At 54.6% G+C, this 57,671-nt stretch carries 47 protein-coding genes (2 of these 47 running past the window's edge); 29 read left to right on the top strand and 18 right to left on the bottom strand.

The window, feature by feature from the left end; genetic code table 11:
* From VFA76_06305 to VFA76_06325, 5 genes are all read left to right on the top strand, one after another.
* A protein-coding gene (locus tag VFA76_06305; protein ID HZR31447.1) for an RraA family protein crosses the window boundary here: on the top strand, window positions 1-360 show its 3' portion. Its footprint begins 429 nt before the window's first position; only the last 360 of its 789 coding nucleotides appear in the window; the start codon falls outside the window, past its left edge; its stop codon occupies window positions 358-360.
* Between the two features lie 94 nt (window positions 361-454).
* Window positions 455-1,330, top strand: a complete 876-nt coding sequence (locus VFA76_06310) for an IclR family transcriptional regulator (protein HZR31448.1) — start codon at window positions 455-457, stop codon at window positions 1,328-1,330.
* Window positions 1,331-1,344: 14 nt separating this feature from the next.
* Window positions 1,345-2,703, top strand: a complete 1,359-nt coding sequence (locus VFA76_06315) for a hypothetical protein (GenBank protein HZR31449.1) — start codon at window positions 1,345-1,347, stop codon at window positions 2,701-2,703.
* 24 nt (window positions 2,704-2,727) lie between these two features.
* The gene (locus tag VFA76_06320) at window positions 2,728-4,356 is read left to right on the top strand and encodes a PQQ-dependent dehydrogenase, methanol/ethanol family (GenBank protein HZR31450.1); all 1,629 of its coding nucleotides are present in this window, start codon (window positions 2,728-2,730) and stop codon (window positions 4,354-4,356) included.
* A 20-nt stretch (window positions 4,357-4,376) separates the two neighbouring features.
* A complete protein-coding gene (locus VFA76_06325) occupies window positions 4,377-5,630 on the top strand; it encodes an aminotransferase class V-fold PLP-dependent enzyme (GenBank protein ID HZR31451.1) in 1,254 nt (417 codons plus the stop codon).
* 77 nt (window positions 5,631-5,707) lie between these two features.
* Here the strand turns inward: VFA76_06325 and VFA76_06330 are convergent, their stop codons facing one another.
* On the bottom strand, window positions 5,708-6,643 hold the full coding sequence (locus tag VFA76_06330) for an RraA family protein (protein ID HZR31452.1): 936 nt from the start codon (window positions 6,641-6,643) through the stop codon (window positions 5,708-5,710).
* Window positions 6,644-6,687: 44 nt separating this feature from the next.
* On the opposite strand from VFA76_06330, the gene VFA76_06335 reads away from it, so the two are divergent.
* From VFA76_06335 to VFA76_06370, 8 genes are all read left to right on the top strand, one after another.
* Window positions 6,688-8,034, top strand: a complete 1,347-nt coding sequence (locus tag VFA76_06335) for an MFS transporter (GenBank protein HZR31453.1) — start codon at window positions 6,688-6,690, stop codon at window positions 8,032-8,034.
* 19 nt (window positions 8,035-8,053) lie between these two features.
* A complete protein-coding gene (locus VFA76_06340; protein ID HZR31454.1) occupies window positions 8,054-9,154 on the top strand; it encodes a sugar kinase in 1,101 nt (366 codons plus the stop codon).
* A 9-nt stretch (window positions 9,155-9,163) separates the two neighbouring features.
* Window positions 9,164-9,835: a bifunctional 4-hydroxy-2-oxoglutarate aldolase/2-dehydro-3-deoxy-phosphogluconate aldolase gene (eda, locus tag VFA76_06345; protein HZR31455.1), complete on the top strand. Its 672-nt coding sequence runs from the start codon at window positions 9,164-9,166 to the stop codon at window positions 9,833-9,835.
* A gap of 45 nt (window positions 9,836-9,880) precedes the next feature.
* Window positions 9,881-11,047, top strand: coding sequence for an aminotransferase class I/II-fold pyridoxal phosphate-dependent enzyme (locus tag VFA76_06350; GenBank protein ID HZR31456.1), 1,167 nt, complete (start codon window positions 9,881-9,883; stop codon window positions 11,045-11,047).
* A gap of 85 nt (window positions 11,048-11,132) precedes the next feature.
* Window positions 11,133-12,629: a xylulokinase gene (xylB, locus tag VFA76_06355; GenBank protein HZR31457.1), complete on the top strand. Its 1,497-nt coding sequence runs from the start codon at window positions 11,133-11,135 to the stop codon at window positions 12,627-12,629.
* A 53-nt stretch (window positions 12,630-12,682) separates the two neighbouring features.
* Entirely contained in the window at window positions 12,683-13,852 is a 1,170-nt protein-coding gene (xylA, locus tag VFA76_06360; GenBank protein HZR31458.1) for a xylose isomerase, read from the top strand.
* Between the two features lie 60 nt (window positions 13,853-13,912).
* Complete coding sequence (locus VFA76_06365; GenBank protein HZR31459.1) at window positions 13,913-14,914, top strand: sugar phosphate isomerase/epimerase; 1,002 nt, start codon at window positions 13,913-13,915, stop codon at window positions 14,912-14,914.
* Window positions 14,915-15,010: 96 nt separating this feature from the next.
* Window positions 15,011-15,400: a hypothetical protein gene (locus VFA76_06370; GenBank protein ID HZR31460.1), complete on the top strand. Its 390-nt coding sequence runs from the start codon at window positions 15,011-15,013 to the stop codon at window positions 15,398-15,400.
* Window positions 15,401-15,431: 31 nt separating this feature from the next.
* Here VFA76_06370 and VFA76_06375 read toward each other — a convergent pair whose 3' ends face one another.
* The 4 genes from VFA76_06375 to VFA76_06390 form a co-directional block, all read right to left on the bottom strand.
* The gene (locus tag VFA76_06375) at window positions 15,432-16,160 is read right to left on the bottom strand and encodes an AraC family ligand binding domain-containing protein (protein HZR31461.1); all 729 of its coding nucleotides are present in this window, start codon (window positions 16,158-16,160) and stop codon (window positions 15,432-15,434) included.
* Window positions 16,161-16,170: 10 nt separating this feature from the next.
* Window positions 16,171-16,632, bottom strand: coding sequence for a cytochrome c (locus VFA76_06380; protein HZR31462.1), 462 nt, complete (start codon window positions 16,630-16,632; stop codon window positions 16,171-16,173).
* A 79-nt stretch (window positions 16,633-16,711) separates the two neighbouring features.
* The gene (locus tag VFA76_06385) at window positions 16,712-18,721 is read right to left on the bottom strand and encodes a pyrroloquinoline quinone-dependent dehydrogenase (GenBank protein ID HZR31463.1); all 2,010 of its coding nucleotides are present in this window, start codon (window positions 18,719-18,721) and stop codon (window positions 16,712-16,714) included.
* Between the two features lie 151 nt (window positions 18,722-18,872).
* A complete protein-coding gene (locus tag VFA76_06390; GenBank protein HZR31464.1) occupies window positions 18,873-19,880 on the bottom strand; it encodes a dihydrodipicolinate synthase family protein in 1,008 nt (335 codons plus the stop codon).
* A gap of 333 nt (window positions 19,881-20,213) precedes the next feature.
* Here VFA76_06390 and VFA76_06395 point away from each other — a divergent pair, with 333 nt between their 5' ends.
* From VFA76_06395 to VFA76_06425, 7 genes are all read left to right on the top strand, one after another.
* Window positions 20,214-20,798, top strand: coding sequence for a gluconate 2-dehydrogenase subunit 3 family protein (locus tag VFA76_06395; protein ID HZR31465.1), 585 nt, complete (start codon window positions 20,214-20,216; stop codon window positions 20,796-20,798).
* Entirely contained in the window at window positions 20,795-22,462 is a 1,668-nt protein-coding gene (locus tag VFA76_06400) for a GMC family oxidoreductase (GenBank protein HZR31466.1), read from the top strand. Before VFA76_06395 ends, VFA76_06400 begins: the two co-directional genes overlap by 4 nt.
* 176 nt (window positions 22,463-22,638) lie before the next feature.
* Entirely contained in the window at window positions 22,639-23,955 is a 1,317-nt protein-coding gene (locus VFA76_06405; GenBank protein HZR31467.1) for a sulfotransferase, read from the top strand.
* A gap of 87 nt (window positions 23,956-24,042) precedes the next feature.
* Window positions 24,043-25,368, top strand: a complete 1,326-nt coding sequence (locus VFA76_06410) for a hypothetical protein (GenBank protein ID HZR31468.1) — start codon at window positions 24,043-24,045, stop codon at window positions 25,366-25,368.
* Window positions 25,369-25,441: 73 nt separating this feature from the next.
* Window positions 25,442-26,686 carry a nucleotide sugar dehydrogenase gene (locus tag VFA76_06415; GenBank protein HZR31469.1) on the top strand — a complete coding sequence of 415 codons (1,245 nt, stop codon included), beginning with the start codon at window positions 25,442-25,444 and terminating at the stop codon, window positions 26,684-26,686.
* Window positions 26,679-27,689 (top strand): NAD(P)-dependent oxidoreductase, encoded by a 1,011-nt coding sequence (locus VFA76_06420; protein ID HZR31470.1) that lies wholly within the window; start codon window positions 26,679-26,681, stop codon window positions 27,687-27,689. Before VFA76_06415 ends, VFA76_06420 begins: the two co-directional genes overlap by 8 nt.
* Window positions 27,690-27,762: 73 nt before the next feature.
* Window positions 27,763-28,977 carry a class I SAM-dependent methyltransferase gene (locus VFA76_06425; protein HZR31471.1) on the top strand — a complete coding sequence of 405 codons (1,215 nt, stop codon included), beginning with the start codon at window positions 27,763-27,765 and terminating at the stop codon, window positions 28,975-28,977.
* Window positions 28,978-28,982: 5 nt separating this feature from the next.
* Here VFA76_06425 and VFA76_06430 read toward each other — a convergent pair whose 3' ends face one another.
* The 6 genes from VFA76_06430 to VFA76_06455 form a co-directional block, all read right to left on the bottom strand.
* Entirely contained in the window at window positions 28,983-29,762 is a 780-nt protein-coding gene (locus tag VFA76_06430) for a glycosyltransferase family 2 protein (GenBank protein HZR31472.1), read from the bottom strand.
* 30 nt (window positions 29,763-29,792) lie between these two features.
* On the bottom strand, window positions 29,793-30,854 hold the full coding sequence (locus VFA76_06435) for a Gfo/Idh/MocA family oxidoreductase (protein ID HZR31473.1): 1,062 nt from the start codon (window positions 30,852-30,854) through the stop codon (window positions 29,793-29,795).
* Window positions 30,851-31,618 carry a methyltransferase domain-containing protein gene (locus tag VFA76_06440; protein HZR31474.1) on the bottom strand — a complete coding sequence of 256 codons (768 nt, stop codon included), beginning with the start codon at window positions 31,616-31,618 and terminating at the stop codon, window positions 30,851-30,853. The genes VFA76_06435 and VFA76_06440 overlap by 4 nt, the downstream gene beginning before the upstream one ends.
* The gene (locus tag VFA76_06445) at window positions 31,618-33,390 is read right to left on the bottom strand and encodes a hypothetical protein (protein HZR31475.1); all 1,773 of its coding nucleotides are present in this window, start codon (window positions 33,388-33,390) and stop codon (window positions 31,618-31,620) included. Before VFA76_06445 ends, VFA76_06440 begins: the two co-directional genes overlap by 1 nt.
* Window positions 33,391-33,409: 19 nt before the next feature.
* Window positions 33,410-35,605, bottom strand: coding sequence for a hypothetical protein (locus tag VFA76_06450; GenBank protein ID HZR31476.1), 2,196 nt, complete (start codon window positions 35,603-35,605; stop codon window positions 33,410-33,412).
* Between the two features lie 587 nt (window positions 35,606-36,192).
* Complete coding sequence (locus VFA76_06455; protein HZR31477.1) at window positions 36,193-37,242, bottom strand: glycosyltransferase family 2 protein; 1,050 nt, start codon at window positions 37,240-37,242, stop codon at window positions 36,193-36,195.
* Between the two features lie 105 nt (window positions 37,243-37,347).
* On the opposite strand from VFA76_06455, the gene VFA76_06460 reads away from it, so the two are divergent.
* From VFA76_06460 to VFA76_06470, 3 genes are read left to right on the top strand one after another with little or no spacing between them, the layout of a single operon-like run.
* The gene (locus tag VFA76_06460) at window positions 37,348-38,124 is read left to right on the top strand and encodes an ABC transporter permease (protein HZR31478.1); all 777 of its coding nucleotides are present in this window, start codon (window positions 37,348-37,350) and stop codon (window positions 38,122-38,124) included.
* Between the two features lie 6 nt (window positions 38,125-38,130).
* Window positions 38,131-38,910, top strand: a complete 780-nt coding sequence (locus VFA76_06465; GenBank protein HZR31479.1) for an ABC transporter ATP-binding protein — start codon at window positions 38,131-38,133, stop codon at window positions 38,908-38,910.
* A gap of 22 nt (window positions 38,911-38,932) precedes the next feature.
* On the top strand, window positions 38,933-39,601 hold the full coding sequence (locus VFA76_06470; GenBank protein HZR31480.1) for a sugar transferase: 669 nt from the start codon (window positions 38,933-38,935) through the stop codon (window positions 39,599-39,601).
* 8 nt (window positions 39,602-39,609) lie between these two features.
* Here VFA76_06470 and VFA76_06475 read toward each other — a convergent pair whose 3' ends face one another.
* Both VFA76_06475 and VFA76_06480 read right to left on the bottom strand, forming a co-directional pair.
* The gene (locus VFA76_06475; protein HZR31481.1) at window positions 39,610-40,857 is read right to left on the bottom strand and encodes a hypothetical protein; all 1,248 of its coding nucleotides are present in this window, start codon (window positions 40,855-40,857) and stop codon (window positions 39,610-39,612) included.
* A 105-nt stretch (window positions 40,858-40,962) separates the two neighbouring features.
* A complete protein-coding gene (locus VFA76_06480; protein HZR31482.1) occupies window positions 40,963-43,557 on the bottom strand; it encodes a glycosyltransferase in 2,595 nt (864 codons plus the stop codon).
* Between the two features lie 155 nt (window positions 43,558-43,712).
* Between VFA76_06480 and VFA76_06485 the strand changes: the two genes are divergently transcribed.
* Window positions 43,713-44,804: a glycosyltransferase gene (locus VFA76_06485; GenBank protein ID HZR31483.1), complete on the top strand. Its 1,092-nt coding sequence runs from the start codon at window positions 43,713-43,715 to the stop codon at window positions 44,802-44,804.
* A gap of 225 nt (window positions 44,805-45,029) precedes the next feature.
* On the top strand, window positions 45,030-45,710 hold the full coding sequence (locus VFA76_06490) for a sugar transferase (protein HZR31484.1): 681 nt from the start codon (window positions 45,030-45,032) through the stop codon (window positions 45,708-45,710).
* 37 nt (window positions 45,711-45,747) lie between these two features.
* Here the strand turns inward: VFA76_06490 and VFA76_06495 are convergent, their stop codons facing one another.
* Complete coding sequence (locus tag VFA76_06495) at window positions 45,748-49,224, bottom strand: carboxypeptidase regulatory-like domain-containing protein (protein ID HZR31485.1); 3,477 nt, start codon at window positions 49,222-49,224, stop codon at window positions 45,748-45,750.
* 192 nt (window positions 49,225-49,416) lie between these two features.
* Here VFA76_06495 and VFA76_06500 point away from each other — a divergent pair, with 192 nt between their 5' ends.
* From VFA76_06500 to VFA76_06515, 4 genes are read left to right on the top strand one after another with little or no spacing between them, the layout of a single operon-like run.
* Complete coding sequence (locus tag VFA76_06500) at window positions 49,417-50,241, top strand: PIG-L family deacetylase (protein ID HZR31486.1); 825 nt, start codon at window positions 49,417-49,419, stop codon at window positions 50,239-50,241.
* 23 nt (window positions 50,242-50,264) lie between these two features.
* On the top strand, window positions 50,265-51,530 hold the full coding sequence (locus VFA76_06505; GenBank protein ID HZR31487.1) for a DegT/DnrJ/EryC1/StrS family aminotransferase: 1,266 nt from the start codon (window positions 50,265-50,267) through the stop codon (window positions 51,528-51,530).
* Between the two features lie 16 nt (window positions 51,531-51,546).
* Window positions 51,547-52,470: a hypothetical protein gene (locus VFA76_06510; GenBank protein ID HZR31488.1), complete on the top strand. Its 924-nt coding sequence runs from the start codon at window positions 51,547-51,549 to the stop codon at window positions 52,468-52,470.
* Window positions 52,471-52,524: 54 nt separating this feature from the next.
* Window positions 52,525-54,354, top strand: a complete 1,830-nt coding sequence (locus tag VFA76_06515; protein ID HZR31489.1) for a hypothetical protein — start codon at window positions 52,525-52,527, stop codon at window positions 54,352-54,354.
* A gap of 8 nt (window positions 54,355-54,362) precedes the next feature.
* On the opposite strand, the gene VFA76_06520 is transcribed toward VFA76_06515, so the two are convergent.
* The 4 genes in view from VFA76_06520 to VFA76_06535 are tightly spaced (at most 30 nt apart) and all read right to left on the bottom strand, a layout consistent with a single transcriptional unit that may run on beyond the window.
* Window positions 54,363-55,325, bottom strand: a complete 963-nt coding sequence (locus VFA76_06520) for a hypothetical protein (GenBank protein HZR31490.1) — start codon at window positions 55,323-55,325, stop codon at window positions 54,363-54,365.
* 30 nt (window positions 55,326-55,355) lie between these two features.
* A complete protein-coding gene (locus VFA76_06525) occupies window positions 55,356-56,495 on the bottom strand; it encodes a Gfo/Idh/MocA family oxidoreductase (GenBank protein ID HZR31491.1) in 1,140 nt (379 codons plus the stop codon).
* Window positions 56,496-56,514: 19 nt separating this feature from the next.
* On the bottom strand, window positions 56,515-57,294 hold the full coding sequence (locus VFA76_06530; protein HZR31492.1) for a gluconate 2-dehydrogenase subunit 3 family protein: 780 nt from the start codon (window positions 57,292-57,294) through the stop codon (window positions 56,515-56,517).
* Window positions 57,291-57,671 carry the end of a GMC family oxidoreductase gene (locus VFA76_06535; protein HZR31493.1) on the bottom strand. It continues 1,320 nt past the right edge of the window, so the window shows 381 of its 1,701 coding nt (coding positions 1,321-1,701); its start codon lies off the right edge, out of view; its stop codon occupies window positions 57,291-57,293. The genes VFA76_06530 and VFA76_06535 overlap by 4 nt, the downstream gene beginning before the upstream one ends.

Consider the following 57,671-nt stretch of genomic DNA (forward strand, 5'->3'; position numbering starts at 1 on the left):
GGAACCGCGATGTCGGCGCGAAACTTCGCGGGTGCAGTAATTGATGGCGGCGTGCGCGACGTCGCCTATCTGAGGAAAATCGGCTTTCCGGTTTACGCACTCGGCATGGTTCCGTCCACATCCGTAAATCATTACCGCTTCGCTGGAGCCAATGTTCCGGTTACGTGTGATGGAGTGCCGGTTCAGGCTGGCGATATCGTTGTCGCCGATGCGGACGGGATTGCCGTGGTTCCACGCGCCAGGGCGCAGGAAGTTTTGACCCGCGCACAGGAGATGGACTTCAAAGAGCATTCCATGTACCCCTATATAGAAAAATACAAGTCGCTGGGTGAAGCGATCAAGAAATTCGGACGGCTGTAATTTGCCGAGAGTGGGCTATTGCATTAATGCCGTTTTCATCAGATAATCCGCACTTTCATTTTTAGGTCGGCAATTAAGTTGCGGAGATCACCCCATGCCACCTTCTGTTCAACCAAAACGTACCTACAACATCACCGCCCTTCAGCGCGGCTTGCGACTGCTCAACCTGTTTGCGAAATCGGATCAGGGCCTCACCGCCAGCCAAGTCTCTAAACTGTCGGGACTCCCGGTCAGCACCGTGCATCGCTTCCTGGTAAATCTGGACGGAACCGGTTTTCTCAACTGTGACGGCACCGGCCACTACCATCTAGGCATCGCCTGCTTCTCCATAGGCCAGGCTGCGCTGGGGCAGCTTGATATTCGTCGCCTCAGCCTGCCGTTTCTTCGCGAACTCAACCAGCAAACACGTGAGACGGTTCATCTGACTGTGCGGCATGGGCTCTCTGCGGTGTACGTGGAGAAGCTTGACTCCATGGAACCGCTGCGCATTTATTCGCGCATTGGGGCGGCGGTTCCGCTGTACTGCACTGCCGTAGGCAAGATTTTGTTGGCCTACATGCCGGAGAACGAGCGGAACGACATTCTTCAGCAGAGCCAGTTGAAGCGGCTTACGCCCAACACCATTGGCAGCATTCAAGAATTGCAGACCCACTTGCAGCGAGTGCGAAAGAACGGCTACGCCTGCGATTTGGAAGAGAACGAACCGCACATCCGCTGCATCGCCGCTCCTGTCTGGGACCATACCGGAGGAGTCAATGCCAGCCTCAGCATTACCGGCCCGGCGGTCCGCATGCCGGTCGCACGCCTGCGACAGTTGGCGCCGTTGATCCAGGATGCCGGTTTGAAGATCTCCCGGGAACTGGGCTACCAAAGCTTTCGGCCGTCGCCTGATTTGCCGCCTCGAGGCAATGTTGCCGCAACTGACATTCGCGCCCGCCACAGAGGCCCTCTCGAATCGGCCGTGAGATGAAACGTTGCGCGAGCATGGTTGTGGCAATTTGCGGTCTGATGGGCGGGGCCCTTTGGGGACAATCACCGACTGCCGCTCATGCGCCGTGCCAAATTCGCTCCGCGACTTTCGAGGGATGGAAAGCCCAAGAAATTTCGAATGATTGGGTACGACTTACTATCGTCCCGCAACTCGGAGGCCGCCTGATGCAGGTGACCTTTGGCAGCCACCCTTATCTATTCGTCAACGCCCATTATAAAGGCCAATACATTTCTCCTGCCGACGCCAAGGGACGCTGGATCAATTACGGCGGCGACAAAGTCTGGCCGATGCCCGAGGGCACCGAGGACGAGCAGCATTGGCCTGGGCCATACGCGGATCCACTCGATGATGGCGTTTACGAATTTAAGGTCCTCTTTCGCGGTCCAATGTGTACGGCGCGACTGGATGGGCCTGCCGACCCGCTAACCGGGTTGCAATATTCCCGCGACATCAGCCTCCGTAGTGACTCGCCGGAAGTCTCCTTTCACGCCGTCATGAAGAATGCGAGCGGACACCCGATCACTTGGTCAATGCAATCCGTCTCCCAATATGATTTGGCGGATGCGAAATCTCCCGGCAGCTACAACCATGATTTCTGGGCATTCACTCCGGTGAACACCAACAGCGCTTACCCCAACCGGTTTCACGTACGTTCCGGAGTGGCCGATGCGCCTGTTTTTGGAATCCACGATTCATTGTTCACCCTCCACTACTCGTACCTTGAAAACGAAATCTGGATTGATTCGACTGGCGGCTGGTTAGCAGTAGCGGACGGAGAATCGGGTTACGGGATGGTTGAGCGTTTTCGCTATCAACCGGGCGCCGATTACCCGGGCAAAGCGACCGTAATCTTCTACACCAACGGACCCAGTGTTGAAGTGCACGGCAACGACGCGGCGAAGCTGAGCGCGTCGAATCCTGACGATGCGCTTTATTACATGGAAGCCGAACTGAATAGCCCCATGGCCCGTCTAGGCCCTGGGGAAGCGTACGCCATGGATACACATTGGTTTCCCGTGCGCATGGGACGGGAGTTGTCCGCGGTGACGGATGCCGGTGTCGTAGGGCGGCCACTCAAGTGCTCCAATGTCGCAGGTGGCGTGGAACTTTCTGGAACCATCGGCGTGTTCTTCTCCGGCAAGCTGATAGCACGTGCTTACGACGCGCGCGGCGCACACATGAGTGATGTTTCTCTGCTACGAGTAGATCCAACCAGCGCAGTGGAACTGAATCAGAAAATTGAGGTCCCGCAAACGACGGGCCGTGTTTCCCTTCATCTGATTGATGATCAGGGAAGCGACCGCGGATCGTTGGGCGAAGTTGCCGTAAGCCGAACGGAAAAGGGTCACTAAGGGATGCGTTCTTGGCTGCGACTCATGAGTATGAGCGCCATATTCGGCTGCGCCGCTGCGACCATTGGCATCTCTGCGTCCGCTGGAGACGGCGCGGATTCGGCAGTCTCAACCGCTATTGATGTAACTCCCGCCGATATTGCTGCACAGCCACTGGGAGCCAATTGGCTGTCTTACAACGGCGATTACTCGGGGAAGCGTTACAGCACTCTCTCTCAAATTAACCGCAGCAACGTAGCCCAGTTGCGTGCACAGTGGGTCTTCCACGCTTCCAATGTGAGCTTCCTTGAGGTCACGCCACAGGTAGTAAACGGAATAATGTTCGTCACCGCTGCCAATGATGCTTATGCTCTGGATGCGCGTACCGGAAGAACTATCTGGCATCACGCCCGTCCGGTGACTGAAGGGTTGATCGATGACGCCTCCCAGCATGTGACGCGAGGTGTGGGCATTTGGCATTCACGAATTTATATGGAAACCGACAACGCCCATCTGCTTTGCCTGGATGCGCGCTCCGGAAATTTGATTTGGGACGTCGCTTACGCGGCCGATAACAAAAACTATGGGGCGACCAGTGCCCCGCTGGTGGTGAAAGATAAAGTTCTGGTTGGCACTTCTGGTGGAGACGACGGGGTACGCGGATTTCTTGCCGCCTATGACGCTCAGACCGGCAAGCAGGCGTGGCGTTTCTGGACGATTCCTGCGCCCGGAGAGTTTGGGTCTTCGAGCTGGCCTGGAGACAGCTATTTGCACGGTGGCGGCACCACTTGGATGCCGGGTACGTATGACCCTCAACTAAACACGCTTTATTGGACTACTAGCAACCCCGCTCCCGATTTCGACGGTACCACCCGGCCCGGCGACAATCTTTATACCGACTGCGTGCTGGCGATTGATCCCGATACCGGCAAGCTGAAGTGGTACTTCCAATTCACTCCCCACGACCTCTTCGATTACGACGCTACCGAAACCCCGGTGCTGGTTGACGCTGTTTATAAAGGCTCACCACGTAAGCTCTTGCTGCAGGCAAATCGTAACGGATTTATTTATGTGCTTGATCGGACGAGCGGGAAATTCCTTTCCGCCCTGCGGTTCGCCGAAAAATTGAATTGGGCGAAGGGAATTGACGCCGAAGGCAGACCCATACGTACCGACGTAAAGCCGACACTAGAGGGAACTCGTGTATGTCCCAGCTATGCCGGCGCAACCAACTGGTTCTCTCCTTCGTATAATCCGGCCACTCGCCTCTTGTATTTTATGGCGCTGGAAGACTGCGAGATGTTTTTCTCCAAGCCACAGGAATTCTCGGAGGGGCGTACCTATTACTCCACCGGGGTGAAACACCTTCCCGGCGAGAGGGGCGAGAAGCTGCTCCTCGCCTACAACCTGGACACAGGAAAACTCGCCTGGCGTCTGCCGCAGGTGGGTCCCGGTCACTCTGCCGGCGGGACCATGACCACCGCCGGTGGGCTAGTGTTCTTCGGAGATGATGCCCAATCATTTGAGGCGGTGGACGCGCAGACCGGTGCGCCGCTTTGGCATTTCAACACGGGCCAAACATTACATGCGTCCCCCATGAGTTATGCGGTCAATGGGAAGCAGTTTGTTGCGATCGCGTCGGGAACGGACCTGTTCAGCTTTGCGTTACCGTAGCCATGTAATCGAGAGGAGCAATGATGCGACTGAGTGCGAGTTGGAACCGCCGAAGTTTTCTGAGTACTTTGACCGTGGCTGCAGGCTGGGCCTTGGCCGGGCCGCGTAGCCTCCTTGGCCGCGCCCCGTCCCGCAGTGGCGGGCCCACAGGTTTCGGCCAGTCAGGCAATGTTTACGAAGAACTTGGCTTGGCCACCGTGATCAACGGCCAGGGGACCATGACCGTGCTCGGCGGGTCGCTGCCTCGTCCTGAGGTTGAGGCCATTATGGCCGAAGCCGGAAAGCATTTCGTCAGCATCAACGACCTTGAGGTCGCAGCCGGCAATCGCATCGCGCAAATGCTGAAGCTCCCGGATGGCTACACTGCCCTAGTAACATCCGGCGCAGCCGGAGCTATGATGTCCGGATTGGCCGGCATTCTTACCGGGGACAACGAAACCTTTATCAAACAACTGCCCGACCTCACCGGGATGAAGTCCGAAGTAATCATTCAAAAGTCACATCGCAACGGATTCGATCATCAACTGCGTGCCACCGGCATAAAGCTGATTGAAGTCGAAACTCGCGACGATGTGCGCAGGGCGGTCAACAACAAGACAGCAATGATGCACTTCTCCAACTTTGCGAATGCGGCGGGAGAGATCAAGGTGGACGAGTGGCTGAAGCTGGCCAAGGAATATAAGATTCCGGCTTTTAACGACGCGGCCGCGGATACTCCGCCGGTTTCTCATCTTTGGGATTACGCCCATATGGGATATGACCTGATCGCATTCAGCGGGGGAAAAGCTATTCGAGGTCCGCAATGCGCCGGGTTATTAACCGGTCGCAAGGACCTGGTCTCCTATGCTCTGCTGAACAACAGCCCGAATGAGGACACACTCGGTCGTGGCCAGAAAGTGGGGAAGGAAGAGATTATTGGGATGATCAAAGCTCTAGAGCTTTATCTGAACGAAGATCACGAGGCGCTCAACAAAGAATGGTGGGGAAGGCTGGATACGATTTCCCGCGAGCTCACAAAGGTGCCGGGCGTCAGCACTGCTTATTTCGTTCCTGATATCGCGAATCACGTTCCCACAATGCAGATCAATTGGGATCCCCGGCGCATCGCGCTTACCCCCCATGACGCTTCCACCTATTTGAAGGGACTGAAACCGAGAATCGTTTTGGGATCTAGCCCGATCGGTTTGGATATGAATTCATTCATGCTCAAACCCGGAGAAGACAAGATTATCGCCGACCAGTTGGTACGCATGTTTCGGGCACATGCAGCATGATATATGCCTCAGCTGCTGAAGGATGGGAATTGCCAATAGTGAAGTCCGTTCCGCAAAGACACCGGCTCTCGCTTTGCCTACTGAGGCGCCATGCGCCGTTTGGAGCCTTTCTGCTCCAGCCATTTATTAAATTCTTCGATCATTGGCTTTGTCCATCTGGCGTCAATCTGACCCGGCGTGTACTTGCCCTGGCGCAACATCATGTGTCCCCACTCGTCCACGAAGTGGGTCATCTCCGTGTCATCAGCCACTTTTTGCGCGAGTTGCGGAGGAATAAAGGTAACTCCCTCGGGGTCGCCCACCGCGATGTCTCCCGGCATCACCGTGGCGTTGCCGATTCGAATTGGCACGTTGATTCCCATCAACATTGTGCCCTCGAGCGCGGAGGGATCGGCGCCGCGCACGTAAACCTGAAATCCCTTGATCTCTTGTATGCCGCTGGTGTCGCGCACTGCACCATCCACGATCAGGCCGTTATGGCTGTGCGCGTAGATCGCAGTCGAGAGATTATCGCCCGCAAATGTGCCGTAGCGGATTTTGCCAAACAAATCCACCACCAGCACGTCCCCCGGCTTCAGAATATCTATGACCCAGGAGTTCTCGCCGCCCACACGCGATTCCTTCTTTCCGTTTGCCTGAATCACGGCGTCTACATCCGGCCTATGCGGCATAAAGACCGCAGTTACAACTCGTCCCACCAGTCGTTCTCCCGGATTAATCACCTTCCATCCGCCCTCAAACTGGTTTCGAAAACCGGCATCTTGCAGGACGTCCCACGCCTCCTCTGCAGTGATGTCTTTAAATCGGGAGAGCAGAGCATCGGGAACCATCGGACGGCCGTCAGGGAAGCGCTCGCCGCGCCATTCAGGTGTGAAGGCGATGCGCTGTTCTTTGGAGAACGTTCCCAACTGCGCGTTCGCTGGGAGCGCGACCACCGTACTCAAGACTCCAACTGCGAAGTAGCGGGCAACATTGATCATGGGACTTTCCGCGAGAAGCAACGATGTTGCCATGAGAGTCGAAACGCCGCAACCGTTTCCGCAATCCAGGAGCAAAAGTGACCAGCGAAAAATCTACCAACGTGCGCTGGTTCCTGGTGTTCTGGCTTTTCATTCTCAGTGCCGTGGCGTATCTCGATCGGGTGAATCTTTCGATTGCCGCCACCTCGATCGCCCGCGAGTACCATCTCAGCAAAATTCAGCTTGGGCCCGTCTTCAGCGCTTTTCTCCTGGGCTACGCGCTTTTTCAGACAATCGGAGGGCGATTGGCCGACCGCCTTGGTCCACGGCGAGTGCTCACGGCGGGGGTGTTGTGGTGGGGAATCTTTACCGCGTTGGCCGCTGTTGTCCCTCCGGGGATCCGTGGCGCACTTGTTGTTTTCATTTCCCTACGGTTCTTGCTGGGAGCGGGAGAAGCTGTCATCTATCCGGCGTCTAATCAATTCGTTTCGCGCTGGATTCCGAGCAAGGACCGTGGGCTCGCCAACGGCCTCATCTTTGCCGGCGTAGGTGTCGGCGCGGGTCTCACCCCTCCATTGATTACGTACGTCATGATTCATCACGGCTGGCGATCCTCATTTTTTGTTTGTGCATTGATTGGAGCGCTGGCGGGGGCAGTCTGGTTTCTCATCGCTCGCGACACTCCGGAACTGCACCCGAGTGTTTCCGCGGCTGAGCGCGAAGCCATTCGTTCGGGTTTAAGTCTCAAGGCATCGGCCGAACGACGGCCCATCTCATCACTGGTTCCCTGGACCAGCGTGCTGACCAGCAGAAGCGTTCTGGCAATAACCCTAAGCTACTTTTGTTACGGCTATGTCGCCTGGATCTTTTTCAGCTGGTTTTACATCTACCTTGCCGAGGTGCGGGGACTGAATTTGAAGGCCAGCGCCTTTTACGCGACGTTGCCTTTCCTCGCGATGGCAGTAACCTCGCCGCTCGGTGGTATTATCGGCGACCGGCTGACGCGCTCCCGGGGTGCCCGATTGGGAAGATGCGTTGTTGCCAGCGTGGCAATTTCCCTGGCTGCGGTGTTTCTTGTAATGGGTTCCAGAGTAGAGAGCGTTCGCCTCGCCAGTGTCGTGCTCGCTGGAGGAGCTGGCGCATTGTATCTGTCACAAAGCGCTTTCTGGTCGGTGACGGCTGACATTGCGGGCTCTTCGTCGGGGTCGGTTTCTGGATTCATGAACACGGGAAACCAATTGGGTGGTGCACTCACTGCCTCACTTACGCCCATCATCGCTGCTCGCTTTGGCTGGACCGCTTCATTCCTGGTGGCCGCCGCGATGTGTGTGGTTGGCTGCCTGGCTTGGCTGCTCGTGGATCCTGGATTTCGTCTGGCCGAAGTTACCCAGCCGCATCGGGAAGAAAATTCGGTGAAGACTCAGGTTGTGCAGCAACGCTCTTAGTAATGAGCGTTCAAAGAACATGGCCGCATTAAAGCTCAAGAATAAGGAGTCGTGCCAGTGGGACCTGGTCAGCCTTGGCGAGGTGATGCTGCGCCTCGATCCCGGCGACTTTCGCGTAGCTACCGCGCGACACTTTCGAGCCTTCGAGGGAGGCGGTGAATACAACGTCGCGCGCGGCCTGCGGCGATGTTTTGGCATGAGGACCGCCATCGTGACCGCCCTTGCCGATAACGCCGTCGGCCACTTGGTAGAAGATCTGATGCTGCAAGGCGGAGTGGATCTGCGGCACCTTCGCTGGATGCCATTCGATGGCGTGGGCCGAACCGTACGCAATGGCCTGAATTTTACTGAACGCGGTTTCGGACCCCGTGCCGCGCTCGGATGCTCTGACCGGGGACACACCGCAATTTCGCAGCTCAAGCCCGGCGATATTGATTGGAAGCAGATTTTTGATAAAGAAGGCGCCCGCTGGTTCCACGCCGGCGGCATATTCTGCGCCCTCTCAGAAACCACGCCGTTAGTGGCCAAGGAAGCCATGGAAGCGGCAAGACGTTCGGGCGCGGTGATTTCTTATGATCTGAATTACCGTGCCTCACTGTGGAAATCAATCGGAGGAAAAAAGAAGGCGCAAGAGGTCAATCGCCTGCTAGCGCCGCTGGTTAACGTGATGCTAGGCAATGAAGAAGATTTCACAGCCGCACTGGGCTTCGATGTTGCCGGCGTTGACGAGGGCCACTCTTCGCTCGATCCAGCCAACTTCAAGCAGATGATCGAGCAAGTTGCACGGGACTTTCCCAATCTTTCTGTGGTGGCGACGACTCTGCGGCACGCGAAAACTGCCACGGTGAACGATTGGGGCGCAATCTGTTATTGTGATGGCCGATTTTATGAGGCACCGGTCAGGAAGAACCTGGAGATTTACGATCGGGTAGGCGGTGGCGATTCCTTTGCCTCTGGTTTGATTTATGGATTTCTGACCGGCAAAGAGCCGCAATGGTCGGTGGAGTGTGGCGCCGCACACGGTGCGCTGGCGATGTCCACGCCTGGGGACACCAGCATGGCGACCCTGGAAGAGGTGCTGCAAGTAATGAAGGCGCAAACGGCGCGCATCGCTCGCTGAAAACCAATAATGACTAGAGACGAGGTCATCCGCAGAATTGGCGAGATCGGGATCGTGCCCGTGGTAAGGGCAGGGAGTCCGGACGAAGCCTCGCGTGCTGTAGAAGCCATCCTTGCGGGCGGGATCTCGGTAGTTGAAATTACCATGACGGTTCCGAACGCTGTGGCTGTGATCCGAGAAGTGGTCCGGCAATATGGGAAAAAAGTGCTAACCGGCGCCGGCACCGTGTTGACAGCTAAGCAAGCTGAATCGTGCCTGGCCGCTGGAGCTGAGTTTTTGGTGAGCCCCGGGCTGTCGCTTCCGGTCCTGCGCGTTGCGGAAGCTGCCGGCAAGCTGGCCATCCCTGGAGCCTTGACGCCAACCGAATTGATGGCAGCCAGCATCGAGGGAGCCGAGTTGGTAAAGATATTTCCCTGCGGCAACGTTGGTGGACCGAAGTACCTCAGGTCTTTGCGGGCGCCCTTTCCCGACATTAACTTGATCCCCACGGGGGGCGTGAATTTATCCAATGCTGGAGACTACATCGGTGCTGGCGCATTCGCGCTCGGTGTGGGCGCTGACCTGGTAGATACCGCGGCGCTACGCAATGGTGATTTGCAAAAGATTATTGGCACTGCGAGGTCACTGGTAGATGCTGTCCGACGGGCTCGCGACAAAGATGCTCTTGCCAGCATCCCGTAGCGGAAAGGAGAAACGATTCTGCAGACGCCAGCCTCCAAAAAAGTTTTGATAAGCGAGAAGGCCGAACGCTTTACCGAGTCAGTGATCCGCGAGATGACTCGCCAGGCGCAGCTCCACGGTGCCATCAATCTCGCCCAGGGTTTTCCTGACTTTTCGGCTCCTGCGGAGATCAAACGTGCCGCGCAGGAAGCCATCGCCGCTGATATAAATCAATACGCGATCACCTGGGGTTCGAAGTCTTTGCGCCAGGCAATAGCCCGCCACATGAAGGTCTGGCAGGGACTGGACGTTGATCCGGAAACCGAAATCACCGTCTGCTGCGGTTCCACCGAAGCGATGATCTCTTCGCTCCTGGCGGTGACCAACCCTGGCGACGAGATCATCGTCTTCGAACCGTATTACGAGAACTATGGTCCGGATGCGATCATTGCCGGCGCCCGTCCCCGCTTTGTGAAATTGCGGCCGCCAGCCGATCCCGCCGGTGAGTGGACCTTCGATGAGCGTGAACTGCGGCGTGCCTTCGGCTCAAATACCAAAGCTATTATCGTTAACACTCCCAACAATCCCACCGGCAAAGTATTCACGCGCGCAGAACTCAATTTAATTCGCGATTTGTGCATCGAACATGACGCTCTGGCGATCACCGACGAAATCTACGAGCACATAATTTATGACGGCGCCGAGCATATCTCGATGGCAAAGCTGGACGGGATGCGCGAGCGGACGATCACCATCAATGGTGCTTCCAAAACCTACAGCGTTACCGGATGGCGCGTGGGATGGGCAGTGGCCCCGGCACTACTTACGAACGCCATTCGCAAGGTGCACGATTTTCTTACCGTTGGCGCGCCCGCTCCGCTGCAGGAGGCGGCTGCCGCTGCGCTCGCATTGCCCGCTTCGTACTACAAGAGCTTGGCTGATGGCTATCGCGATCGGCGCGAGCGTTTGCGCTCTGCACTGGTGGAAGCTGGATTTGTGGCGTATCTTCCGCGGGGCGCTTACTACATCATGACCGATATCGCCGGTTTTGGTTTTGCTGACGATCTGGCATTCACCAAGCATCTGGTTTCAAAGGTCGGGGTTGCCGCGGTTCCAGGATCGAGTTTTTACAGTGATCCGGCGCAGGGCGCGCAGCAGGTGCGCTTTGTCTTCAGTAAAACCGATGCCACACTGGACGAAGCCGCGCGCCGGCTGCTTAAGCTTCGCCGCTGACGTCTTCGCGGATTCATTTTTGCGGCGCATCAACACTTCTGCGTGCCGCCAGGATGGCGGCGCTACATCCGTTTTCTGATAACCCATGAACCTTCTGGGCATTGATGTCGGGACTGGTGGTACCAGAGCAGTCGTTGTCTCCGAGACCGGAACGGTGATTGCGGTTGGTTCAGCCGATCACCAGCCATTCCGCTCACCTCAAATCGGGTGGGCTGAGCAAGATCCGCGAGACTGGTGGCGAGCAGCCTGCCAGGCAATCAAGTCTGCGCTCTCTCAGGCCGGTCTGAAGCCTGATGCGATCTCCGGAATCGGCCTCACCGGCCAGATGCACGGTGCAGTCCTGCTCGATGAAAAAGACGAAGTACTGCGCCCGGCCATCATCTGGTGTGATCAACGCACCGGAAAACAATGCCGGGAAATTACCGAGAGAATCGGCGCTCGGCGACTGATTGAGCTCACCGCCAATCCAGCATTGACCGGATTCACCCTTCCCAAGCTGCTGTGGGTGCGCGAGAACGAGCCCGAAATCTGGCAGCATGTGCGCACCGTGCTACTGCCGAAGGACTACGTTCGCTTCCGCTTGACTGGCGAACGTTGCATTGACGTTGCCGATGCCTCCGGTACTCTGCTCTTCAATGTGGCTCAACGCCGCTGGTCCACCATCGTCGCTTCGGAGTTGCAGATTGACCCCCACCTCCTGCCCAAAGTCTATGAATCCCCAGAGGTAGTCGGCGCGGTGTCGAAATCCGGGGCTGAGGCTGCCGGTCTAGCCGCAGGCACCCGGGTCGTCGCTGGTGCTGGTGATCAAGCAGCCGGGGCTGTAGGAATGGGAATCGTTCGTCCGGGAGCGGTTAGCGTGACCATAGGCACTTCCGGAGTGGTTTTTGCTGCTACCGACTGTCCTGGACTCGATCCCGCCGCCCGAGTGCACACCTTCTGCCATGCTGTGCCCGGTCGCTGGCACCTGATGGGCGTGACTCAGGGCGCGGGACTCTCATTGCGTTGGTTCCGCGATCAGTTCGGAGCGGGTGCGGACGATGGCCGTGACCCTTATGCCCGGCTCACAGAAGAGGCGGCGCAAACTCCCCCAGGTGCGGACGGGCTTCTCTGGACGCCGTATTTAATGGGCGAACGAACCCCGCATAATGATCCCGATGCCCGGGCAGCCCTGGTGGGCCTTACCGCCAGCCACACGCGCGCTCACGTTGTGCGTGCGATCTTGGAAGGCGTGGCCTTCAGCCTGCGTGATACCCTGACCATTTTCGAGGAGATGAAGGTCCCGGTAGAGACCATTCGCGTGGGCGGCGGTGGTGCGCGGTCCCCAGTGTGGCGGCAGATTCAGGCGGAGGTTTTCGGTCGGGCGGTGGAAACCGTCGAAGCGGAAGAAGGTGCTGCTTATGGGGCAGCCCTGTTAGCCGGAGTCGGATGCGGTGTCTGGCCTTCAGTGGATGCCGCTTGTGGCGCGGTGATTCGGGTGGGATCACGGGTGCAACCTGATCCCCGAAGTGTGGCCATCATGGAGAGGAGATACCGGGCTTTTCGTGCGCTCTATCCAGCGCTGAAAGCTATTCCGCAAAACTGAGAGGGCGAGGGGCTGTTTTCAATCCAGATTAGTGATTTTTCCGAGAGGTTCTTATGGCGAGAGATAGTTACCAACCACGTCCTGAGCACAAATTCAGCTTCGGGCTGTGGACGGTCGGCAATCGTGGACGCGATCCCTTCGGCGACGTGGTGCGGCCAACGCTGCCGCCGGTCGAAGCCGTCCGCATGTTGGCTGAAGTCGGCGCATGGGGGGTGAATCTGCACGACAACGACCTTGTGCCAATTGACGCCACTCCCGCAGAGCGCGACCGCATCGTCCGAGAGTTTCGCAAAGCTTGCGAGAAGAATGGCATCATCGTGCCCATGGCCACTGTAAACCTGTTTTATGATCCGGTGTTCCGCGATGGCGCGTTTACCGCCAATGATCCCGCGGTGCGTGCTTATGCAGTGCAAAAAACCATGCGAGCGATGGATCTGGGAGTCGAACTCGGCGCAAAGATCTTTGTGCTTTGGGGAGGACGCGAGGGCGTCGAAACCGATGCTTGCCGCCGTGCCGACGAGGCCATAAAGCGGCTGCGGGAAGCCATTAACTATCTGTGCGAATACGCCATTGATCAGGGCTACGACTACCAGTTCGCGCTGGAAGCCAAGCCCAATGAACCACGCGCTGACATTTATATGGCTACCACCGCAGCCTATCTGGCATTGATTCCAACCCTGGATCATGCCGAGATGGTCGGCGTGAATCCGGAAGTAGCGCACGAGCACATGTCCGGCTTGAACTTCATGCACGCGGTGGCGCAAGCCTGGGAGGCGGACAAGCTTTTTCATATTGATTTGAACGACCAGGCATTTGGCCGCTACGATCAAGACCTGCGCTTTGGCTCGGCTAACGTGAAGAGTGCTTTCTGGCTGGTGAAATTTCTGGAGGATGTCGGATACGATGGACCCCGCCATTTTGACGCGCACGCCTACCGCACTGAAGATTACGAGGGCGTCAAAGACTTTGCCCGCGGCTGCATGAGGACGTACCTCATCCTCAAGGAAAAAGCGGCACGCTGGAATGCCGACAAAGAGATCAAGGCCTTGGTTTTAGAAGGTACAAAGACATCCAAGAAACCTCCGAGTGTCGGCCGCTATAGCAGAGCTGGAGCCAAAACGCTGTTGGCTCACAATTTTGATCGCACGGCTATGTCCGCCAAAGGGCTTGGCTACGAGCGGCTCGATCAACTGACTACCGATATTCTCTTCGGAGTACGCTGAGCCTCGGCCCAGCGTACTCCAAGGCTTGTTTGCGTTTGATCACGACTTCTGGAGCAATGCATGCCACGACCGGTTTGTCTTTTCACAGGACAATGGGCTGATCTTCCGCTGGAAACCCTTGCCGCCAAAGCCAGCAAGTGGGGATTCGACGGGCTTGAGCTCGCATGCTGGGGCGACCATTTCGAAGTAGAGAAGGCCCTCGCCGACCCCGGATATTGTAAAACCCGATGGGACATTCTGAAGAAGCACAACCTGAAGTGCTTCGCGATTTCCAATCACCTTGTAGGCCAGGCAATTTGCGATTTAAACATTGACCAGCGTCACAAGGGCATTATGCCTCCGGAGGTCTGGGGCGATGGCGAGCCCGAAGGCGTGCGCCGGCGCGCTGCAAAGAACATGATGGACACGGCCCGTGCCGCGGCAAAGCTGGGCGTGAAGGTGGTGAATGGATTTACCGGCTCGAAAATATGGCACGTGCTGGCGATGTTTCCGCCGGTTTCCCCAGAAATGATCGACGACGGTTACCGCGATTTCGCCACCCGCTGGAACCCGATTTTGGATGTCTTCGACCAGGTTGGGGTGAAGTTCGCGCTCGAAGTGCATCCCGGCGAAATCGCGTACGATTTCTGGACGACCCGACGCACGCTGCAAGCCATCAACAATCGCGCCTCATTCGGCATCAACTTCGACCCCAGTCACCTGCACTGGCAGATGGTTGATCCCGTGCCGTTCGTTTATGAATATGCCGATCGCATCTACAACATGCACGTAAAGGAATCCATTCGCGTGCTCGACGGCCGCAACAGTATCCTTTCTTCACATCTGTTTTTTGGCGATCATCGCCGCGGCTGGGACTTTGTCTCTCCCGGTCGAGGCAGTGTTCCCTTCGAGCGCATCTTCCGCGCGTTGAATCAAGTGGGATACAAGGGCCCGCTCTCAATCGAATGGGAAGACAACGGAATGGACCGTGAGCAGGGCGCTCCAGAGGCCCTCGCGCTGGTCAGACGACTTGACGTAAGTCCTTCAAATGTCGCGTTTGACGCGGCTTTCAAGCATGATTGACTCCGCAGGACTTGACCTTTGGTGACGTTTTAATCGCCTTGCCGGCTTGTTACCGTAATCGCCTGAGTGTCCCAGAGAGGCGAAACCCGGTAACCTATGTCCAACCCTTCCAAGCTGAATATCCTGTACGGCGAAGATGATGAAAAGGCGCTTGCTGCAGAACTGTCTCACATGAAGGAAGCCGGCCACACCGTTGAAACCGCGATCGGCCGCAAAGGGATTCAGGAAGCTCTTAAACGCAAGAAGTTCGACCTGGTGATTCTCGGCCACACCCTCGACAAGAACGATCGCCATCATCTGCCTTACATGGCAAAGAAGGCCAATCCCGCTACCAAAGTCTTGGTCCTGCACGCAGGTGATCATCCGCAAGTGGATGGAGCCATAGACTCACCACACAGCGTGGAGAGCTTGTTGCGGGCGATTTCCTCTGTCATGTCCGGAAGTCCGGCGCCACTCCTGGCAAAAGGTGCAGCGGCAGGGAAGTAAGCCCCTGCTCTCGAGGGTCCGTGCCTGGCCACTAACGAACCAGCGCCCATGGATAGACCCCGGTATTCAGCTTGATAATCATGTAGCTGAAGCCGCCGGGATCGGGCTTGGGTTGGTGTGGAGCATTCGGCGGAATTAGCAGCCAGTCTCCAGCTTTAACTTTGAAAGTCTGCCCGCCGATAATAGGTTGACCGCGATACTCGCCCGGAATTATGCCGTCCTTGTCTTTTAAGTTTTGTTCGTTAGCGATTTTTCCACCCACAATCATCTCTCCAGTTCCGCCGGTAAAAACGTAGAAGTCGTAAACGCCCGCATGCTGTTCGGCGTCGTCCCAGACGCTATTCACTTTTGTCAGGCTCGGGACAGGTTGATCTCGATGGAGCCGATACAGCATGAACATGCTGAAATTGCGTGTCTGTACATGCACCGGGCCGCCGCCAAATGACTGGCTGCTCCCGCTCCCCGCCTGGCTCGCCGCCTTCATCGCCCTCGCCGCCAGCTCGGTGTGCGCCTTCTGTATGTCGTCAATGTTCCAATGAGTAGGAGGTGGCGCATCGGGCGCGATCGGCGGATCTTCAGGATTGTCGTAGCCAAACGGCCTCGCTTCGCCGGCATTCCTCTGCGCGAAAGCTTTCTGGATCAGCGAAAAGTCATTCAGGTGACCCGTCAAAACGGGCTGCAAGCTGGGCCGCGTCGCCCTGCCCGCGATATAACCGATCAGCGCAGCGGCGATTGCGACCACTGGAAGTATTCGCTTCATACGTCCTCCGTTATTTGGTTGGCTCAGGCTTGCTGGCCTCAAACCGGATCTCCCGCAAAAATTCCGGCTGTCGCGGCAGATCCGTATTTCCGGCCGGAAATTTATTAAAGCTCAGGATGTAAGCCAAAATGTCTATTTTGTTCTGACGGCCAATCCGCCCGGGATTGTCCTGCGGCATGGTGCGTCGAATACGTTCGAACAGATCTCCGAGCGGAAGCCCGTTCCAGTTGGAAGTGAAGCGAGGCCCTGCCAGGGGTGGCGCTTCCCCTGCTCCGTGCAACGTTTCACCATGGCACGACGCGCATCCCTTTTGAAAAAGTTGCTCTCCGCGTTTGGCTTGGTCTTCCGAATAGACTCCATCCCAAACCGAACGGGATTCAGACTGTGCCGGCTCCCCTTGCGAATGGCTCAGCGGTTGTGCCCAACATGCGCAACCAAGCCAGGTAATAGCAATCAGGCCGATGACTGTCACTCTCCACCTTGTATCGGAATCTTCGTTCGCGGGAAGCCTGGCTGCTATCACTCTCATCTCGTCGGGATGCGTCCTGTCTTCACTCCTCTGGCGATGGCAGTGTGAACGCAATGTACTCGCCCGAATAGTTGCCGCCGCTCACCGCAACCACGATGTACTGCTTGCCATTCAGCATGTACGTCATCGGCGACCCGCTCTGTGGCGCGGGCAGATAAACGGCGCCGACCTCTTTGCCGGTTGCCTTGTCATATGCACGCAGCATCGCTCCACGCGGATGCTCGGTCGTTGTAGTCACTTGTCCTTCACCAGCAATCACAAGAGTTTTAGTCACTAGCGTGCCGATGTTGTACGTCTCCTGGCCGGTGCGTGGAATATGGAGCCCCTTCAGTGCAGGATGGTTCCTGATCGCATCCGGCGTTTCTCCGTGCGCGATCTGCCACACGATCACGCCTTTGTCGAGATTAATAGCAGTGATGGTCCCATAAGGGGGTTTGAGCAGCGGCAAGCCATCAACATTCAGCTCTACGTAGCCATTAGCCTTGCCCCTTTTCATGGGTTTCGGCGCATCAGCACTGGAGCTGTCCCCTGCGGCGTTGATCATATGCACTTCTTGCCCGGCAGTTCCATAGACGTAATTCATGTCCGAAAAATTCTTCGGCGGAGCCACCAACCCAACCGGATCAAGACAGGAGTTGCATGCAAAGAGATAAGCCGTGTGGGTCTCCGGATCGTATGATCCGCCCGGCCAGTTTGTCCCGCCGGAATCGGCTCCCACCATAAGAGTGCCGAGCGGGCCATCAACCTTGCTGACGACCGGAGGAGTGAAGATTGGGCCCATGTGGTACTTGGAGACAATCGCCTCCGCTTTTGCGCGAAGCGCGGGTGTGAAATCAATCAGATCGTCAATCGAAAGGCCATTTCGGCTGTAAGCAGACGGTTTGGTAGGAAATGGCTGCGTATGTGAGTACCACTCGCCCGGCACTGTGCCAACCTCCACCGGACGCTCTTCTATCGGCCACACCGGTTTTCCGGTCACCCGGTCGAATACATAGAGAAAGCCCTGCTTCGTTGGCTCAGCCACTACCTTCACCTGTCTGCCGTTGACCGTGATGTCGGCAAGAATTGGTGCCGACGAAATATCCATGTCCCAGAGAGGATGGTGAACGAACTGATAGTGCCACTTACGCTCGCCGGTCTTCAGGTCAACACAGACCAGGCTCTCTCCAAACAAGTTGTTTCCTGGCCGGTGTCCGCCATAAAAATCTCCGGTCGGCGACTCCACCGGCAAATAGACCAACCCTAGCTGCTCGTCCACAGTGATCTGCGTCCATACGCCGGTATTGCCGGTGTATTCCGCCGAGCCATTCAGCCAGGTGTCGTAACCGAATTCGCCTTTCTTCGGAATGGTGTGGAAAATCCAAAGGCGCTTGCCGGTGCGGACATCGAACCCGCGGACGTAGCCCTTGTTATTGCGCATGCTAACCGGAGTAAAGCCTTCGCGGAATGCTGCGCCGACAATGATCGTGTTTCCCGCCACCGTCGGGGCCGAGTGCAATCCGATTTCACCCGTCGTCAAGTCGGGGAAGAAAGTTTGATCGTCATTCAGCTTCAGGTCCACCGCGCCGCCGTCTCCGAACGAGGGCACCCGGACCCCGGTTTTCGCATCCAGGCAGATCAGCCGATATCCCGGAGTGATATAGAAAATCCGTTCTTCTTTTCCGTCAGACCAGTACGATAGTCCGCGGCCTGAGAGTTGACGGGGAGCGGCGGCGCCACGTGCTCCCTCATGCTCGCCGTGCACCCAGAGAAGTTCACCAGTCGCCGCATCCAGGGCGATGGCGGCACGACGCGAACCCGCGGTCGCATACACCACGCCGTTCACCATCAATGGCGTCCCCTCCAGCTTGTACTCCGGCCGGTTGCCAAAGATGTCCGTCTTCACTCGCCAGGCTACTTCGAGGTCATTAAAATTTGAGGCATTGATCTGGTCGAACGGCCGGTACCGAGTGCCTGCAAGATCGGCTGTGTAGGTGGGCCATTCGGTTTGCTTTGCGTGATATTGGCCCAAAGCTGATTCGGAGTTGCACACTAACGCAGCGGCACAAACCAGCAGAGAGATGCATCTACCCGTGTTCCCTTGGGGCATCATCCTCCTGTGCAATGCTTTTAACGCCGCGGTCATTGATAGGTAAGAAGGTCGAATAAATTTCCAGCGTGAGATGCAGGCAGTGGCGTCATTCTCATGCCATCTGCTTTAGCTGTTCCACCGCCGCTTTCATTTTTGTGCGTTGCTCATCGGTCATGTCGGCAAAGGGGGGGCGCTGATAGGTCTGCCGCGTTCCCATCTGAAGGCTGAGCGCATACTTCATAGGTCCGAATTCATAACCGCCGGCTGGCTCCAGCAGTTTTATGGCCGCATCCAGCTTTGCCAGGGGAGCATCGAGGCTGTTGCCCGCGCGCTTCGCAGCGAATACCGCAGCGATCTCGCGGGTGAAAAGATTGCCTTCCATCAGTATGGCTCCCATGCCATTGTCCAGCGCAGCTTTCAGATTGGTCACCGTGCCGGTTCGCATGTTCAGCTTTGGAAACTCATGCACAAAGCGCTGGTATTCCGGAACGTCATCGCTGGAATCTTTTATTCCCGCAAGATTCGGATATTTTTCTAACCTGTGCAGCAATTCGAGCGAGATTGGCACGCCGCTGGTATCGGGTATGTGGTACAGGTTGATAGGAATTGTCACTCTTCCGAAAAGCAGAGAAAAGTACTTCACCAGTCCTTCCAGAGATGGCTTCTTGTAGTAGAACGGCGGGATCACCAGCAAGCCATCAGCGCCATTTGCCTGCGCATGCTCGGACAACTCGATGGTTTCGGGGAAGTTCGAGGTTCCGGGCGAGACCATGATGTTCAATCCGTTGCGATTCTTAAATGCGACTTCGGCGATTTTCTTTCTCTCGGCCACTGAAAAAGATGGGTATTCACCCGTTGTCCCCAGCACCACGACCCCATCCGCGCCGGCCTGCTTGAGATAGGCCATCTCCTCGGCATAAATGCCTTCGTCAAATTTCAAATTCTTGTCGCAGGGGGTGAGGGCTGCCACCCAGAACAGGACCTTGTCAGTGGAAGCTGAAGGGGATTTGCCGGACATAGGTTCACCTTTCGTTGCCTCGGCAAACTTACCTCCCCCTACCGCGCCAATGGCAGCCGCAGCTCCCAAAGTTCCAAGAAAACTCCTTCGTGTTGTGGCCATGATGTCGCCCTTTCAAGCTAAGAAAGAATCGGCGGGAAGTCTAAGGCACTTAGAGAAAAAACGCAAAGCATTCTTCGTCTCCGGGACGCGTGTTGCGCAATCGCAAGTGCCGCGCCGACAGGAACCTCCCGTTACAAGCTGAAGCACAAAGAATGAGCGGCCTGACGGACTCAATCTACTGCAATTACTCGAGCGGCAACTGGACAATGTTGTGTACTGCCGGCGCAGAGCCATTGTCCCTGTGCTATGATTCGCCGCAATTCACAATCTTCAATCGGACGGTAGCAGGGGAAAGCTGTGGAAAAAGCAACAGCCTCACGTCGGCAGTTCATAATGAGTTCCATTTCCGGGCTGAGTTCGGCATGGCTGGCTATGCACTGGCCCTCCATTCTGCAGGCCGAACGCCACGCGCACAGCATGGCGCAAGCAACCGGGACACTGAAATTCGACTTTTTTTCTGCGGAACAGGCTCTGGAAGTCGAAGCCATTGCTTCCCAAATCATCCCTAGCGATGACGGGCCAGGGGCACGCGAAGCTCGGACCGTCTACTTCATTGATCGTGCTCTTACAACTTTCGAGCGCGAGAAGCAGTCTCTCTATCCGCAAGGCTTGAAGCAGCTCGAATTCAAAACCCACGAAATGTTCCCGGCTGCTAAGAAATTTTCCGGTCTGAGTTCAGCGCAACAAATTCAGTTGCTCAAGACAATCGAGAAAACTGATTTTTTCGAGACCGTACGAGTACACACTATTATGGGATTTCTTGCCAATCCCGAGTACGGCGGCAACTACAACAATATCGGATGGAAGACCCTGGGCTTTGAAGACCAGTTCTTCTACGAACCTCCCTTCGGCTACTACGACGCTGAATACACAAAGAACAAGCCTCAGTCCGACCCCGTATCGGACCCTAAGTCATGACCAAATTTGAAGTCGGTACCCCCGTTGACTTTGTGATCATCGGCGCTGGTGCTGCCGGCGGGGTAGTCGCCAAAGAGCTTTCCGTAGCCGGTTTTCAGGTAGTCGTTCTGGAACAGGGACCGTATTTCCGGCGTAAAGACTTTCAGCATGACGAGTTGAAGACGCGGAACAATTGGCAGCAGCCGTACATCGGGCAAGAGGTGCTTACCAATAATCACGAGCGTCAGCCGAACACTTTCCGCAAGACCGCCAAAGACAAAGCGGTGATCGCTCCCACCGTCGAATACGGCCAGGGCGTGGGCGGTGGGACAGTCCATTTCACCGCTAATTACTGGCGCTTTCACGAAATTGATTTTATGGAACGCAGCCGCTGGGGGCCGATTGCGGGCACCGGTTTTTCTGACTGGCCCATAACCTACGCTGAGCTTGAACCGTATTACAGCAAAGCTGAGTGGGACATCGGCGTCTCAGGCCTTGCGGGTGCCAACCCCTTCGATGCCCCTCGGTCCAAGCCCTATCCGTTGCCGCCACTGCCCATCAAATCCTCGGGTGCGTTGCTGGAACGTGGGGCGCGCAAGCTGGGCTGGCACCCTTATCCGGCGCCCATGGCAATTCTCTCGCAGCCCTATCAGGGCAGGTCGCAATGCGGTCACTGCGGCTACTGCGAGTTGATGGGCTGCGAATTCGGAGCCAAATCGAGCACGCTGGCCAGCGTTATTCCAGTTGCGGAGAAAACAGGCCGCTGCGAAATTCGTCCTCACAGTTATGTGCGGAAAATTTCAACTGACCGTCGCGGGCGTGTGGACGGCGTGATTTATTTCGATGGTCAAAAACAAGAGATCTTTCAAAAAGCGAAAGCGGTAGTGTTGTGCGCCAACGGAGCAGAGACTCCGCGCCTGCTGCTGCTCTCAAAATCCAACCTGTTTCCCGACGGTCTCGCTAACTCCAGTGGGCTGGTCGGCAAATATTTGATGTTTGATTGTGGTCAGGCCGCCGAAGGTACCTTCGAACATCCGCTCAACGAGTACAAGAGCGTGGTCGTAACCCGTGTAGTGCAGGATTTTTATGACGCAGACCCGAAGCGTGGTTTTTATGGTGGTGGCGGCCTGGATGCGCGCTTTGACGCTTACCCCATCGGCTTTGCACTTTACGGACTTCCGCCCGACGTTCCGCGCTGGGGCTCGGAATTTAAAAAAGCGCTGAAAGAAAACTACACTCGCAGCATGATGATTCTGTGTCATCTGACCACGTTGCCCATGGAGAGCAACACCATTACCCTTGATCCAGGCATGAAAGATGCCTGGGGCCTTCCGGCAATGCGCGTCACCTACAAGAATCACCCTGACGATCTGAAGAATATGGCCTTCTTCCGGGAACGTGCCCTGGAATTGCTGGACGCCGCAGGCGCCAAGAAAAAATGGGCCGATACTCCCGACGACATAACCACTTCCGTGCACCTCATGGGAACCTGCCGCATGGGGAACGATCCCCAGCAGTCGGTGGTGGACAAGTACCACCGCGCCCACGACATTCCCAATTTGTTTATTGTTGACGGGAGCAGTTTCGTCTCAGCCGGCCGCAACCAGCCCACCTGCACCATCCAGGCGCTCGCCTATCGCGCCGCCGAGCACATAGGCAGGATGGCAAAAAACGGACGGATTTGAACACCTCTTAGAACCGGGTCAGCTAAGCTCATTGGCTTCGTTTCGAATCTTTTTATTCATGTTCCTGGCGCACGCGCTCTTACCGATACGTGCGCTTCAGGGCACAGGGTGCCCCGCGGCCATGGATCTTGTGCAGATTGCATTCGTGATAAGTTTATCTGCTGATCCTGGCGTCCATGGAAACATTGACCCCCATTCTCATTTCTGGAGGAGGCCGGAGCGGTAGTACCGCCCTTATGGCATTGCTCGGCTCCGATCAACGTGTGGTGTTCTATAGGGAGTTTCCCTATGAGAGCCGCTATCTTACATATTTGGTAAAGTTTACCCAGCTGATGCAACGTCCAGATCTGCATCAGTACGTCGACGCGGAGCAGCTTTACAACTTGAACTACGCCGGAGTCGGCGGCCAACCGCCATGGATCATACACCGCATCAACAGTCCCAATGTCTACCACCCAAACGCCAGGGAGTCATTCGCCAACGGTTCTGGCTGGGTGTGCGATTTATGGAAAAGATTTTGTAGCGACGTTCTTCGCCAAGTCCCGGCGGCTTTGTTTTATGCGGAAAAGGCCCCCAACTGGCTGGCGCCGGTACTTCGCCAATATCTCGCGTGCTTCACCATTTATAACTTACGCGATCCGCGGGACATATTTATCTCAACCAACGCGTTTATGCAGAAGCGGAACACGCTTGGTTTTGCACGGTTGGCGGGCGACACAGATCTGGATCATGCGCGGAGTTTAGCGCGTGCCTTCATTGAAACTTTTGAAAACTATTTCGCTGATCGCCATCGCCAGGACACGCAGCTGGTGCGTTATGAAGATTACGCGTCCGATCGCCCGGAAGTGGTCAAAAGGATTGAAACATTGACTGGGGTCAAACCGCAGTTTAGAGAAGACTTTGTGCGCGACCACGCGACCGCGAAGGACCTGTCGCATTCGGTGAACAGGTGGAAATCAGAACCCATACCTGAGGAAGTCGTGTTACTGCTCGAGCAGAACCTTCATGAAGGAATGACAATGCTTGGTTATCCGCTGTCTCTTTGGGATCCCAAGCAGCCTACCCGGGATATTTCGTTTGCGGAGCGAAACATCAACCTCGCGCAGCTCAGTCACTCGCAGCCTGGTTCACTGCAGCAGGAGGCGGAGTACGCCGTGGCCCACGTCCAGGGCCCCAGCTTTCACCTGGTTCTGCCAATTGTGCCGTTTGCAGCTCAGGAAGTGAAAGAAATATGGATATGCGTGAGCGGTAGCGTAGGAAAAATCTTTTCCTTGTACTGGCGGAGGCGCGATAGCCAATTTTCTGAGATTGCCGCGATCCATCTTGCCCACTTGCCATCTCCCCACTGGAGGCTGTTAACATTTCCGGTACAAACGCATTCGGAGTGGAAGGGCGAGATCGCCCAATTGCGCCTCCACCTGTTTAACAGCAATGCCAATGACGCGCAAAACGTCGGAACGGGGCGCATCCGTTGGGTGCGGTTGGTGCGCTAAATTTCGACGGGCTTCGACCAGCGATGAGGATGGTGAAGTGACCACGATTCACCTGCCGCTGAACTGGGTGCGGGAGCAACGGTGCACATGAGCAGCGCCGTGCCGCAAGCTGAGCCATTAGAGCAGAGTGGCACCGCCCCTTACCGCAATTTCGTGATCGTCGCCGTCACGATTTTCTTCATTTTTGTGTTGCGAAAGCCGGATTGTCTTCTCAATCCACAATTTTGGGCCGAGGATGGCACTCTTTTCTTTCGCGACCAACTGGTGAAGAGCTTTTTCCATGCGTTGGGCACGCCCTACCAAGGATATTTTCAGCCCCTGGGGAGAGTTGTTGCTGCATTCTCTTCGTTGTTTCCAGTGCGTTACGCCCCTTTGTCTTACGATCTTTCAGCGCTGACGATCGATTCCGTGTGTTGCGCAATGTTCGCATTACCACGATATCGAACCTACATTTCTTCGGACTGGATGCGGTGTACTTTGTGCCTGATCGTCGTCTCAGGTATTCATTCAGCAGAATTAGTTGGGAATTTAGCAAATTCGCAGTGGTACGTACTGTTAGGGGGAATCTTACTTGTCGCTCAGCCGCCGGATGCGCACGGTCTCCTGCGTCGGTGTTTATGGTTGCTGCTGGCGATGGGAATTGGCCTTTGTATGCCGATCCTGGTGATCGTGATTCCGATAGGGATTTACCGACTTCTACAGAAACGGACCCGCGCTGGCTGGTTTACCACTGCGATGGGACTGGGTGGGCTCCTGCAATCCGCATTCGCGGTCTTCTCGCGCCGCGGGATACCACTTTCCAAGCCAAGTGCGGATGCGGTGGTTTTCGCGTTGTTTATGGCATTGAGTTACAAAATCTTGCTGCAAGTAATCATGGGAATACCATGGGTTGTAAGAACTGCAAGAGCAGGCTACATGAGCACAGTTTTTCTAACGACTGCAATTTCATCCTCGCTTTTCACCTGGCTGTGGCTGCGCATCGCACAAGAGGAGCGGGTTAGGGTACTCGCAGCCTCGTATCTGATAATCGCCGCAACAGCTCTACCCCTCATTGTAAGACCAGGGCTGTTGCCTTTTGCCAGCCTTGCCGAAATCCCGGACCGCGGTGAACGCTATTTTTTTTTAGGATCGTGCCTGGTGATTTATCTGGTTGCTCTGGGATTGGAACGTGGAGTCGCCCTGCGCAGCCAGGCTTGGGGATGCACTCTGCTCATCCTCATTTTTGCTGGCGGAATATACGGAAATTTTCGAATCCCGCAGTTTGCGGATTTGCATTGGAAGAACAACGCCGCACAGATAAGCTCGTGGAGAAATGACAAGAAATCGGGAAAACCCACGCCGGAATTCTTCATCCCGGTCAACCCGCCCGGCTGGTTTATAGAGCTGCCTGCATCACCGGGGAAACGGCCCTAAAATCTACGTTCAGTTGAGCACTTTGGCTAAAAACGTGTATTCTTACTCGAAACCTGGCGCTCGTCATTGTTAAATGCCTTCCAGAAGAACCAACAATCGTAGGCCCATCTCTCCCGCGATTAAAAAATTCGCTGTCTGCGTTGTTGGAGGAGCGGGGCACGTGGGCGCGCCGCTCGCTATGGTGATGGCGGCAAAGGGCCTGCCGACGCTGATCTATGACATCAACTCTCAAGCTATGAAACAACTGGCACTCGCCAGATTGCCTTTTTGCGAAGAGGGCGGCGAGGCACTCCTAAAGCAGGTCTTGGCAGATGGCCTCCTCAGTCTTACTGAGAACGTTGCCGAACTGAAAAATATTCCGTATATCGTCTTGACTGTGGGCACGCCTATTGATGAGTTCCACAATCCTAAGATGCGTTCAATCACGGATTGCATTGACGCAATTCTGCCCTACATCTCGGACGATCAGACGATTGTGCTGCGTTCAACCGTGTTCCCCGGTGTAACTAATTTTCTACAGCGCTATTTCGAGTCCCGTGGCAAGAAGCCTAGAGTCGCCTTTTGCCCGGAACGCGTTGTTCAGGGGCAGGCAATTAAGGAAATTTCAAGTCTTCCTCAGATTGTCAGCGGAACTACGCTCCAAGCTGAAGAATCGGCCGCCCGCCTTTTTTCTAAGATTGCTCCCAAGATTGTCCGTATGCTCCCGATGGAGGCCGAGTTCGCGAAACTGTTTTGCAATGCGTATCGTTATATCCAGTTCGCAGCCGCGAACCAGTTTTACATGATTGCTGAATCAGCGGGCATGAGCTACACGCGAATTCTGGAGGGATTGAAGGAAGACTATCCCCGGATGCGTGACTTGCCTCGCCCAGGTTTTGCCGCCGGTCCCTGCCTAATGAAAGACACGATGCAGCTGTTCGCCTTCAGCAACGACAAGTTCATGCTTGGCCATATTGCAATGACTACCAACGAAGGCCTGCCGAATTTCCTGGTCGAGAGCCTGAAGGCGCGTTATGACTTGAGCAGTGTCCGCGTCGGCATTCTGGGCATGGCTTTCAAGGCGGATATTGACGATACTCGCGAATCATTGTCATACAAGCTAAGCAAAATCCTTCGATTTCACGGAGCCAAAGTAATCTGTTCTGACGAGTTTGTCCGCGACGAAAGTTTCGTGACAAAAGAGGAGTTGGTGGCTTCTTGTGACATTGCGATCGTTGCGGTTCCGCACTCAGCCTACAGGGAGCTGCATTTTCCGGACGGAGTTGATGTTGTAGATTTATGGGGTATCACACCGAAGCGGAAGAGTGCCGTTGCCTAAGCCTAGCGGTATCTCTCACAAGTCCTTTCTCGTTACAGGCGGGCACGGCTTTATTGGAAGTGCCCTGGTCAAGGCCCTCGTCAGGGCCGGCGGGCGTGTGCGCTCTTTCGATAATGATTCACGAGGTTCCAGGGAACGACTGGGCGAAGCTGCAGCCGACGTAGAGGTTCTGCTTGGTGATATCCGCGATCCAAACGCAGTGGAGCACGCCACTCGGGGGATGGATTGCGTATGCCACCTGGCATACATAAATGGGACTGAATTCTTTTACTCGATCCCCGATCGCGTTCTGGAAGTAGCTGTAAAGGGAATCACCAACGTGATTGACGGCTGCATTAAAAACAAGGTTCCTGCCCTCACCCTGGCGTCCAGTTCCGAAGTGTATCAAACCGCACCGGTAGTTCCGACGGATGAAACAGTCGCTCTCTCTGTCCCCGATCCGTTGAATCCCAGGTATAGCTACGGTTGCGGCAAAATCGTCAGTGAACTGCTCGCAATCAATTTCGGACGCAAACACTTCAGACACGTAACTATTTTCCGTCCACACAACGTTTACGGTCCCGACATGGGGACCGAGCATGTGATTCCGCAACTGGCGATGCGTATGCTTGAGCTAAGCCGCACGACCAAGGGTAAAATTCGTTTACCGGTACGCGGCACCGGGCAGGAGAAACGCGCGTTTGTCTTCATTGATGACCTCATTGACGGCGTATTGCGCGTCATCGAAAAAGGCGAGCACCTCGGCATTTATCACATTGGCACTCAGGACGAGGTGAGCATTGAGCATCTGGCCAAGACCATGGCCCGATATTTTGGCCGCGATGTGGAGGTGGTTCCCGGCGAAGGCCATGCCGGCGGAACTCTTCGGCGGTGTCCTGATATCACGAAGATGCGGGGCCTCGGGTATGAACCACAAGTCTCATTAGAAAAAGGCTTGGAGAAGACACTCAGCTGGTACTGCGAGACCTTCACAAAGAAAGCTGCGCAACTGCAAACCGACTAACTCCTTGCAAACCTTAAGGCAAAAGAAGCTCGCGGCGGGTTCGAACGGAAGTGTTCTGGTCGAGAGCTGCCAAGTGTGCGATTCCCCACAGCTCGAGCCCGTTATTTTTGTGGGGTATCTTCCCCCGGTCAACACTATGCCTGCGATTGGCAGCCGTCCCGCGGAACAGCCCGCGTATCCGGCTCAGGTCCTTCGTTGTCTTAAGTGCCAACTTGTGCAGCTAGGCCTCATCGTGGATCCCGCAATTTTGTTTCCTCCGACATACCCCTACACCAGCGGGACGACTCGAATTCTGCGGGAGAATTTTGCTGAACTATACAGAGAAGTCCAGAGTTTGTATCCTTTAACTCCGCAAGACTTGGTCGTCGATATTGGGTCTAATGACGGCACCCTGCTCAGTAATTTTCAAAATGGCGGACATAGAGTTTTCGGCATCGAACCAACGAATGCAGCCAAACTGGCGAATGCTCGTGGCATTCCAACCACCATCTCTTTTTTTAATCGGGCAGCGGCAGAGAAGGCTCGATCCGACCACGGACAAGCGAAAATCATAACCGCAACCAACGTCTTCGCGCATATTGAAGACGTTCATGAGATCGTCGAGTCTATTCTGGAATTGTTGCAGGATGACGGAATCTTTATTTCCGAATCGCACTACTTTATGTCTTTGGTGGAGACTCTGCAATACGACACTATTTATCACGAACACCTTCGCTATTACACCCTGACCAGTCTTAAGTATCTGTTGGATATGCATGGCCTGGAAGTGATCCATGCACGTCGCATTCCCACCCATGGCGGCTCCATCAGGGTTTATGCGTCACGCAAAGGAAAGCACAAGGTTCAGGAAAGCGTTGCGCCAGTTCTTTCAGCTGAAGCCAGCGCAATTACAGTGGCCAACTTACAGCGCTTTCGTGCCCAGGTGGTCAAATCAAAGCTCGGGCTTCATGCCCTGCTTAGCGCCATTAAGGGAGCGGACCATAAGATCTATGGAGTGGGTGCTCCCAGCAGAGCCAGCACTCTAGTCAATTATGTCGGTCTCGATGACGGTATCCTCGATTGCGTTGTAGAAATCAAAGGTTCATACAAAATTGGCAAGTACATGCCGGGAACCCTGGTTCCAGTCTTGGAAGAATCCAAACTCTATGCGGACCAACCGGAGTATGCTTTGCTTTTGTCCTGGCACATTGCAGACGAACTAATCTCCAACCTGGCCGCAAAGGGATACCGAGGTAAATTCATCGTGCCCTTGCCAACGCCGAAGGTAATTTCCCCAGCGAGAGCTTGAGCAAGTTATTGCGAACGTTGACGAAAGAACGAGTTCTCGCTCGAAGCCAACGAAGTTTTGCGTATCGGAACAGTCTCCGGCCCTCGTCGCAGATACGTTGTTGCAAACGCATAGAAATACCACCGCAGATATGCTCCCGCCCATCGCAAAACACGGAAGCGGCTGGCGCCACTTTTCCTCTCAAACCAGCGAGCCGGAACTTCACAGATTCTCCAACCAAGCCTATGCGTCTTAACTAGCAGCTCGATGCTATAGGTAAAACCCTGGCTCGACTCGACCTCGATCTGCTCAAGAACGCGTCGCGAAAATAAACGAAAGCCATTGCTTGCATCGTGGGTTGATATCTTGGCAAGGTGATGGAGGGTAAAGGCGGAGGCCCGGACCATCACAGCTTTCAACCACGGACAGCCCTCCATACATCCACCGGCAATAAAGCGGCTTGCTGCCACAATGTCACACCCTGCAGCGAACTTCTGATACATGGAATCCAGGATGCCTGTGTTATAGCTGTCGTCCGCCGGATAGACCAATACTGCAGGCGCGGTGCTGGAGCAAAACCCACTCATCACCGCGTCGTGCGGCCCCACACCACGATTGCGTACCAGCACGATCTCCAACCCTCCTGGAGAGTATTTCGCCAGTGCTGGTAATGTGTCATCGTCCTCGCGGTCATAACAGATGAGGACTCTAAACGGTGTTTGGACTGAGCTTTCCAAAGCCTCCAGTACAGCAACAATGCCGGAGCCTTCGTTGTAAACCGGTATGACGACGTCAAGCTCCGGCATGAATAAGTCCGACGCCCTCACCGTGGTTGCTCATCCTTCACAACTCACAAATCTGCCAGTAGAGTGAGATTTTAAGGCGCACTCCAGCAGAGTCTGCACCCGCAGCCCATCCTTCAGCGTAGGGTGACTCGCATTCCCCGTTTGTATCCAATCCACAAAACGATTCACCAGTTTGCCCACTGCATCAATTCGTCCATCTCGCCCCGGGCCTAAAGTTTCGCCTGCTGCCGCAATCTCCTGCAACCGGTTGGAATCTCTAGTTCCATGAAAAAGCCGGAAACCACTGATATAGTCAGACGTCTCATTGCGCAAGCTCAGCGTGCCAGAATCGCCGTAAATCTCCAGCGAGTGACCACTTCCCAAAAACGCGCCGGTGCTCACTGATACCGACACGGGAGTGCCCGTGGCAAGTCGGAGTACGAGAGTGACGAAGGCATCGCGGAACTCCGGCGCATCTTGCTCACATCTAAGCGGGAACAAGGTGCAGGAGAGATCTCGAATCGGACCCAGAAGCCATTCCAGATAATAAAAGACATGTGAAACAAAAGAAAAAAGAGTACCGCCCCCTTGCGATGGATCGGTTTTCCAGGAACTCAGCCTCTTCCGAATGGCATATGTTTCCACCTGCCAATTGACGATGACATGGCGGATTGTCCCGACGCCGCCCCTGTTTACAATGTCCCTGGCCGTGCTCCAAAGTGGAATTTCAGGAAATTCAAAGTCCACCATATTGGCCACCCCCGCTTTATTGGCGGCTGCCACTAGGGCGCTGGCAGCCTCAGTCGAGGTGGAGACCGGTTTCTCGCAAAAGACGGCTTTGCCACACTGCAACGCGGGGATCGCGATGTCCGGCTGTACCGTGGGTGGCGTTGCTATGGCGAGTGCATCGATTTGGCTGTCATTTACTAGAGATCGCCAATCGTGGTACGCCTTGGCAACTCCCAAACGTCGGGCCGCGCTGAGAGCATGGTCTTGCGTGGTAGCGCAAACTGCGCTCACCTCACAGCTCGAATTCAGTGCAAAGGCAGGAGCGAGAATTCGCTCGCCGAAGCCTATCCCGACGATACCAATCCTCGTCTTTGAGGTTTTCAAGTCTTTTTCACGCCAGTCGTCAGCACGAACGAGCTGAAATTCTTCAGGAAGGGCAGCAGAAAAAACACAGAATCCAGGAAATTGTATGCCGGCAGAAATACTCGTCCGAGCGAGGAGGCCACATATCGGTAGGACAACCCGGAAAGATAGGAACTACGAACTTCAAATCCAGCCTCCGAAAAAACCCGCCTCACCTGCCAGGCGAGAACCGGTCGCTCATTCTCCGTAACTCCCTTGCTGCTGTAGAACGGTGAAGAGCGGTCACGGTACAGATACATGAAGGGATTCATCCGGTTAGGATCGAAAGCCATGAAAACTCCGCCTGGCTTCAGCACCCGAAACACTTCCCGGGCGCATGCTCTCGGGTCGGGCAAATGATGAACCACGCCGCTTAGCATGACACCGTCCAGCGAGCAACTCGGAAGTGGCAGGGCCTCGATGTCAGCGGTCAGGAACCTGATATTTGGACGAAGGCGTTGTCCCAGAGCTACGAGGCCGTATGAAATGTCGAGGCCAAGGCAATCAAAACCATTTTCTGAGAGGATTGCGCTGAATACTCCAGAACCGCATCCAAGGTCAGCCACGCGCCCTGGCGGTCTCAATTTTGCCAACTCCAGGCACTTGCTTATTAGCCGATGATTACTGCGCTCAGAAAACACGTTGTATTCGGCTTCCGTCGCGTGACGGTTGAAAAAACCAATTTCCTTGGACTTGTCTTGTCGCCTTTCCATCCCAGAGGTAGCCTGGCTATTTAAGACGGTCATCAATTCGGCCTGTTGGGAGAAATGGACAGGCGTTCCACTCGGCATAGTTCGCCATGCCCGCCCTTCGTAACCGCGTATACCAGGACTGGCGAACTTCGTTGCATAGGTTTCACAAATCCCACCCAGCCAGCATATTGTGCCTTGTCCCTAAAAAATCGTTCTTTCAATCCCGGCCGCACGTATCCGGGCTCGCCATACCCTACAATCTTACCTTCAGCTGCAAAAACAATCTGGGAGACGGCTTCTTGCCTGATTGGGTCCCAAGTCCAGCCAGACACTCGTAATCCCGGAGGCGAATTCGCGCCAACAATACTCGCCGGATCCAGACCTCCCAAGCACGGCTCAGACCGAAGAGAGTAAGCTTCCTCAAGACGTTGATCAAGATGTTTTGCCAGGTCAGTTGAGAATAGCGAGAGTCCACGTTCTTTCAAGAAGGGTGAAACCTGAGGAATGAACTCCGGAAATGGGAATACGGCCTTCAGTGTCTCTTGATCAAATACGTTTGTAAGAATCGCAAGCGAGGCGGTATTGGCTCGCAACGCTCTCAGCCGTTCCGGCTGTTTGGAGAAGTCGAGCCGAGTGGCACCAAGGACCATCAAGGTAAGGACCGCAAGCTGAAGTCCCAAGAGTAAAGTACGGCTGCTCTGTGAGGCGTGCTTCACGAGCAAGAGGCCAATGGACATCCAAAATATCAGGGTGAACGTTTGATACCGAGAAGATAATGCTTGATCAGAGCCGAGGATTTGCCTTCCCAAAGCTGTGACAACTGCCGTACCCATATAGAAAAGGATGAGAGCCTGAACAAGCAAAGTTGTTGGCTCGCGCTCGGAACGATCCAGAGCGTTCCTAAAAATGTACGCGGCTACGCCTAAACCTAGACAACCACAAATCATAACCAAGTGGGGCGCCAACCATATAATCGGTGCTCCCAGATATTTTGCTATGTATTCGGCAATGCGCAGAGGTGCATGCAATGAGCGCAGCGGGTCAGAACTCCCAGGCGCACGGTTGAAATGGTAGAGATAGGAGACACTGACGAGAGTTCCAGCGATCCCAATTGCCATGACCATCTTCTTTGAAAGCCGTTGAAGTACTGCAATGGTGACTAAGACCGGCCAAATCAGTACTCCATTGAACAGCGAATATGTCGCACCTGCCCCGGCCGACAGCCCAAGGCAGACGTGCCTCCAACCCAGACCAGCATGGTGAGCATTGCTCTGTTTTCGAAGCAGCAAAGAGCTTACGGCAACCGTAACAAACAGACTGAGCAGCACGAATGGGATCTGAAATCCGGAAGTAAAATTCACTCCCTGCAACGTGGAGAACAAGCACAATCCAGCAATTCCGGCTGCGGTTCGCCACCCAGAACCGCGCAATCCAATAATGGTGCGGAGAATCCATAGCCATAGCACAAAATGTATTAATTGAACTACAAAGATTGAAATCAGGAGAAAATCTTCCCTCCCCTTGAAAAAGTTGAAATCAGCCAACAAGAATAGTTTAGGAATAAGAATACGATGCTCATTATGTTGCAACCAGAGCCACTTGATGGGTGGTGTTTTCGCCATGCTGTCTATTGCCGACCACATGTCGGCGAACGGCACACGCATATAGGCGATAAAAGACAAACGCACGGCTACCGCGATGGTGACCAGGCCGCCCAGCAGCACGGCATATGACAGGATCGTGGTTGTGATCTCAAGAAGCCTTCCGTTCTCGATATTCGCGAGTAAGGATTTGTATGAACGTAAGCTTAGGGTGGGAGGGGGCATCCTAAGCTCCGGGCAGGGCTCAGTAGGTCGAGACATCTGTACCCGCACTTGGGGTCGAACGGAGAGACAGCTTTACGGCCTGCAATTTGTCGATCCTAATATTCAAGGGTCTTACAGAAATCCAGTCCATCCGCTTGACCTTGATCCGTAATTCGGTCACCGGAGATCTGCTGCCATTTAAGCGCCACTCCGCGGTACTCGATGAGAAATAGTTTTTGAGCTGTTGTTCCATCCACGGATATATCCAGATTTCAGATAACCGACCAGGAGGAACGATCGCGGGAACAATTTTCTCGGTTCCGTCGGCGCGGTGGACCTCCACCAACAGCTGCCATGGTTTTCGCAGGTGCCAGGAGAGTGGATAGTCGAGCAACAATGAAATCTTCAGGAGGTCAGCATCTGCTGGCCATAAAATGTGATCAGATACAGTAACCTCGTCCGCATGCCGAAGGTCAATCGGTCTCGAAACAGAGTTGATCGGCAATTCGGTCGAATCCATAGCCCAGTTATTGTGACGTGTGTCGTCTCGGCGCAGGACAAGCACACCTGCGCGAACCTGTGATTCGGTTCGATAGTGTGCTTGAAGGTAAAGCCATATTTCGGGAGTACGGGTCAAATTCGGAACTCCATCCACAGGCCCGCTTGCCAATCCATCCGCAGAATATATTGCGAGTGGCGGTTTTTGCGCTTCAAGCGACGCGATCTGATGTTGAATCAATACATTTCCCATGGCTGCATAATTTTGCAGCACTCCGCCGGCAGCAACTCTCTTTGCGGTGACCGCATATACGTTCTCGTAAGGAAAGATAAACACCGAATCCGAGGGCGCTGAATGACTGTCAATGTAATTGGAAACAGCATTGAGTTGTGAAAAATCTCTGGAAGAGAGACAGGCGCCGTCGAGATAAAAAGTGTTCGACGGGCAGGTATGTGTCTCCGGAGCACGGTACCTTTGTATGTCTGCCGCAAGCGTCTTGGGGACTAACATCGGAGTCGGTCCGGTGAATAGTGCGGTCATTACCAAAGCAAGAAAAACCGGACCGTCGTCCCACCAAGGTATACGCGACCGTTTCTCTGACCCCATGAGGATGACGGCCGAAAGAGCAATCGCCGGGGAAAGACCAAAAGCAACATGACCCCAATCAGCACGCACGATGCTCGATTGTAAAAAAAGAGAGCTAAACGCAGTTGCGGATAATATAAAAACGGGTTTACGGGAAATGCTGCGTGCCCCCGGGTCGCGCCAGATCCAGGCGAGAATCGCAATTACCCCCGACACAATAAACGTCGAAACAAACTGCGCCTTCATGCGGACCATTGGAAAAGCTACAGACCATCGATAGTTTTCGATATTAGCTAAAGAGATGGTCCAAAATCGCGTGCTAGACCTGGTAATGAGAGCACCAATGAGAAACATCCACACGGCAAGAAATGCTCCTGTTAAAAAAGCAAATTGCAGGATCTTTTTCAGGGCTAGGCGTTCTGCTCTGAAACAAATCAGCTGCGATCCTGCAACTAGTCCAAGCCCAATTACGGCATACACGCCGGTGTCGGTTGAAACCAAAAAAGAAGCTGCTAACGGCAAGGCAACCAAGACACTGCGCCAGAGGGTTTTGTTACCTGGAGTGAGGACCTTGTCGAAATGGTAAAGCGACATTGCAAACAGTAAGAGCGCAGTGGAGACCCGAAAATCAAAGTATTGCCAGAACACGACCAAAGCCAGTATGTAGAAGGCCCTCTTCCAGGCGGGATGACCACGCAGCAGAAGGAAGGCGAGCGCAATATCGGCGATTACTACATACAAGAACGGAAGGAACTCCACGTATTTGAAAGCCGATCCGAGGGATAAGCCATGAATACGCGAAGACAAGCCCCAGAGCAGCTGGGCAATTGGCCCGTAAGTAAATGCGACATCTCGACCGAGCCAAACCCCTTGCCGGGTCTTAAATACCAAATCGAGTAGCCAGGACTGGTCTATGAAATTGATCGCCCCGACAACAATCGGGGCGCGTGGAATCGCCAAGATGGCGATGCTGATTCCCGCGACAAGAAGTATCCCGACTACAAAATCGAGCCTGTCGTAAATCCATGTCAACGTCATAACCAACGAACTACGACGCTGAGGTTGATCGGCAGACGTGATGGGCTGACTCTGATCGTCCATCGCCGAGCCACTATGAAATGCCGTGGTTGTTCCCGCTGGAGAGGGTTTCATGGCATGACAACAAGGCGGAGCTGGGACAAGATCGCAGTTTTGCCGTCAGTGGCTACTGCCTGTACGGAGAGCCTATACGTTCCTGCGGTTACTCCCTTCAAACGGACCTCGGTCTCCCATCCGCTCATTGCAAAATCAGCCCGTCTATAGGCGGAGGCGACGTCGGGACGTTCAAAAAAGTGAGTCTCCTTTCCGACCATGGTGTCATTTACCCATACTGAAATTTGCTTTATCGGTGTTGCATCGCTCGTAGAAGCCGCCCAACCGAACAGCCTGATGGAGGCTCCCGCCTGAATTGTAATTACGCCCGTGCCATCCGGTAATCGCGAATCAAACATGCCATCAAGATTACCAATAATGAGTTTTCCGTGGGGAACCTGAAATTGCGGACTGTTGGATGGAGTCTGCTGTGTTATTGGCACCACCAGCCAGTTTGTTCGATTTAGAAAGAGCAGGAAAATTAGTCCGCCCAGTCCAATAACAGGCCCAAACCACGACAGACCTCGCCAATAGGGATGGTGAAGGAACCTGCGAAACTGGAGCATCGCTGCAACGATATCAAATGCCAGGAGCTTTCCCAAAACCAACTAAGAGCCCTGTTCCGGAACAGAGATGGTCGGGCCGCCCTTATCAAACGCCCTGCTTGTGGGCTGGTCATTAAACCACCACCGAATTTCGGGTTCCTCTACCCTGCGCCGCGCCTGTATCTGTTTACGTTTCCGCCAGGTTCGCCGGCGATTTTTCCACACAAACCAAAAGGCGGACACCAGTCTCTGGTCCGCCAGAAGGCAGTAGCCTACGATTAGCAGATCTCGAGCTGTAACAGGGATGAACAACCGAAGATAGGTGCCTCCACTGACATTCTTCATTCGCATCAGGAACCGGTTCTTGACGGAATGCCAGTTAATCGACAATGGCAGCTCACGAAAACGCGCGGGAGTCACACGCCGTTCGTGCCATCCAATTGCCGAAGGCACGTAAAGGCAGCGCCAACCCATCAATTGTGCACGCCAGGCCAGATCGGCGTCTTCCCGATAGGCAAAGAAATCCTGGTCAAAAAATTCGGCATCAACCGAGACATCCTCAACCATAGCTCGCCGGAAGAGGGCGGCAGCTCCAGTTGCCCCAAAAACATACTCCAGGCTTTCATATTGTCCGCTGTCTGGCTGTTCACTGCCGCGGTCGAAATGCCGAAGATTGCGGACAAAATACATGCCGGTGGAGTCAATCTTCTTCGTAAATTCCGGTGCGGCGCCTGGTTGCCAGCGGAGCAGCTTTCCGCACAGGCTGCCCACTTTTGGATCCAGGTGTGCGGCTTGCAGCAACTCCGAAATAAAGTTTGGACTCAGCACCACATCCGGATTCAGAGTGAGCACCCATTCCCCTCGTGAAAGGTGCAATGCCTGGTTCTGTGCCGCAGAAAAGCCGACATTCTTGTCGTTCAGAACAATTCTGTGAGGCAGACGGCCAGAAAATTGGGACAACAGCTCTTGTGTTCCGTCGGACGAGGCATTGTCAACGATAACCACTTCTATGGAGGCGTAGTCCTGTTCGAACAGGGAGCGTAGACAATTGGGAAGCACTTGCGCACTATTAAAGGTGCAGATCAGGACCGACACCATGGGCAGGCGGAGCATCAGGTTAGCACACTAAGCGCTCTCTTCTCACGAGGAGGGCGGGGTTTGACAGCCTATATAACACCAGATATAAGCAATACTTGTTCACCTAAGGCTTAAGCATCGATGTTTACGCTCGTTCATGATTTGATTCGTCACCGGGAACTCATTTGGGCCTTGGCTTTAAAGGAATTGCGCATCAGGTACAAGCGCTCCCTGCTTGGATTTCTCTGGGCATTGTTGAATCCCGCGCTCCTCATGATCATTCTGACGATTGTATTTGGCTCGCTCATGCGCTTTTCCATTCACCACTACGCGATTTTCCTGCTCAGCATGCTGCTACCCTGGACCTTTTTCGCCCAGTCCCTGGCCTATTCGGTTGAATCCGTCGTGGGCAACGCGCAGCTACTCAAGAAAATCCGTGTCCCCAAATTTGTATTTCCCCTGGCTGCGGTCATTGCCAATATCATTAATTTCTTCCTTTCATTGATTCCATTAGCGCTTTTAATCGTACTGCTCCGTTTTCCTCTGCATTGGACCTGGCTGTACCTGCCGGTACCCATGTTGGGACTATTCTTGTTCACCCTGGGGGCGTCATTTTTCTTTGCCGCCGCGAATGTTTTCTATCGCGACGTCAGTCATATAATCCAGATTGTTTTATCTGCCTGGTTCTACGTCTCCCCCATTATTTATTCTTTAGATTTCATTCCCGCGAAGCACCGGTGGCTATTTCGCCTGAATCCGATGCTTTATGTTTTAAACGGATTTCGTTTGAGCATTTATTACGGACTTTTGCCAAGTCCGCAGTCGGTGTTCATGTCGGTCGCCTGTGGCCTGGTCGCTCTTATGATCGGCTTTGCGGTTTTCCGGCGTTATGAGGACCTCTTCGTGTTTTACGTGTAGGTAGAGATGCGATCTTCCCAACCTGCAGTCAGTTTCAAAGATGTAGTGCAGCGTTTTCGCGTGATCCGCGAACGGCCTGACACCTTGCGGGAGGCGTTTTCGAAGTTTTACTTAAGAGGCCGAACCACATATCATAATTTTGAAGCGCTCAAAGGCGTTTCATTCGACATTCGCCACGGAAGTACGGTCGGCATTATTGGGCGGAACGGATCGGGTAAGAGCACAATTCTGAAACTGGTCGCCGGCGTTTATACCCCCAGCGCCGGCCGCATCCACGTGGACGGCAGCATTGCTCCCCTGATTGAATTAGGCGCCGGCTTCCACCACGAATTGACTGGGCGGGAAAATATTCTCATAAACGGCCTATTGCTGGGCCTGACCAAGAAGGAAATAAAGGCCCTGGAGGAGGAGATCATTGCATTTGCCGAAATAGGTGACTTCATTGATGCTCCGATCAAGCAGTATTCTTCAGGGATGTATATGCGGTTAGCATTCTCCGTGGCCACTGCTGTAGATCCTGACATCCTCCTGGTGGATGAAATCTTAGCGGTCGGCGATGCCGGCTTCCGCAGCAAATGTTTCGACCGCATCCGCAGTTTCCGGGACCGGGGCAAGACCATCTTGTTCGTCTCTCACGACACGAACAGCGTGCGGGAGTTTTGCGATCGGGTGCTGCTGGTGCACTCTGGAGAGATCATTGCGGATGGAGATCCCGAAGATGCCATTGCGCGTTACCAGGAATTAATTAATCAACCACAGACCGTTCCGGCCGGGCACTTTGTCTGAAAAAAGTGCGGCTGACCATAGCATGAATTCCCCGCGCGAATCGCAGATTTCATCAGCACAGCGAGTCTACGATTCTCCTGTCGCAGTCACACGCGGTAGGCCGGTTGCGATCAGGCTCGCGGTAAAGCGCGCTACCGATATGTTCTTTGCCGGCTTTGCACTGATTCTTTTGAGCCCTCTATTGGCGGTTATTGCCGCGATTGTCCGGTTAGATACGCATGGCGACGTGTTAGACCGATCCACTCGTGTTGGCCTGAAGGGCCGGCATTTCATTTTTTATAAGTTTCGCACGATGGTTGGCGAAGCCAAAACCAAAGAACAGGATCTGCAATATTCTCCCTTCTTTAATGTTGCAGCCGCTCCCCGCCTTACCAGATCTGGCAAGTGGCTGCGCCGTTTCAGCCTGGATGAACTTCCGCAGCTGTGGAGTGTCTTCCTTGGTGATATGAGTCTGGTGGGGCCTCGTCCACCGGATACGGACGAGATTCGTTATTACCGCCCCCAGGACATGCGCACTCTGGACATGCCGCCGGGAGTGACAGGTCTGTGGCAAATCAAAGCACGTCTTAACCCCTCATTCGACCTCAAGATGGCGCTCGATCTTGAATACATAAATAACTGGAACCTGGGACTGGATTGCAAAATCCTGCTCAAGACAATCCAGGTGGTTTTCAAAGGCAACGGCCAGTAGCTCAACTCTTAATGGTCAATAAGCCTCACCCAACGAATACGGCCAATTCCCTTGTGAGGTTTAACCAAGCTATTAAACAAGTCCAGTCGCAAATTCGTAATGGTTCCTGACCATTCGGGATGCTCGCCCACCGGAAATGACAGAATCGTCCAATGAGCCGAGGGCTCGTACGCCAGATTAATGCAACAGGTCTCGGAAAACCGTGTGTCGCGTCCACGCCAATAGAGGGAGAAGATGCGGCCAATCTCGCCCCCTACACATATCCACACTTCCTTGACCTCAGTGGCTGAGAACGAGTCAAAGGGTAAAAATATGTGAAAGTCCGGTCCTCCGATGTGCGCTTCGGCATAATCGGGCTTCTGCTCCAGGTAGCCGTGAGAAGAGTGATCTATTGCAGTTAATTTCGCGCGGCCTTCGGCAAAAGAAATTGATCTGACTGGATGTTTGGGCTGCCCTAATGACAGGGGGTATCCCAATGCCGGCATCTCTTCTTGTAAATGTTGCTCCAGAAGCGCAACAACTTCTTGCGGAATAGCTTCTCTTTCCCAACGCTTGACCGATTGGTTTACGTCTCGGGCGGTCGCGTGTTCGCTCAAATATGGCTCGTTCGTGTCAGATATCTTTTTGGCACCGGTAAGCTTGCGAAGCTTCTCGATCACCTCAGGCCGGTTCAATACGTAATCTTCATATCGAAGTAACAGGGTGTCGTCGCGGTTCCGATCAGCATAATAACTCTCGAAGGTGTACAAGAAAGCGTGAGCAAGGCGGCGTGCGTGGTCACGATCTGTAGCTTCTGCAGAACGTGCAAAACCGAGCGAATTACGTTTTTTTATAAAGGCGTTGGTGGATATAAAAATATCACGCGGATCTCGAAAGTTGTATATCGTGAAGCACTGCATAAACTGCCGCAACAATGGCGCCAACCAGACTGGCGCTTTTTCTGCATAAAACGCGCTCTCAGGCTTCTGTTGAATTGTGCGTTTACAGAACAGCTCCCACACCTTTGTTATCCAGTTGCCGGTGTCTGGGCGTGGAAGGTAGACATATGGGCTGTATGGAGGGACGTACGTCGGCCAAGGTCTACTTCCTCCAAACCCAAGATAGTCAAAATCAAAGAGCTGCTCCGGGTCGAGGAACTGGTGCAAGTCGGGGCGTTGCAGCAACAACGCAAACTTTGCGAAATAAGTTAAGTATCGATTCTCATACGGAAAATGTCGGTCGAAAGCTACCGCGGGGTCAGATCCCAGCAGCGACATTACTTGTGTGCTACCGCTACGGCCGCCTCCGGAGAGGAGGATCGGGGTGAGTGAAAGTTTTTGCATTGTTATGCTGTTAAGCTTCAGCTAGACAGCAAGCTCCGGTCAGAGCCGAATACTGAAGTTCTCATGGTCGAGAGTGAGATTGGGATTATAGTACGGATCGTGCAGCAAGGCTGCACCCCATCGCCGTTTCATAAATTCGACTTCCTTCTCGTCCAGTGCGCGTCCTCTGGTCGCTGATTCGTGATGAAAGAGTTCGGCATACGGCGTCCAGACAATCCTGAAGCCTTTCTGACGGGCTCGCAAACAAAAATCCACATCGTTAAACGCGACTCGAAGCTCCTCGTCAAAGCCGCCGACCGCATCAAAGACGTCTCTGCGAACCATCATGCAGGCAGCGGTGACTGCAGAATAATTCCGAATGCACACCAATGAATCAAAGTATCCGCGATTCCTGCCGGGAAAGTACTTGTGCGAATGGCCCGCAACCCCTTTGATTCCAAGAACCACGCCTGCATGCTGGATAGACCGATTTGGGTAATACAACTTGGCTCCGACTATACCGACTTCCTTCACGGAGCAAAGCTCCAACATCGCGTTGATCCACTCCGGCGAGATCACTTCAGTGTCATTATTCAAAAACACCAAATATGACCCATTAGCGTGCTGCACGCCAACATTGTTCAACCTCGAAAAATTGAATGGTTCAACTAACCTGATCACCCGATGCCTTAAAGTCTCAAAATAGCGGGATGTCTCCGGCTTGGTACTGCCGTTATCAATAATCAATATTTCATAATTCGGATACGTGGTTTTCGACTCAATGCTCTGTAAGCAACGCTTTAGGACCGGCACCCCGTCTTTAGTGGGAATGATGATACTCACCAACGGCTGCTCTGCGATTTCCGGTCGCACGCGGTAACGATTGGGCTGTCCATCGTTGAGTACTGAGCCCCCAATACCACAGCGCTGCATATGTTCTCTCAGCGCCTTTAATCCCGCGTCGGTACTGAAATTCTTGGCGAGAGCGGTGGTCGCAGTTGATCCCTCTGCCTTCCGCCAGTGATAAAGAATCTTGGGAATGCGAAAGATATTGTGTGTTCTCTCAGCTATTCTCAGCACCAGATCGTAATCCTGGCTGCCGTCAAATCCTGAGCGAAATCCTCCCACTTCATCTACGCATTTTTTTCGATAGACACCAAAATGACAAACGTAATTGCAGGACAACAGATATTCAGGTGACCAGTCGGGTTTAAAGAAAGGATCGCTGCGTTCTCCACTGGGCTCTAACTTGTCTTCATCGCTGTAGATGACGTCGGCTTCCGGATGTTCTTGCAAAAGTTTCACCACCTCAAAAAGGGCCGCGGAACTAAGTTCGTCATCATGATCCAAAAAGCCTACAAAGTCCCCGCTGGCAAGTTCTAATGCTCTATTCGAGGCTGCACTTATTCCTCCGCGATGTTCTGAAAACAAGACCTTAATTCTTGGATCCTGCAATTTCAATGTTTCCAAATACGGCCGTATGTGTTCCTGCGTGCTGGCGTCGTCGCAGATGCATAGCTCCCAATTGCCGTAGACCTGATCTCGAACTGAATTGATCGCCTTCTCCAGGTAATCTTTGCGAACGTTATATACGGGCATAATGATGCTGAGTGTCGGACAATAACTAAATTGCTTCAGCTCTTCGCCTATGACTTTTGAAGGCCAAAATTGGGACTCCCGAAGCTCAATCCAGCGTCGATATGCAGCGGTAGAAATGAAGAGGCGCCCTCTTCGTAATAACACCTTTGTAGCAACCTGCCAGGCGGCACTTTGCCTCACCCGATTTTTGAGTTTTGGTATGCCCTCGAGTAATAAAAATTTGACGAACCGAAGTGCACGATCAGCCCAAATCCTTCGAGTAGTGCCTTCCGGAAAATACCGGTTCCGGCGTTTTCTGAATGCGAAGCTCAATCGCCATCCCAGGCTTCCCTCAATATTGCCGACATGCTGCCGTAAAAGTTGCAATTCTCGATCAGATCGGTTTATTTGCGCATGCAAAGGCGCGGTTTCCACCGCAATATGTCGGGACAAAGCTACTTCGAACAGATCATCCTCTGAAGGTCGGGTCGAACTCTTCCGCAGCAAAATCGCTTGCGGCGAAACACAGGAGAAATCCAGCTTTTTATCAGGAGCAAAACCGAAATCCCGGAACAGCTTGAGCCAGTAAAGGAGAGGCTGTACATTTGAATGGGTCGCTTCAGCAAAATCGGTTGGACTCGAGGAAAATAGCACCGCATCAGCAGCGGAGGTCATGTTTCGGACGGCAGTGACGCCCTCTTGCTCAGATAAGTGTTCTAATACCTCAATGCAGGTGATAAGGTCATAGTTGCCGTCCAGCAGATCTGTGGCCGAGCCGACTCGGCAGTAGGCGCGAATATCAGGACGGACCCGGCTTATAGCGAATCCCGAAATATCGGAGCCCCAGGCCTCTACACCTCTATCGCGAAGTGCTTCCACCAAAAAACCCATTGCGCAGCCGACGTCAAAAACACGGTTAGGACGGAGTTCTTGAACAATAGTGTCCGCGATTTTTCCGAAAAACTGAAACCAATGAGGTTCTGACCGGTCGTAGGGAAGGCCACAGTGATGTGCGTAGTAATCTGCTCCGTATAGCTCGGTCGGAGCCCGCTTCTCCAATTTGGTACCGTTCCCCACGTTATCTTTTATATCCTAAAGCGCATGCCATTTGCGGCACTGAGCCAATTCTGGTCCACTCGTGAAAGCTGTTTTCAATGATTTGTGTGCGGCATACTGTTAAAATTCCCACTACATTTTCTCAAACCGACCGAGCCAAGGCTTGATTCGCTTTCATGAAAATCGCCATCCTAGGCACCCGCGGCATTCCCGCCCGCTACGGCGGCTTTGAAACCCTGGCGGAACAGTTGGCCACACGTCTGGCGGCGCGCGGTCACGCCGTAACAGTTTACTGCCGCAAACCCTTTACGCGCCCTGACGATGTTGTCCATCCCGGCGTCAAGCGCGTAATACTTCCCACGATTTCTCGTAAGCACTTCGATACTTTTTTCAACACTTTGCTGTCCGTATTCCATGTCTCATTCACCGACGCTGACGTGGTGCTGATCTGCAACGTTGGTAACAGTCCGCTGGCCTGGATTCCGCGTATTTTCGGCAAACCAACGATCCTCAACGTGGACGGCCTGGATCGCAAGCGCAAAAAATGGAATTGGTTTGCACGTGCGTTCCTGCTGATGTGCGAGCGAATGGCAGTGTTCACGCCCACACGCATCGTCACTGACGCTTCGGCCATTCGCGATTATTATCGGCTCCGCTACCACAAAGAATCTACCTTGATCACCTATGGAGCCGAAGTGCCTGCCGGATGTGAAGATATGAACGGATTCGACTTGCCGCGATATCACTACGTTCTTTATGTCACCAGGCTGGAACCAGAGAACAACCCGGAACTGGTTATTAGTGCTTACAACGGTTTACAAACCGATTGGCCGCTGGTGTTGGTTGGGGACAGCAAATACGATCCGGCCTATGCGGAACGTCTAAAAGCCATGGCTGGACCCAACGTACGTTTTCTCGGGTCGGTCTATGGCGATGGCTACTGGACTCTGCAGAAAAATGCCGGAATCTATGTGTCGGCTCTCGAAATCGGAGGAGTTCATCCCACTCTGGTAGAAGCCATGGCTGCCGGAAATCCGCTGGCTTACCTGGATACACCCGAAAATCGCGAAGCGGTCGAGGACGGTGGTCTGTCATTTCCACATGATCCTGCGGAACTGGCCTCAACCTTAAAAAAACTAATTGACGATCCCACTTTGCGAGAGAAATTGGAGGCGCATGCCTTGGCCCGCGCCTCGGAGCGTTATTCTTGGGACAAGATTGTTACCCAGTATGAGCAACTCTTCGCTCAACTCTCACCGCCGCTCTGATAGATTCCACGGACAAATGGAAAGACGCTTCACGCCAAAATTTTCGAAACGCAGGGTAGAGGTGCAGTGTTGCGCCACTACCAAACGCACGCAAATGTTTACCCGAACTTCGCAGTAATGTAGAATGATTGCGTTCCAAAGCCTCCAAAAACTGCTGATGAAGGATCGCAGGTTCGTGTTCCAAGTCCGCCGGACAGAGTTCCGGGACTAGTTTGACGAGAGAAGATGACTGAAAAATCGCCGATTTCAGCCTCTGAAGAAGCCCTTGATTTTCCAGCGGTCGTCAGCTCCGATCAAGCTGGTCTGGGCGCTAGCCTCATTCTCAAACGTGCCCTGGATCTGCTGGTCTCGGGCGCTGCCCTGCTCATTTTGAGTCCGCTGCTCGCAATCATCGCGGTCCTCATAAAGCTGGATTCCGAAGGTCCGATCTTTTACCGCTCGGTTCGCGTGGGTAAAAAAGGGCGGAACTTCAATTTTTACAAGTTCCGGACCATGGTCATAAATGCTCACCGGCTGAAGTCAGATCTGCTACACCTGAACGAGCGCGATGGGCCCCTCTTCAAGATGGCCGCCGATCCGCGCATTACCGTCGTCGGCCGTTGGCTCCGCCGCTTTAGTCTGGATGAACTTCCACAATTATGGAGCGTTTTCGTTGGTGACATGAGCCTGGTCGGCCCTCGACCCCCGGACATTGAAGAAATCCATCACTACCGTCCCGAGGACATGCGCACCCTTGATGTCACTCCCGGCGTAACCGGTTTGTGGCAGATTACGGCACGCCTGGATCCTTCTTTCGAGCTCAAGATGGCCCTCGATCTCGAATACATCGAGAAATGGAGTTTGTTGCTCGACTCCAAGATCCTGCTGAAAACTATTCCCGTCGTGTTCAAAGGCGACGGACAGTAACTCAGGGATTACCGCCCCGTCTCCGTACACCCTCACCTTAGAACGTGTACTTCAAAGCGAACTCAATTTGCCGGTTGTCGGTAGCGGTATTGGTGATGGCCGCACCCCCAGGAACATCAACCGGGACCTGGGAACCCCCGCCTGGGAGCCCAAAATTCGGGTGATTGAGAAAATTGAAGAACTCGGCGCGAAACTCCAGATGCTGCCGCTCCTGGATGCTGAACGTTTTCTGCAGTACCAGGTCTAAGTCAAATAGATTGGGCCCTCGCAGGTTGCCAATCCGTGAGTTGCCGTAGCGGTGGGCCGACTGCTGACCTGGGGCCAACGGAGGTGCGGCGAAGGCGGCCTGGTTGTACCAGCAATCAAGCGTCTGGTGACCAGGGTTAGTGCAACCAAAGTCTGTCCCCTGCGATGCCGTATTGAATGAGAAATCGTAGGGATTGGCAATCTGATCGGGCCGGTAACTGAAGCTGCCTGTGTTGCTCAAGTCGCTCGACATGACAGCCGTCACCGCTTCACCGGTCTGCGCGGTGGTGATTCCGCCCACCTGCCACCCACCCAGCACCGCATCCGTTATTCCGCTGGCGCCTCCGAGGAATCGCCGGCCGTGGCCGACAGGCAGTTCGTATAGATAGCTGATAGTGAATCGGTGCCGAAGATCGGGAGTTACGGCGCCATGCTCGAGGTCGGCGCGATAGGAATTCTGGATGAACCCGCCAACGTTGCCGTCGGCGTTGCCGATGTTCTTGGCAAATGTATAAGCTGCCAAAAAGTTCAACCCATTCGAAAACCGCTTGTTCAAAGAAGCCTCAAAAGCGTTGTAAAACATCTGCAGTTGGGCAAAGTCGAGCGGCAGCACGGCCGTCATATTCGGTTGCTGTGCGAAGTAACGCCGTCCGAAATTGGCGATGCAGTTGTTCGTATCTGGTCCGCAAAAATTCGTATCCAGCGGTTGTGGCGGCTGGTTCAAGTCGCTGGCCTCATGGTTCCACAAGTGATAGCCACGCGTGCCCACGTATCCGATCTGCGCCACCCAATTTTGTGCAAACTGGTGTTGCACGCTCAGGTTCCATTCCAAGATGCGAGGGATAATCCGTTTGGCTCCGGTCGTCTTGACCGCGCCCAGGATATTGGTCGCATTGCCGGGTGGAATGCTGGCGGGAAACCCGGTCGAGATGAGCTGCCCTGATGCCGGTGGAGCTTGCGGATTAAAGTTCCTCGCAACAAACGTTAGTTGCGGAGGGTTGAGGCCAAGATCGTCAAAAATGTTGGCTTCGGCCGAATAGAAAACACCGAAGGCGCTTTTGACTACGGTATTCCCCGGCAACGACCAGGCGAATCCGATTCGTGGCGCCCAATTACTCTTATCGAACTGCACGCCGCCGTGCGGGACCGCATTGGGGCCGTACGATGTGATCACCACCGCGCGGTTCAAATCGAAGTTGCCTACTCGCCCGTTCGCGGGCGATGTGATTTCGTATCGCAGGCCAAGATTGATCGTCAGATTTGGCCGGACGCGAAAATCATCCTGTACGAACTCGGCCATGTCCCAATAGCGAGTGGGATAGATGCCAGCAAGAACATCCTGTTCGGTGTAGTCCGCTATTCCAAGCAGAAGATCGGCAAGACCGTTTCCGCCGTTAGCCGTGGTCAGATCGTTAGTGTAAACACCTCCGAAATCAAAAAACCCTCGAGGGGCGGTTACCTGATAGAAATTCCGCTGCTGGCGACGGAAATCAATTCCAAACTTCAGAGAATGTTTGCCTCGAATCCAAGTAAGTGTGTCCGCAACTTGGAAAATATTCTCAAACGCGTGCTCGGGAAGGTATTCTGAATCACCCAGCGGTGTGAGGCCAGAGATATCAATATTGGTGAGCCCGCTTGAGTTCGGGTCGCTGCTGCGATTCGCATTCGGAATGCCAAGTTGTGTGCCCAGGCTCTTGCCGAAATTAAAAGGAAACGCGTTCACCGCATAGCGGAAATACCCGCCATGCAGGTCATTCAGCAGCCGAGGCGAAAAAGTGTGGGTGTACCCCAGTCCGGTGTGCTGTGCGCGAGACTGGCTGATGCTGGGGCAGCAATCGGAGCCGCCCCACAAAGGTCCCAATGGGCCGGGCCGCTGGCTCCGTATATCGCCGAAACTGTACGAAGCGAAAACCTGGTCCTGTTCGCGGAAACGGTGGTCTAGCCGAACATCAAATTGGTCCTGACTATTTACATGGTTTTGGTTGGCCAGATAGTTGTTAGTCACGCCGGCGAGATTCGGCAAGGGATAAAAGTTCGCTACATTCTGCCCCACGGGATCAATACTGGAACCGGCTCCGCCCGCCCCTGTTGGGGGAATCACATTTACTTGCCCCAGATAACTGATGGGCTGCCGCAACAGCACCGTATTACCGCTCGCATCGAGGCAGCTGCCTGTAAGCCTGGGATCAAAAATAGTTCCTGTATCAAATGTGTTTGAAGGCGAGGGACTTCCGCAGGGTGAGAAGGTTTGTCCCGTCAGCCGGTCCCTGAAGTCGCCACTCCGCTCCGCGGTCGTCGGTACGGTCGAGAGAAACGGCTGGCTCTCGCGCAAGCGCGACCCCTGGTAGTCGCCGAAAATGAAAGTTCTGTTCTTTTTGATTGGAGCGCCCAGAAAGGCGCCAAACTGGTTGCGCTTGAACGGCTGCTGTTTGCCCTGGTTGAAGTAATTTACGGCGTCGAACTTGTCGTTTCGGATGTACTCATACACGCCGCCGTGAATGTCGTTGGTCCCCGATTTCAGCACTACGTTGACGGCAGCCCCACCGCGTCCGAATTCAGCGCTCATGGAGTTTTCTTCTGTGCGGAACTCCTGGATCGCGTCGGGCGCCGGCAACACGACCACGCCACCCAGGCCAAATTCGTTATTGTCCACGCCGTTGAGCAGAAAGTTATTGTTGGAGACACGCAGGCCGTTGACGGAAACAGCTTCATTGGCGCGCTCATTCTCGAAAACGCCGCCGCTGACGTTGCTTCCGGTCTGTCCGCCGTTCGCTCCCGGCCCAAGATAAGCGAGCTGTATGAAGTTCCTCCCGTTCAGAGGCAACTCCGAGATGCGCCGCTGGGTTTCGATTGTGCCCAGCGATGACGCTTCCGTTTGCAGCAGCGGAGGAGCAGCGGTCACTTCCACCGTTTCAGCCGTCGAGCCAACTTTCAGGGTGATATCTACGCGTGCAGCTTGGTTCACGCCCACCTCAACCGAGGGCTCGAGTGCTTTTTGAAATCCTGTCTTTTCGACTCTGACCGAATAGGCGCCAATGCGGAGCAGATCCGCGGCGTAGTGTCCGGTGTCGTCGGTGTTGACCTTGACCGACTGATTGGTGGCTAAATTTGTGATCGTGACCTGGGCCGCGGGAACGCGCGCCCCTGACGAATCACTCACCTGTCCCACGATGCTGCCACGATCAACTTGAGCGGACAAAGGCAACGGGAGCAGCAGCGGCAGGAAAATCAGAACGGAAACCGCAATGAAACCTCTACGGAGCGACATAGAGCCTCCTCTACGACCAGCACCTCTACGAGCTCGTCTAACTGTGTTCTTGTTGGACGGCCACTGTGACATCACTCATCCTGCATGTCAAGATTCAAGCCCGGTTGGAGCCAACGTCCCCCGGTCATATTCGACGAATTCCGAGAATTGAGCTATCTTTTGCCGCTACAGTTTTCCGGCTCGGAGGGTGCAATGAGGATTTGCTTGGTTCTCGTCTGCTCGTTCATCGTTGGCTCGGGTGTTGCGCACGCCCAGCAGACGCGCCTCGAGAACCTGCAGAACAAAGTCGTCCTGCTCTTCACTCCTCACCCCGATGACGACGTCTTTGGCGCCGGCGGCACTATCGCCCTACTCAATCGCAACCACAACAGGGTGTACATCGTGGTTTACACCAACGATGACAAGGGCTCGTATGACCCCGACATGAACTCCCAGCGACTGGCTCAAATCCGAAAGGCTGAGCAGGAAGCCTCTGAAGGCTTGCTGGGGACGCCCAAAGAAAACATACAGTGGATGGGTTACGACGATGGCATGTTGGAATATGCTCCTCAGCCTAAGCTCACCGAGGAGGCGACGGCCATCATTCGCCGGATTCGACCCGATGTTCTGCTCAGCGTTGATCCCGGCGAGTGGTACGAACGCTGGCATAAGAGTGACCACCGCATGGCGGCGTTCAACACCATTGATGCGGTGCGCGCCGCGGAATTCTGGCTCTACTTCCCCAATCAAAAATTACAGCAGGGCCTCAAGCCTTACAAAGTTCCTGAGATGTATTTCTTCTATCCTTCACCGCAGGAAGCGAATTACTTCGTCAACATTGATGGCGTCGCGGAGCTAAAATTCGATGCTGCGGCCAAGCAGGTGAGCCAATTTGAGCCTGCCGTAAACAAATATCGGCCGGACTGGACACCCGAGGACCTGAAGAAGGCCAAAGACGAAATGCGCCACGAGCAGCCGAAGAAGGACGGTCACTATGTCGAGGCGTTTCGTTACGCGACCGGCTTCAACCAGTACTAATATCTTTCGCCAGGAGTCAACCTATGTCGCAGCTCGCATTGCTCGGCGGCAAGAAAACAAAAACCAAACCTTTCCCTCTGTGGCCGCAATTTGATGACAACGAGCGCAGAGCTTTGAATGAAGTCCTGGAGAGCCGCGTCTGGTGGCGCACGCCGGGAACCAAGACCCTGGAATTCGAGAAGGCCTTTGCGCGTTTTCATGGCGCGCGCCATGGGCTCGCCGTCACCAACGGTACCGCCGCGCTGGAAGTCACCATGGCCGCACTCGGCATTAATGCCGGCGATGAGGTGATTGTTCCCGATTTCACCTTCGTTGCCACCGCGAGTGCTGTGCTGTTTGCCAACGCGCTGCCGGTGCTGGTTGACGTCCTGCCCGATACATATTGCCTCGATCCGCAGGCGACTGCCGCTGCGATTACTGCGCGCACCAAAGCGATTATTGCCGTGCACATGGGCGGCCATCCCGCGGACCTGGATGCGCTCAAAGATCTCGCCACCCCTAAAGGGATTGCCTTGGTCGAGGACTCGTCGCACGCCCATGCCAGCGAGTGGCGCGGAAAGCGCATCGGAACGTTCGGCATTGCCGGAACTTTCAGCTTTCAATCCAGCAAGCTCATGACCGCCGGCGAGGGCGGCATGATCATTTCGAATGACGACACATTCGAGCGCAATGCGCGTTCGGTTCACGACTGCGGTCGCATGCCGGGAGAGTGGTTCTACAGTCACTTCATTTACGGTTCGAATTATCGGCTGAGCGAATGGCAGGGAGCTGTGCTGTCCGCGCAGCTCGCGAGGTTGGACGAACAGACCCGCCGGCGTCACCAGAACGCACGCGTGCTCGATCGCGAGCTGAGCAAGATTCCGGGCATTACGCCGCAGAAGCTGGACGAGCGCTGCACGCGGAATGGCCAGTATGCGTACATTTTCCATATGAACAGCAAGGAATTCTCCGGTATTTCGACCGAGCGCTTCATTGAAGCTATGAACGCCGAGGGAGTTCCTAACCAGGCGAGCTATCCTCCGCTTCACGAGCTGCACATGTTTCGTAACAACGAATACCGCAAACGCTTGAGTGGGCCGCAGGCCAAGGAAGAGCATGCATTTTTGAAGCGACCGTTCCCCAATACCCAGCGCGCGGCCTGGGAAACTGTCTGGATCCCGCAGCCCGGGCTGTTGGGCGACGAGCAGGACATGCACGAGATTGTGGCCGCCATCGCAAAAATTCAACAAAGCGCCAAGGAACTCCTTGCCAACAGCTCTCAGCGCACTCCCGCCCACGCCGCCAGTTGAGGCCTCGGCCGGCAAAATGGTCGAGAAAATCAGCTATCGCGGATGGAAGAACGCGTACAAGATTTCCAACGGAACAGTGGAGCTGGTTGTTCTGGCGGATGTTGGTCCGAGGATTATCTGGTACGGATTCGCAGGAACTGACAACATCCTCCATGAAGTTGGTGCGGATGCCGGTCTGAGCGGAGGTGGCGAATTCCGCCTGTATGGCGGACATCGGCTTTGGGTGTCACCCGAACTGGAGCGAACGTATTTTCCCGATAACCGTTCGGTCTCCTTTTCCGAGCAGGGAGACGTATTTCGGTTCACGCCCCTACCAGAGGATTTTGCGCCCGGCACGAATCTGCAGAAAGAATTACAAGTTGCAATGGACCCTGTCGGCACCCGTGTCACGCTCACGCACAAGATCACGAACCACGCGAAAGAATCCACCGAGCTCGCGCCTTGGACGCCCACGATGATGCGGCCGGGAGGTCGCGCCATACTTTCTTTGCCTCCGCGCGTCGCCATGGACAAAGATCACTATCTGCCGGTCGGTCCATTGTCCCTCTGGTCGTTCACCGACCTGGCCGATCTACGCTGGAGATTCGGGACCGAATACATTCAACTTTTGCAGCGGATAAACTCCCGCTGCCGTTTTTCGGAGCAAATGACAGGTATATTCAATCCCGCCGGCTGGGGTGCTTACTTTTCGCATGGAACTCTGTTCGTGAAGCGTGCGCGGGTAATTGCAGGGGCCGCGTATCCCGACTTTGGCTGCAATTTTGAAATCTTTACCAATCCGGACTTCCTCGAGCTGGAGACGCTAGGGCCGAAGGTGGTGTTGCATTCCGGAGAACACACTTCGCATTCAGAGACGTGGGAGCTTTTCAAGAATGTACCCGCTGGCGAGGATGAAGACTGGATTCGTTCTGCCGTACTGCCGCTGGCCGGAGGCGGCTAACTAGTGCGGTCATCTCGGCCGTTTAGCTGTCGAAAATTTCGTTGGGAGACAAACATGCGAGCTCTATCTCGTCGTTTTCGTAGCATTGCCCTGCCGAGCATTGTTCTGCCTGCTTTTGCAGTGGTCATCCTATTCATCAATGCCCCGAGCGTCGCACAAGGTCAGCGGCGGGTGCCCGATCACGTTCCCCCGAAACGCTCTTCCCAAATCCAGGAAGGATTCGGTATCAACTCCGACCTTCCTCGCGAGCCGTACTTGCCTTGGAACCAATGGTGGTGGACCCGCATGTTTGACGCGGGTTTCAAATGGATTCGCATCGGCCAATACGAGAACAGCTCCGACCGAACCAGTTGGGACTGGATCGAGCAAAAGCGTGGCGTGTACTCCTCCTCGCCCGAACTGGAGGATGCTGTGGATTCACTAGTGGACAACGGGGTCAAGATTCAAGTGCAGCTGCTCTATGGCAACGTAATGTACACCTCGCCTAGCGGCAAACTCCCGGACACCAGTACACCCGAGCCCGGTTCATTCCACAATGACGACCGCAGCTTGTACTCTGTTTTTTGGGCGCCTACTACACCGGAGCAAATCGCCGCCTTTAATCGCTACAGCGCCTGGATGGTGAATCACTTTCGCGATCGCATCAAGTATTGGGCGCTCTGGAACGAGCAAGATATTGGCTATTGGAATCCCTGGGATACCCCGGAGTTATTCGGTAAGCTGCTCGGGCCTTTCATCGAGGCCGTACACAAGGCCGATCCGCAGGCCAAAGTCATTTATGGTGGCCAGGCCGATCCCCGTACCGACTACACGCAGCGAGCGTTCGACGCGTGCAACTGTGCGTCCGGAATTGATGTGTACGCATACCACACCTATCCCGGATACGGTCAGAACATGAATCCCGAATCTATGGATTACGGTGCCTACCTGAACGAATCCCCTCGCCAGCTGCGTGATTTGGTCACCCACTATCCGGGGATCAAATCTGACATCCCGTTTTTCGACGATGAATTCAACTCCATTCCAACCTGGAAAGGCTCAGATGAGTCCGTTCAGGCGAAGTACGTACCGCGAGGGTTGATCTATAACCACGCGGCCGGCGTCAAAACCTTCGTATGGTTGCTGACTGCCGGAACCGACGGCAACGAGTACGATGATTTCGGCATCCTCCACGGTCTCACAAACCATGACTCCGACTGGACACCGCGGCCGGTCTTCCACGCTCTGCAGAATACCAACGCTTTGTTCGCGGATACCAGGTTTGATGGGTCTATTCAGATGTCCAGCCCCGATCTGCCTGCGCTGCGGAGGCATATCGGGTTCCCATTCATGAGTTATGGCTTCCGAAACAAGACCGGCAAGGCCATTGTCGCCTACTGGTTTGCGGCCCATAGTGTTCCGGGGGGCGCTTTCCCGCCGCTGTTCGCGACCGTATCATTGAAGAACACAGGCATTGGCCATCCCGTCCTGGTGGATGTTGTTTCCGGAGAGATTAAGCCGGTCGAGTGGAAGCAGGGCACGAATGACACGTTGGACATGGTGCCCGTCAAAGACGGTGTTATGGCTATCACCGATGAGAGCTACTTTGACTGGCCCGTATTGCCCGAGGCCCCTAGTTCGCTCAATGTCTCCCTCGCCGGCAATGCCGCTAAGCTCAGTTGGCAAGTGCATGGCGGAGATTCGACTGGAATTATCGTGGAGCGGCAGCTTGGAGATGGTCTTCAGACGCGGGGTCAGTGGGCTCGAATCAAACAATTACCCGCCACTGCAACCGAGTATGCCGATCCCGGCCTGAAGAAACAGCCCTATGGCTACCGCGTGCGGGCGGTGAATGCCAACGGCGAGTCTGCCTACTCGAACATCGCACGGATAATGGTCAGGTAGAAACTGGATTAAGGCAGCGGCGCCTCTACCTCTTCGAGCATCCAGTGTGACGGCAACTCAAGGTGGCAGTCGAACCCGTAAAACCGTCCATGGAAAACATGCTGGAAGAGGCACGCCCGTTGTCCGCGCAAGACTGGGTCGGCCTGCACCGGTTGAAAATCACCGTCCGGAGCATCCGCTGCGAACACTTGCACCTGCCACTCGCCTTCAGGGTTGTCGCTGTAGCGGTGCGGATAAATTTCCGTGGCCAGATAGTAGGCTCCTGATCTCTTCCCGCTACTATTCTTCGCGTTCTTTACATAGAGCAGCGTTGGCGCAGCCACCGTCTGCTCTGAAGTAATCAAGATCTTGTCGGGAGCCTTGTCTAATTCCTGCAGTGTGGCCGCGTTGCGGCTGACAATCTCAAAATGATCACGATCGTTTCCACGGTACCACGTCAGGTAAAAGCGGCCGGAGCGCGGATCGCGAAACAAATTGGGATTCTGATTTCTCTGATTGGGGACGCGCTGAACCAGGATTTTAATCTCTTTGATGTGAACGCCGTCGGCTGTTGTACCCAGCACAATATAGCTGCTTGGGGTGTCGTAATCGCGTGTAAACGCCAGGTAGAGGAGATCGCGTTGTTTCCGGTCCGCATGCGCCAGTACTGACGGCCAGCGTGCGTTGGTTAGCAGCGGATTCTGTGCATACTTTGTCCAATTCACCAGATCGTTGCTGCGCGCTAAACCGATTCCTCTACCCTCATTCAACCCATACCATCCCCAATAGCGGAACCCTCCACGCTTGAGTTCCAGCACGCTCAACGTGTGGGGGAACTGATCACCTTCCCACTGCTGGGACTCCGGAAGAACCTGGCGAGGGGTCGTTAAGTTCAAATATGTGGGTTGAGAGTTACTCGGCTTCCGGTCCTGTGCCAACGACGGCAGCGTAAACGCAAGCACGGCCAGAACAAAGCTTAGATGGATTCTCATTATTCTTGCGGTAAACTCCGGATTCTCTTATTAACCAATTGCCGTCCTCTTTTTCGATCCCCGAGCATCGCTAGCGTTTTCTTGCTGCGCATTCAGCCACAAATTCACCGGGACTTCACGAGGATTGTTGGGCGCGTAAGGCCACGTCACGCGTCTTCCGGTCCCGGCTGATTCATAGGCTGCGTAAATGATCTCCAGCGTAGCTCGCCCGTCGTCCCCAGTTTCCCTTGGCGTTTGGTCCTCAAGAATACAGTCAATAAAATGGCGCATTTCGTGCGGAAACCCATAAAGGTGCGCCTCTTCGAATACTGTGAAAGTCCATCCTTTAGTCTCGCCTGCCTTCTCCACTGCGTATCCATAACCTTTTGAGCTATAGGTTTCCATTGAGCTGCCGTGCAGAAGGTCGCAGTAGATCACGCCCTCGGTGCCGTAAACCTCAACCCGATCATCCATGCCACCCTGTTTCGCCCAACTGTTTTCAATCAGTGCCGTGCCTCCGCCCTCGAATTCCACCAGCACAACGCAGTTGTCCTCACCCTTGGTGCGTCCGCTGTGGAGCACGCGCTGGCAGTGCGCCACAACGCTCTTTGGCTTTGGTTTGCCGTACATCCACCGGGCCCACTCAATGCCGTGGCAGCCCATGTCCATCAAAGCTCCGCCGCCCGAGCGCCGTATGTCGTAGAACCAGTCCGAGTGCGGGCCGGAATGTTTTTCACCTTGCTTGACCATGTACACCTTGCCCACGGCACCCTCATCTACCAAGTGCTTCACGCGGGCATATTTTGGAGAAAAGCAGATCGTCTCCGCGTACATAAGTTTGGCCTTGTGCCGCTTGCATGCAGAAATCATCTCCTCAGCGTCTGCCAAGGTGTGCGCGATCGGTTTTTCAAGAATTACGTGCTTGCCTGCCTGCGCGGCAGCAACCACGATTTCTCGATGAAGGTCGTTGGGCACGCCAATAACTACGGCGTCTACGTCCTTGCGCTCCAGCAACTGCCGATAATCGGTTGCGGTAAACGGCACCTTCCACTTGCGGGCAAACTCTTCAACCCTTTGCCGATTCGGCGAGCATACGGCCGTTATTGTGGCGTTCGGAACTTCCTGGAATGCCTCGGCATGAATGTTCGACGAAAAAGCTGATCCAATAATGCCCACTCTCACGCGATCCATGCATCCTCGTTTCCAAGCATTAGGTTTTAATCTCGCAGCCCGGACATTCTGGATAGTAGGTATTGCCTTTGTAATCGAGTTCTTCGATTCCCGCAGCAGAAGTGTAATAGCCGCGAATCGCTTGGTGCCGGGCGAGGTCAAAGAACTTTTGCAGAGGCGTCGCCGGCTCGCCCTGCCCGGTTGTGAAAAGCAGTTTCTGTTGTTCGGCTTCGCTGAGCTGCAAAAATCCGCGGCCATAGCGCTGCTTCGCGCTCTCCTGAAGCGCCGCAATTCCCGCTCGTGCAACCGCCTGCGGATCCGCAGTTTCGAGTTCACGCACCGGTGTCTCACCGTAATAAGCGACCGCGAGCGCGCGGTGCGAAGCATCAAGTTGCCGGGCAGCATCTCGCACGCCTGCGCTGGAATGGAGCCACAAGTCCAACCAATGCGTAGTTTGATCCAGGGCCGCCGCATCAACTTTGCCCAGCACGACCTCGATCATGCGGGTAACGAGCTGGAACTCTTCTGCAGCAAAGAACTGTGGCCGGTACGGCGCGGGACCGGGCTGCACATATTCGGTCTCGCTGCCGGGTATCGCCGGATGGAGCTTCTCAGCGCTGCTGAGCGCATGCATCAGGTGCTTACTTGAGGGCTCATACAATCCTGGAGGCAGGTCGGCGGCTTGTTGTTCGCCTGCAATTAAAGCCGTAGCCGTTTCAGGCACCAGCCCACTTACCCCGGCCAGAGCGACCAATTCCCCCAGTCGCAATATCCACTGCCGCCGGGTAAGTTCCTCGGGAGTTTCCCGGTGCTCGCTCACAACTCACCTCGACGAAAGGCTTGAGCAATGTGTTCTCCGGCGCGCGCGGAAATGGCCATGATGGTCAGCGTCGGCTCGTAGCAGCCCTGGGTGGTAAAAACCGCGCCATCGGTCACGAATACGTTTCGCGCGTCGTGCACCTTGCAATTGCGGTCCACAACGCTCTTCTTGGGATCGTCCCCCATCCGCGCCGTTCCACACTCATGGATGTTCTTGCCGAATACGCTGAGCTCCCTCCGTGGCTCCGTCACTTCACTCAGTTTCATTTCGCCCAAAATGGCGTTGACGTCCTGACGCATAGCTTTTGCCATTGCCCGGTCGTTCTCTCCATAGCTAGCGCTGATGTGGAGAACAGGAATGCCCCACGCATCTTTCTT

Source organism: Terriglobales bacterium (assembly GCA_035651655.1).
In the GTDB taxonomy this organism is placed as follows: domain Bacteria; phylum Acidobacteriota; class Terriglobia; order Terriglobales; family Acidobacteriaceae; genus DASRFG01.

Bases quoted from the DNA above. Each gene is read 5' to 3' on its own strand.
- VFA76_06310 (HZR31448.1), top strand. From the start codon at position 455: ATGCCACCTTCTGTTCAACCAAAACGTACCTACAACATCACCGCCCTT.
- VFA76_06315 (HZR31449.1), top strand. From the start codon at position 1,345: ATGGTTGTGGCAATTTGCGGTCTGATGGGCGGGGCCCTTTGGGGACAA.
- VFA76_06320 (HZR31450.1), top strand. From the start codon at position 2,728: ATGAGTATGAGCGCCATATTCGGCTGCGCCGCTGCGACCATTGGCATC.
- VFA76_06325 (HZR31451.1), top strand. From the start codon at position 4,377: ATGATGCGACTGAGTGCGAGTTGGAACCGCCGAAGTTTTCTGAGTACT.
- VFA76_06330 (HZR31452.1), bottom strand. From the start codon at position 6,643: ATGGCAACATCGTTGCTTCTCGCGGAAAGTCCCATGATCAATGTTGCC.
- VFA76_06340 (HZR31454.1), top strand. From the start codon at position 8,054: ATGGCCGCATTAAAGCTCAAGAATAAGGAGTCGTGCCAGTGGGACCTG.
- eda (HZR31455.1), top strand. From the start codon at position 9,164: ATGACTAGAGACGAGGTCATCCGCAGAATTGGCGAGATCGGGATCGTG.
- xylB (HZR31457.1), top strand. From the start codon at position 11,133: ATGAACCTTCTGGGCATTGATGTCGGGACTGGTGGTACCAGAGCAGTC.
- xylA (HZR31458.1), top strand. From the start codon at position 12,683: ATGGCGAGAGATAGTTACCAACCACGTCCTGAGCACAAATTCAGCTTC.
- VFA76_06365 (HZR31459.1), top strand. From the start codon at position 13,913: ATGCCACGACCGGTTTGTCTTTTCACAGGACAATGGGCTGATCTTCCG.
- VFA76_06370 (HZR31460.1), top strand. From the start codon at position 15,011: ATGTCCAACCCTTCCAAGCTGAATATCCTGTACGGCGAAGATGATGAA.
- VFA76_06375 (HZR31461.1), bottom strand. From the start codon at position 16,160: ATGAAGCGAATACTTCCAGTGGTCGCAATCGCCGCTGCGCTGATCGGT.
- VFA76_06390 (HZR31464.1), bottom strand. From the start codon at position 19,880: ATGGCCACAACACGAAGGAGTTTTCTTGGAACTTTGGGAGCTGCGGCT.
- VFA76_06395 (HZR31465.1), top strand. From the start codon at position 20,214: ATGAGTTCCATTTCCGGGCTGAGTTCGGCATGGCTGGCTATGCACTGG.
- VFA76_06400 (HZR31466.1), top strand. From the start codon at position 20,795: ATGACCAAATTTGAAGTCGGTACCCCCGTTGACTTTGTGATCATCGGC.
- VFA76_06405 (HZR31467.1), top strand. From the start codon at position 22,639: ATGGAAACATTGACCCCCATTCTCATTTCTGGAGGAGGCCGGAGCGGT.
- VFA76_06410 (HZR31468.1), top strand. From the start codon at position 24,043: ATGAGCAGCGCCGTGCCGCAAGCTGAGCCATTAGAGCAGAGTGGCACC.
- VFA76_06415 (HZR31469.1), top strand. From the start codon at position 25,442: ATGCCTTCCAGAAGAACCAACAATCGTAGGCCCATCTCTCCCGCGATT.
- VFA76_06430 (HZR31472.1), bottom strand. From the start codon at position 29,762: ATGCCGGAGCTTGACGTCGTCATACCGGTTTACAACGAAGGCTCCGGC.
- VFA76_06440 (HZR31474.1), bottom strand. From the start codon at position 31,618: ATGACCGTCTTAAATAGCCAGGCTACCTCTGGGATGGAAAGGCGACAA.
- VFA76_06445 (HZR31475.1), bottom strand. From the start codon at position 33,390: ATGCCCCCTCCCACCCTAAGCTTACGTTCATACAAATCCTTACTCGCG.
- VFA76_06450 (HZR31476.1), bottom strand. From the start codon at position 35,605: ATGAAACCCTCTCCAGCGGGAACAACCACGGCATTTCATAGTGGCTCG.
- VFA76_06455 (HZR31477.1), bottom strand. From the start codon at position 37,242: ATGCTCCGCCTGCCCATGGTGTCGGTCCTGATCTGCACCTTTAATAGT.
- VFA76_06460 (HZR31478.1), top strand. From the start codon at position 37,348: ATGTTTACGCTCGTTCATGATTTGATTCGTCACCGGGAACTCATTTGG.
- VFA76_06465 (HZR31479.1), top strand. From the start codon at position 38,131: ATGCGATCTTCCCAACCTGCAGTCAGTTTCAAAGATGTAGTGCAGCGT.
- VFA76_06470 (HZR31480.1), top strand. From the start codon at position 38,933: ATGAATTCCCCGCGCGAATCGCAGATTTCATCAGCACAGCGAGTCTAC.
- VFA76_06475 (HZR31481.1), bottom strand. From the start codon at position 40,857: ATGTCGCTGCTGGGATCTGACCCCGCGGTAGCTTTCGACCGACATTTT.
- VFA76_06485 (HZR31483.1), top strand. From the start codon at position 43,713: ATGAAAATCGCCATCCTAGGCACCCGCGGCATTCCCGCCCGCTACGGC.
- VFA76_06490 (HZR31484.1), top strand. From the start codon at position 45,030: ATGACTGAAAAATCGCCGATTTCAGCCTCTGAAGAAGCCCTTGATTTT.
- VFA76_06495 (HZR31485.1), bottom strand. From the start codon at position 49,224: ATGTCGCTCCGTAGAGGTTTCATTGCGGTTTCCGTTCTGATTTTCCTG.
- VFA76_06500 (HZR31486.1), top strand. From the start codon at position 49,417: ATGAGGATTTGCTTGGTTCTCGTCTGCTCGTTCATCGTTGGCTCGGGT.
- VFA76_06505 (HZR31487.1), top strand. From the start codon at position 50,265: ATGTCGCAGCTCGCATTGCTCGGCGGCAAGAAAACAAAAACCAAACCT.
- VFA76_06510 (HZR31488.1), top strand. From the start codon at position 51,547: ATGGTCGAGAAAATCAGCTATCGCGGATGGAAGAACGCGTACAAGATT.
- VFA76_06515 (HZR31489.1), top strand. From the start codon at position 52,525: ATGCGAGCTCTATCTCGTCGTTTTCGTAGCATTGCCCTGCCGAGCATT.
- VFA76_06520 (HZR31490.1), bottom strand. From the start codon at position 55,325: ATGAGAATCCATCTAAGCTTTGTTCTGGCCGTGCTTGCGTTTACGCTG.
- VFA76_06525 (HZR31491.1), bottom strand. From the start codon at position 56,495: ATGGATCGCGTGAGAGTGGGCATTATTGGATCAGCTTTTTCGTCGAAC.